Annotated in this window: 58 protein-coding genes (1 of these 58 only partly in view); 23 read left to right on the top strand and 35 right to left on the bottom strand. The window is 56.1% G+C overall.

The annotated features are described in order from the left end of the window. The 9 genes from IM265_RS17495 to fkpA all read right to left on the bottom strand — a co-directional run. A partial coding sequence (locus IM265_RS17495) for a GTP-binding protein (RefSeq protein ID WP_020686859.1) occupies positions 1-311 on the bottom strand: 311 nt, incomplete at its 3' end. 69 nt (positions 312-380) lie between these two features. Further along, on the bottom strand, positions 381-2,495 hold the full coding sequence (gene fusA, locus IM265_RS17500; RefSeq protein WP_028014637.1) for an elongation factor G: 2,115 nt from the start codon (positions 2,493-2,495) through the stop codon (positions 381-383). A 96-nt stretch (positions 2,496-2,591) separates the two neighbouring features. Next, complete coding sequence (rpsG, locus tag IM265_RS17505) at positions 2,592-3,062, bottom strand: 30S ribosomal protein S7 (protein WP_003861706.1); 471 nt, start codon at positions 3,060-3,062, stop codon at positions 2,592-2,594. A gap of 96 nt (positions 3,063-3,158) precedes the next feature. Beyond that, positions 3,159-3,533, bottom strand: a complete 375-nt coding sequence (gene rpsL, locus IM265_RS17510; RefSeq protein WP_000246815.1) for a 30S ribosomal protein S12 — start codon at positions 3,531-3,533, stop codon at positions 3,159-3,161. 124 nt (positions 3,534-3,657) lie between these two features. Beyond that, a complete protein-coding gene (gene tusB, locus IM265_RS17515) occupies positions 3,658-3,945 on the bottom strand; it encodes a sulfurtransferase complex subunit TusB (protein ID WP_041911943.1) in 288 nt (95 codons plus the stop codon). A gap of 7 nt (positions 3,946-3,952) precedes the next feature. Continuing rightward, on the bottom strand, positions 3,953-4,312 hold the full coding sequence (tusC, locus tag IM265_RS17520) for a sulfurtransferase complex subunit TusC (RefSeq protein WP_193031678.1): 360 nt from the start codon (positions 4,310-4,312) through the stop codon (positions 3,953-3,955). Next, positions 4,312-4,698: a sulfurtransferase complex subunit TusD gene (gene tusD, locus IM265_RS17525; RefSeq protein WP_028014640.1), complete on the bottom strand. Its 387-nt coding sequence runs from the start codon at positions 4,696-4,698 to the stop codon at positions 4,312-4,314. Before tusD ends, tusC begins: the two co-directional genes overlap by 1 nt. Further along, on the bottom strand, positions 4,698-5,420 hold the full coding sequence (locus IM265_RS17530) for a transcriptional regulator (protein WP_014885489.1): 723 nt from the start codon (positions 5,418-5,420) through the stop codon (positions 4,698-4,700). Before IM265_RS17530 ends, tusD begins: the two co-directional genes overlap by 1 nt. Positions 5,421-5,585: 165 nt before the next feature. Continuing rightward, positions 5,586-6,407 carry an FKBP-type peptidyl-prolyl cis-trans isomerase gene (fkpA, locus tag IM265_RS17535; RefSeq protein WP_023331457.1) on the bottom strand — a complete coding sequence of 274 codons (822 nt, stop codon included), beginning with the start codon at positions 6,405-6,407 and terminating at the stop codon, positions 5,586-5,588. A 238-nt stretch (positions 6,408-6,645) separates the two neighbouring features. Here fkpA and IM265_RS17540 point away from each other — a divergent pair, with 238 nt between their 5' ends. Continuing rightward, on the top strand, positions 6,646-6,864 hold the full coding sequence (locus IM265_RS17540; RefSeq protein WP_028014642.1) for a protein SlyX: 219 nt from the start codon (positions 6,646-6,648) through the stop codon (positions 6,862-6,864). 51 nt (positions 6,865-6,915) lie between these two features. On the opposite strand, the gene slyD is transcribed toward IM265_RS17540, so the two are convergent. The 4 genes from slyD to kefG form a co-directional block, all read right to left on the bottom strand. After that, positions 6,916-7,506, bottom strand: coding sequence for a peptidylprolyl isomerase (gene slyD, locus IM265_RS17545; RefSeq protein ID WP_003861691.1), 591 nt, complete (start codon positions 7,504-7,506; stop codon positions 6,916-6,918). Between the two features lie 94 nt (positions 7,507-7,600). Then, on the bottom strand, positions 7,601-7,801 hold the full coding sequence (locus tag IM265_RS17550) for a YheV family putative zinc ribbon protein (RefSeq protein ID WP_003861689.1): 201 nt from the start codon (positions 7,799-7,801) through the stop codon (positions 7,601-7,603). A 13-nt stretch (positions 7,802-7,814) separates the two neighbouring features. Further along, positions 7,815-9,620, bottom strand: a complete 1,806-nt coding sequence (kefB, locus tag IM265_RS17555) for a glutathione-regulated potassium-efflux system protein KefB (protein ID WP_028014643.1) — start codon at positions 9,618-9,620, stop codon at positions 7,815-7,817. After that, positions 9,620-10,171: a glutathione-regulated potassium-efflux system ancillary protein KefG gene (kefG, locus tag IM265_RS17560; RefSeq protein WP_006812200.1), complete on the bottom strand. Its 552-nt coding sequence runs from the start codon at positions 10,169-10,171 to the stop codon at positions 9,620-9,622. Before kefG ends, kefB begins: the two co-directional genes overlap by 1 nt. A gap of 132 nt (positions 10,172-10,303) precedes the next feature. Here kefG and IM265_RS17565 point away from each other — a divergent pair, with 132 nt between their 5' ends. The 4 genes from IM265_RS17565 (at position 10,304) to IM265_RS17580 (ending at position 14,457) form a co-directional block, all read left to right on the top strand. Beyond that, the gene (locus tag IM265_RS17565; RefSeq protein WP_193031680.1) at positions 10,304-12,208 is read left to right on the top strand and encodes an ABC transporter ATP-binding protein; all 1,905 of its coding nucleotides are present in this window, start codon (positions 10,304-10,306) and stop codon (positions 12,206-12,208) included. 111 nt (positions 12,209-12,319) lie between these two features. Continuing rightward, positions 12,320-13,342, top strand: a complete 1,023-nt coding sequence (locus IM265_RS17570) for a hydrolase (RefSeq protein ID WP_063155645.1) — start codon at positions 12,320-12,322, stop codon at positions 13,340-13,342. Beyond that, on the top strand, positions 13,339-13,557 hold the full coding sequence (locus tag IM265_RS17575) for a YheU family protein (protein WP_013099053.1): 219 nt from the start codon (positions 13,339-13,341) through the stop codon (positions 13,555-13,557). Before IM265_RS17570 ends, IM265_RS17575 begins: the two co-directional genes overlap by 4 nt. A 30-nt stretch (positions 13,558-13,587) precedes the next feature. Continuing rightward, positions 13,588-14,457, top strand: a complete 870-nt coding sequence (locus IM265_RS17580) for a phosphoribulokinase (protein ID WP_028014646.1) — start codon at positions 13,588-13,590, stop codon at positions 14,455-14,457. A 66-nt stretch (positions 14,458-14,523) separates the two neighbouring features. On the opposite strand, the gene IM265_RS17585 is transcribed toward IM265_RS17580, so the two are convergent. Next, the gene (locus IM265_RS17585) at positions 14,524-14,928 is read right to left on the bottom strand and encodes an OsmC family protein (RefSeq protein WP_008503018.1); all 405 of its coding nucleotides are present in this window, start codon (positions 14,926-14,928) and stop codon (positions 14,524-14,526) included. Between the two features lie 311 nt (positions 14,929-15,239). Between IM265_RS17585 and crp the strand changes: the two genes are divergently transcribed. Together crp and IM265_RS17595 are read left to right on the top strand one after the other, a co-directional pair. Then, the gene (gene crp / locus IM265_RS17590; protein ID WP_000242758.1) at positions 15,240-15,872 is read left to right on the top strand and encodes a cAMP-activated global transcriptional regulator CRP; all 633 of its coding nucleotides are present in this window, start codon (positions 15,240-15,242) and stop codon (positions 15,870-15,872) included. Between the two features lie 57 nt (positions 15,873-15,929). Then, on the top strand, positions 15,930-18,017 hold the full coding sequence (locus IM265_RS17595; RefSeq protein WP_182035567.1) for a YccS/YhfK family putative transporter: 2,088 nt from the start codon (positions 15,930-15,932) through the stop codon (positions 18,015-18,017). Here IM265_RS17595 and IM265_RS17600 read toward each other — a convergent pair. The 4 genes from IM265_RS17600 to ppiA all read right to left on the bottom strand — a co-directional run bounded on the left by IM265_RS17600 (position 18,014) and on the right by ppiA (position 21,179). After that, on the bottom strand, positions 18,014-19,234 hold the full coding sequence (locus tag IM265_RS17600) for an aspartate aminotransferase family protein (RefSeq protein ID WP_182035563.1): 1,221 nt from the start codon (positions 19,232-19,234) through the stop codon (positions 18,014-18,016). The two genes, IM265_RS17595 and IM265_RS17600, sit on opposite strands and share 4 nt — an antisense overlap. An 86-nt stretch (positions 19,235-19,320) precedes the next feature. Next, on the bottom strand, positions 19,321-19,884 hold the full coding sequence (gene pabA / locus IM265_RS17605) for an aminodeoxychorismate synthase component 2 (protein WP_182035562.1): 564 nt from the start codon (positions 19,882-19,884) through the stop codon (positions 19,321-19,323). 30 nt (positions 19,885-19,914) lie between these two features. Next, on the bottom strand, positions 19,915-20,499 hold the full coding sequence (locus tag IM265_RS17610; protein WP_028014650.1) for a putative adenosine monophosphate-protein transferase Fic: 585 nt from the start codon (positions 20,497-20,499) through the stop codon (positions 19,915-19,917). Between the two features lie 107 nt (positions 20,500-20,606). Then, complete coding sequence (ppiA, locus tag IM265_RS17615; protein WP_032644556.1) at positions 20,607-21,179, bottom strand: peptidylprolyl isomerase A; 573 nt, start codon at positions 21,177-21,179, stop codon at positions 20,607-20,609. 278 nt (positions 21,180-21,457) lie between these two features. Between ppiA and tsgA the strand changes: the two genes are divergently transcribed. The 5 genes from tsgA (at position 21,458) to IM265_RS17640 (ending at position 27,592) form a co-directional block, all read left to right on the top strand. After that, a complete protein-coding gene (tsgA, locus tag IM265_RS17620; protein WP_045259345.1) occupies positions 21,458-22,642 on the top strand; it encodes an MFS transporter TsgA in 1,185 nt (394 codons plus the stop codon). A 259-nt stretch (positions 22,643-22,901) separates the two neighbouring features. Beyond that, complete coding sequence (gene nirB, locus IM265_RS17625) at positions 22,902-25,445, top strand: nitrite reductase large subunit NirB (protein ID WP_028014653.1); 2,544 nt, start codon at positions 22,902-22,904, stop codon at positions 25,443-25,445. Continuing rightward, positions 25,442-25,768 (top strand): nitrite reductase small subunit NirD, encoded by a 327-nt coding sequence (gene nirD / locus IM265_RS17630; RefSeq protein ID WP_045259347.1) that lies wholly within the window; start codon positions 25,442-25,444, stop codon positions 25,766-25,768. Before nirB ends, nirD begins: the two co-directional genes overlap by 4 nt. A gap of 135 nt (positions 25,769-25,903) precedes the next feature. After that, positions 25,904-27,277: a siroheme synthase CysG gene (cysG, locus tag IM265_RS17635; RefSeq protein ID WP_182035561.1), complete on the top strand. Its 1,374-nt coding sequence runs from the start codon at positions 25,904-25,906 to the stop codon at positions 27,275-27,277. Between the two features lie 144 nt (positions 27,278-27,421). Beyond that, the gene (locus IM265_RS17640; protein ID WP_008503029.1) at positions 27,422-27,592 is read left to right on the top strand and encodes a YhfL family protein; all 171 of its coding nucleotides are present in this window, start codon (positions 27,422-27,424) and stop codon (positions 27,590-27,592) included. A 72-nt stretch (positions 27,593-27,664) separates the two neighbouring features. Here the strand turns inward: IM265_RS17640 and trpS are convergent, their stop codons facing one another. From trpS to IM265_RS17700, 12 genes are all read right to left on the bottom strand, one after another. Continuing rightward, the gene (gene trpS, locus IM265_RS17645; protein WP_028014657.1) at positions 27,665-28,669 is read right to left on the bottom strand and encodes a tryptophan--tRNA ligase; all 1,005 of its coding nucleotides are present in this window, start codon (positions 28,667-28,669) and stop codon (positions 27,665-27,667) included. Further along, positions 28,662-29,423 carry a phosphoglycolate phosphatase gene (gene gph, locus IM265_RS17650; RefSeq protein ID WP_028014658.1) on the bottom strand — a complete coding sequence of 254 codons (762 nt, stop codon included), beginning with the start codon at positions 29,421-29,423 and terminating at the stop codon, positions 28,662-28,664. Before gph ends, trpS begins: the two co-directional genes overlap by 8 nt. Then, positions 29,416-30,093, bottom strand: a complete 678-nt coding sequence (gene rpe, locus IM265_RS17655) for a ribulose-phosphate 3-epimerase (protein ID WP_023333698.1) — start codon at positions 30,091-30,093, stop codon at positions 29,416-29,418. Before rpe ends, gph begins: the two co-directional genes overlap by 8 nt. Positions 30,094-30,134: 41 nt before the next feature. Further along, on the bottom strand, positions 30,135-30,947 hold the full coding sequence (dam, locus tag IM265_RS17660) for an adenine-specific DNA-methyltransferase (RefSeq protein ID WP_028014659.1): 813 nt from the start codon (positions 30,945-30,947) through the stop codon (positions 30,135-30,137). 67 nt (positions 30,948-31,014) lie between these two features. Next, positions 31,015-32,316, bottom strand: a complete 1,302-nt coding sequence (gene damX / locus IM265_RS17665; RefSeq protein ID WP_041911922.1) for a cell division protein DamX — start codon at positions 32,314-32,316, stop codon at positions 31,015-31,017. Positions 32,317-32,408: 92 nt separating this feature from the next. Beyond that, the gene (gene aroB, locus IM265_RS17670) at positions 32,409-33,497 is read right to left on the bottom strand and encodes a 3-dehydroquinate synthase (protein WP_041911921.1); all 1,089 of its coding nucleotides are present in this window, start codon (positions 33,495-33,497) and stop codon (positions 32,409-32,411) included. 57 nt (positions 33,498-33,554) lie between these two features. Then, complete coding sequence (gene aroK / locus IM265_RS17675) at positions 33,555-34,076, bottom strand: shikimate kinase AroK (protein ID WP_003861630.1); 522 nt, start codon at positions 34,074-34,076, stop codon at positions 33,555-33,557. 286 nt (positions 34,077-34,362) lie between these two features. Further along, positions 34,363-35,601, bottom strand: coding sequence for a DNA uptake porin HofQ (hofQ, locus tag IM265_RS17680; RefSeq protein ID WP_193031682.1), 1,239 nt, complete (start codon positions 35,599-35,601; stop codon positions 34,363-34,365). Next, positions 35,513-35,917 carry a HofP DNA utilization family protein gene (locus tag IM265_RS17685; RefSeq protein WP_069733632.1) on the bottom strand — a complete coding sequence of 135 codons (405 nt, stop codon included), beginning with the start codon at positions 35,915-35,917 and terminating at the stop codon, positions 35,513-35,515. The genes hofQ and IM265_RS17685 overlap by 89 nt, the downstream gene beginning before the upstream one ends. Further along, complete coding sequence (locus IM265_RS17690; RefSeq protein ID WP_047367192.1) at positions 35,907-36,362, bottom strand: hypothetical protein; 456 nt, start codon at positions 36,360-36,362, stop codon at positions 35,907-35,909. The genes IM265_RS17685 and IM265_RS17690 overlap by 11 nt, the downstream gene beginning before the upstream one ends. Before the next feature lie 3 nt (positions 36,363-36,365). Further along, the gene (locus tag IM265_RS17695; RefSeq protein ID WP_182035512.1) at positions 36,366-36,860 is read right to left on the bottom strand and encodes a PilN domain-containing protein; all 495 of its coding nucleotides are present in this window, start codon (positions 36,858-36,860) and stop codon (positions 36,366-36,368) included. Next, positions 36,857-37,633, bottom strand: a complete 777-nt coding sequence (locus IM265_RS17700; protein ID WP_182035511.1) for a DNA utilization protein HofM — start codon at positions 37,631-37,633, stop codon at positions 36,857-36,859. The genes IM265_RS17695 and IM265_RS17700 overlap by 4 nt, the downstream gene beginning before the upstream one ends. A 120-nt stretch (positions 37,634-37,753) precedes the next feature. Here IM265_RS17700 and mrcA point away from each other — a divergent pair, with 120 nt between their 5' ends. Next, positions 37,754-40,306, top strand: coding sequence for a peptidoglycan glycosyltransferase/peptidoglycan DD-transpeptidase MrcA (mrcA, locus tag IM265_RS17705; protein WP_100171214.1), 2,553 nt, complete (start codon positions 37,754-37,756; stop codon positions 40,304-40,306). A 79-nt stretch (positions 40,307-40,385) separates the two neighbouring features. Here mrcA and nudE read toward each other — a convergent pair whose 3' ends face one another. After that, on the bottom strand, positions 40,386-40,946 hold the full coding sequence (nudE, locus tag IM265_RS17710) for an ADP compounds hydrolase NudE (protein ID WP_028014666.1): 561 nt from the start codon (positions 40,944-40,946) through the stop codon (positions 40,386-40,388). 322 nt (positions 40,947-41,268) lie between these two features. On the opposite strand from nudE, the gene IM265_RS17715 reads away from it, so the two are divergent. From IM265_RS17715 to pckA, 5 genes are all read left to right on the top strand, one after another. Further along, positions 41,269-43,404: an intracellular growth attenuator family protein gene (locus tag IM265_RS17715; protein WP_028014667.1), complete on the top strand. Its 2,136-nt coding sequence runs from the start codon at positions 41,269-41,271 to the stop codon at positions 43,402-43,404. 67 nt (positions 43,405-43,471) lie between these two features. Continuing rightward, complete coding sequence (yrfG, locus tag IM265_RS17720) at positions 43,472-44,155, top strand: GMP/IMP nucleotidase (RefSeq protein ID WP_028014668.1); 684 nt, start codon at positions 43,472-43,474, stop codon at positions 44,153-44,155. After that, on the top strand, positions 44,152-44,553 hold the full coding sequence (gene hslR / locus IM265_RS17725) for a ribosome-associated heat shock protein Hsp15 (RefSeq protein WP_028014669.1): 402 nt from the start codon (positions 44,152-44,154) through the stop codon (positions 44,551-44,553). Before yrfG ends, hslR begins: the two co-directional genes overlap by 4 nt. Before the next feature lie 18 nt (positions 44,554-44,571). After that, positions 44,572-45,456, top strand: coding sequence for an Hsp33 family molecular chaperone HslO (hslO, locus tag IM265_RS17730; protein ID WP_161495995.1), 885 nt, complete (start codon positions 44,572-44,574; stop codon positions 45,454-45,456). A gap of 356 nt (positions 45,457-45,812) precedes the next feature. After that, positions 45,813-47,432, top strand: coding sequence for a phosphoenolpyruvate carboxykinase (ATP) (pckA, locus tag IM265_RS17735; protein ID WP_182035510.1), 1,620 nt, complete (start codon positions 45,813-45,815; stop codon positions 47,430-47,432). 90 nt (positions 47,433-47,522) lie between these two features. Here the strand turns inward: pckA and envZ are convergent, their stop codons facing one another. Together envZ and ompR are read right to left on the bottom strand one after the other, a co-directional pair. Further along, positions 47,523-48,869 carry a two-component system sensor histidine kinase EnvZ gene (gene envZ, locus IM265_RS17740; RefSeq protein WP_028014672.1) on the bottom strand — a complete coding sequence of 449 codons (1,347 nt, stop codon included), beginning with the start codon at positions 48,867-48,869 and terminating at the stop codon, positions 47,523-47,525. Continuing rightward, on the bottom strand, positions 48,866-49,585 hold the full coding sequence (gene ompR, locus IM265_RS17745; RefSeq protein WP_001157751.1) for a two-component system response regulator OmpR: 720 nt from the start codon (positions 49,583-49,585) through the stop codon (positions 48,866-48,868). Before ompR ends, envZ begins: the two co-directional genes overlap by 4 nt. Positions 49,586-49,813: 228 nt before the next feature. Here ompR and greB point away from each other — a divergent pair, with 228 nt between their 5' ends. The 5 genes from greB (at position 49,814) to feoC (ending at position 55,830) form a co-directional block, all read left to right on the top strand. After that, positions 49,814-50,287, top strand: a complete 474-nt coding sequence (gene greB, locus IM265_RS17750; RefSeq protein ID WP_014885539.1) for a transcription elongation factor GreB — start codon at positions 49,814-49,816, stop codon at positions 50,285-50,287. Between the two features lie 86 nt (positions 50,288-50,373). Continuing rightward, the gene (locus tag IM265_RS17755; RefSeq protein ID WP_028014673.1) at positions 50,374-52,704 is read left to right on the top strand and encodes a Tex family protein; all 2,331 of its coding nucleotides are present in this window, start codon (positions 50,374-50,376) and stop codon (positions 52,702-52,704) included. Between the two features lie 300 nt (positions 52,705-53,004). Next, the gene (feoA, locus tag IM265_RS17760; RefSeq protein WP_006177893.1) at positions 53,005-53,232 is read left to right on the top strand and encodes a ferrous iron transporter A; all 228 of its coding nucleotides are present in this window, start codon (positions 53,005-53,007) and stop codon (positions 53,230-53,232) included. A gap of 30 nt (positions 53,233-53,262) precedes the next feature. Next, complete coding sequence (gene feoB, locus IM265_RS17765) at positions 53,263-55,581, top strand: Fe(2+) transporter permease subunit FeoB (protein WP_100171212.1); 2,319 nt, start codon at positions 53,263-53,265, stop codon at positions 55,579-55,581. A gap of 12 nt (positions 55,582-55,593) precedes the next feature. Beyond that, on the top strand, positions 55,594-55,830 hold the full coding sequence (gene feoC, locus IM265_RS17770) for a [Fe-S]-dependent transcriptional repressor FeoC (protein WP_041911908.1): 237 nt from the start codon (positions 55,594-55,596) through the stop codon (positions 55,828-55,830). A 33-nt stretch (positions 55,831-55,863) separates the two neighbouring features. Here the strand turns inward: feoC and IM265_RS17775 are convergent, their stop codons facing one another. Beyond that, positions 55,864-56,133 (bottom strand): YdgH/BhsA/McbA-like domain containing protein, encoded by a 270-nt coding sequence (locus IM265_RS17775; RefSeq protein WP_028014676.1) that lies wholly within the window; start codon positions 56,131-56,133, stop codon positions 55,864-55,866. A gap of 111 nt (positions 56,134-56,244) precedes the next feature. Continuing rightward, positions 56,245-56,937: the 3' portion of a pimeloyl-ACP methyl ester esterase BioH gene (gene bioH, locus IM265_RS17780; RefSeq protein ID WP_028014677.1), read on the bottom strand. Its footprint extends 81 nt past the window's final position; the window shows 693 of its 774 coding nt (coding positions 82-774); its start codon lies off the right edge, out of view; the stop codon is at positions 56,245-56,247.

Consider the following 56,937-nt stretch of genomic DNA (forward strand, 5'->3'; position numbering starts at 1 on the left):
AGGATCGCGCCGTCCATCTGTGCAGCACCGGTGATCATGTTTTTAACATAGTCGGCGTGGCCTGGGCAGTCTACGTGTGCGTAGTGGCGAGTCGGGGTGTCGTACTCAACGTGAGAGGTGTTGATGGTGATACCACGAGCTTTTTCTTCTGGCGCGTTATCGATCTGGTCGAATGCACGAGCAGAACCACCGTAGGTTTTAGCCAGAACGGTAGTGATTGCAGCGGTCAGGGTAGTTTTACCATGGTCAACGTGGCCGATAGTACCAACGTTGACGTGCGGTTTTGTACGTTCAAATTTTTCTTTAGACACGGCTATATTCCTTACTATAGTGCTCTCCCCTCTGGAGAGAGCACGGGACTTAGGTTTTAATCCTGTGGATTACTTACCACGGGCTTCAATAACGGCCTGAGCAACGTTGTTAGGCGCATCATCATACTTCAGGAATTCCATGGTGTATGATGCACGACCTTTGGTCAGAGAACGCAGCTGAGTTGCATATCCGAACATTTCAGACAGCGGAACTTCAGCGTGGATCTTAACGCCAGTTACTTCGGATTCCTGACCACGCAGCATACCGCGACGACGGCTCAAGTCACCGATAACGTCACCGGTGTTCTCTTCAGGAGTTTCTACTTCAACCTTCATGATTGGCTCAAGCAGAACTGGTTTTGCTTTCTTAAAGCCTTCTTTAAAGGCAATAGACGCAGCCAGTTTAAACGCCAGTTCAGAGGAGTCAACGTCGTGGTAAGAACCGAAGTGCAGACGGATACCCATGTCAACAACCGGATAGCCAGCCAGAGGGCCCGCTTTCAGCTGTTCCTGGATGCCTTTATCAACGGCTGGGATGTATTCGCCAGGAATTACACCACCTTTGATGTCGTTGATGAACTCGTAACCTTTCGGGTTAGAGCCCGGCTCCAGTGGGTACATGTCGATCACAACGTGACCGTACTGACCGCGACCACCAGACTGCTTAGCGTGTTTACCTTCAACATCGGTAACTTTCGCGCGAATCGCTTCGCGGTAAGCAACCTGAGGTTTACCCACGTTCGCTTCAACGTTGAATTCACGCTTCATACGGTCAACGATGATGTCCAGGTGCAGTTCACCCATACCAGCGATGATGGTCTGGTTAGATTCTTCATCAGTCCATACGCGGAATGATGGGTCTTCTTTCGCCAGACGGCCCAGAGCCAGACCCATTTTTTCCTGGTCAGCTTTGGTTTTTGGTTCAACCGCGATGGAGATTACCGGCTCAGGGAATTCCATACGCTCCAGAATGATCGGGTGATCCGGGTCACACAGGGTGTCACCAGTGGTCACGTCTTTCAGACCGATAGCTGCAGCGATGTCGCCCGCACGAACTTCTTTGATCTCTTCACGTTTGTTAGCGTGCATCTGTACGATACGGCCAAAACGTTCACGCGCCGCTTTCACGGAGTTCAGGATGGTGTCACCAGAGTTAACCACACCAGAGTAAACGCGGAAGAAGGTCAGGTTACCCACGAATGGGTCGGTAGCAATTTTGAACGCCAGTGCAGAGAACGGCTCGTCATCACTTGCGTGACGCTCAGCCGGAGTATCTTTACCGTCGTCCAGGATGCCGTTGATCGCAGGAACGTCAACCGGGGATGGCAGGTAGTCAACTACCGCATCCAGCATCGCCTGAACACCTTTGTTCTTGAACGCAGAACCACAGGTTACCAGGATGATTTCGTTGTTCAGAACGCGCTGACGCAGAGCTTTTTTGATCTCTTCTTCAGACAGTTCTTCACCACCCAGGTATTTCTCCATCAGCTCTTCAGAAGCTTCAGCAGCGGATTCGATCAGGTTCTGGTGCCATTCGTCAGCCAGGTCCTGCATCTCAGCCGGGATATCTTCGTATTCGAAGGTAACGCCCTGGTCTGCATCGTTCCAGTTGATGGCTTTCATTTTCACCAGGTCGATAACGCCGGTGAAGCCTTCTTCAGCACCAATTGCCAGCTGCAGCGGAACAGGGTTCGCGCCCAGACGGGTTTTGATCTGGCCAACAACTTTCAGGAAGTTAGCACCCATACGGTCCATTTTGTTAACGAACGCGATGCGTGGAACTTTATATTTGTTCGCCTGACGCCATACGGTTTCAGACTGTGGCTGAACACCACCAACTGCGCAATAAACCATTACCGCGCCGTCAAGAACACGCATGGAACGTTCTACTTCGATGGTGAAGTCAACGTGGCCCGGGGTGTCGATGATGTTTACGCGATGCGGTTCGTACTGCTTAGCCATACCTGACCAGAATGCAGTAGTCGCTGCGGAGGTGATGGTAATACCACGCTCCTGCTCCTGTTCCATCCAGTCCATGGTGGCTGCGCCGTCATGAACTTCACCGATTTTATGGTTTACACCGGTGTAGAACAGAATACGTTCGGTAGTAGTGGTCTTACCGGCGTCGATGTGCGCACTGATACCGATGTTACGGTAGCGTGCGATGGGTGTTGTACGAGCCATTTGATTCCTCGTTTGTTTCTTTAGGCGTTCAGTTAAGTTACCCAGAGCGGGCAGCTTCTCTGAAGCGCCCGCCTGGTGACTAATACTCCGAAGGGATTACCAACGGTAGTGTGCGAACGCCTTGTTGGCTTCTGCCATACGGTGAACGTCTTCACGTTTCTTAACTGCAGTACCTTTGTTTTCTGCAGCATCAGAAAGTTCGTTCGCCAGACGCAGAGCCATGGATTTATCACCGCGTTTACGAGCAGCTTCAACGATCCAACGCATTGCCAGGGCATTACGACGAACCGGACGAACTTCAACTGGAACCTGATAAGTAGAACCACCAACGCGGCGGGACTTAACTTCTACAGTTGGGCGAACGTTGTCGAGAGCGACTTCGAAAGCTTCCAGTTCATTTTTACCAGAACGCTGAGCCAGGGTCTCCAGCGCGCTGTATACGATTGCTTCTGCAGTAGATTTTTTACCATCTACCATCAGGATATTTACAAATTTTGCCAGCAGTTCTGATCCGAACTTCGGATCTGGAAGAATTTTACGCTGACCAATGACGCGACGACGTGGCATGGGAATACTCCGTTGTTAATTCAGGATTGTCCAAAACTCTACGAGTTTAGTTTGACATTAAGATAAATCAGTTTGGCCTTACTTAACGGAGAACCATTAAGCCTTAGGACGCTTCACGCCGTACTTGGAGCGAGCCTGCTTACGGTCTTTAACACCTGAGCAGTCCAGCGCACCACGAACGGTGTGGTAACGAACACCCGGAAGGTCTTTAACACGACCGCCACGGATCAGGATCACGGAGTGCTCCTGCAGGTTGTGACCTTCACCACCGATGTAGGAAGTCACTTCGAAACCGTTAGTCAAACGCACACGGCATACTTTACGCAGTGCGGAGTTTGGTTTTTTAGGAGTGGTGGTATATACACGAGTACATACGCCACGTTTCTGCGGGCAGGCTTCCAGCGCAGGCACGTTGCTTTTTGCAACTTTGCGTGCACGTGGTTTGCGTACCAGCTGGTTAACTGTTGCCATTAAATAGCTCCTGGTTTTAGCTTTTGCTTCGTAAACACGTAATAAAACGACCTCATACAATATGAGGACGCGAAATTTTAGGGCTACGTCGAAAAGGTGTCAAGAAATATACAGCGATCTCAAATCACCAGTTCATTTGACTGGCGTGCGTCACAGTAAGATTGACGAAATCAGTATAGCCAACCACGTCAATTTTGGCTGAAATTTGACCAGAAAGACCCCGCGCATCCAGATCGTCCTTCAGCGCAGAGACCGTTATGGGGGCATTCGTGAGAATTTCAACGAAACGTCCACCTTCAAGTGCAGCGAGCACGCCATCCTGAATCAGCAGCAGATCGTCACCTTCGCGCAGCATGCTCAACAGCGTGTCGATATCACATTGCCATGGTGAATGGCTGAGAATATGGAGCATGGAAGCCTCAGAAAGTCAGAATGGTGTCGTAGTGGGATAGTTGTTCACGCAGTGCTGCGGCAGGTAAGGTCGTCACATCCAGCACAAAAGGCGTCTTATCGCTTAAACCGCGCGCCGTTAAAGAGTCGGCACAGACATAGCAGGTTTCGATATCGTAAAGCGGCAGCACTTTGAAGGTGGCGATGTAGTCGCGCGCCAGAATGGCCTGCGGCTGTTGGCCCGCCAGAAGCTGAAGCACGCCGTCCCCCAGAAAGAAGACACCGATATCTTTTGTTAACGCCGATGTCGCAAGCAGCGCATCCAGGCCTTCGCGGCCAGAGGTGCTGCCGTGCGGCGCAGAAGTAAAAACAAATGCCACACGCTTCATCAGAATTGTACCACTCTGTCGCAGGTTAACGCCGCCTGAGCCAATGCGCCCAGACCACTCAACGAAAAACCAGGCTGCAGGTTAGCGCCTGATAATCCCAGGCGCTCGGCTTCGGCTGCATCCGTCACGCCGCGACGCAGCGCCGCCGCCACGCAGATATGCAGCTCAACGCCCTGCTTTTCATTTAACGCCTGCCAGGCGCGGACCAGATCAAACTCGTCGCTCGCCGGCGACGTAAACTGGTTCGCGTTATACACCCCTTCCCGATAGAAGAAGACGCTCGCCAGTTCGTGTCCGGCCGCCAGCAGCGCATGCGCAAACTGCAGCGCGCTGCTGGCCTGTTGAGTCCCATACGCCGGGCCCGTCACCATTAATGCAAAACGCATTACTTATCCTGCCCCACGAAATCGCCGCTTTTGAACTGACGGATGTAGAGGTAAACCGTATGCTTGGAGATGTTCAGACGATCGGCCACCTGGTTGATGGCATCTTTAATGTCGAAAATCCCTTTCTCGTAGAGATTGAGTACGATCTGGCGATTCTTGGCGTTGTTCGATACGTTGCGGTCAGCATTGACCTCTTCAATGGTGAACTCAAGCGTCTGCGTGACGAGATCTTCAACGGAGGAGGCAAAGTTAACAGAAGAGCCAACGTCTGGCGTTTCTGGCGGAATAAAGGTGCTCATGATCTGCGAGAATGGCACATCAAGGTTCATGTTGATGCACAGCAGCCCAATCACACGATGCTCGCGATTTCGAATCGCGATGGTTTCTGATTTCATCAGCACGCCGCTTTTGGCGCGGGTGAAATAACATTTTGAGACGCTGCTGTCCGCGCCGGTCATGTCATGCAACATACGCAATGCAAGGTCGGTAATTGGCGAACCAATTTTACGGCCGGTATGCTCACCATTAGCAATGCGGATGGCGGAACACTTCAGATCTTGCAGGGAGTGCAATACGATTTCGCAGTGGGAACCAATGAGCATCGCTAACCCGTCCACTACCGCTTCATAGGATTTCAGAATATCGAAGTCGGTCTGGTCAAAAGGACGTTGATCCAGCAAATCAAGTTCACTGGTTTCGTTGGTTAAAAGCGACCTGGACATGAAAAAAACACTCCTTTTCAGGAGCCTGTCGTTAGGTTTTCAGGGCAGGCTCATTATCTACACGGACAACTAAATTAATACAGCGTGCCTAACGCTTTCCAGTGTTAATTATATCTGCCCCACAATAAAAAACCGCCGCCTTAAAAGGCGGCGGTTTGCATCACATTACTTCTTAGCGTCTGTCGCAGCTTTCTGATCTGCCTGCGCTTCCGGTTTCGCATCCGCTTTCGGCGCTGGTTTGATGTCCAGCAGCTCTACGTCGAAGACCAGCGTAGAGTTAGCCGGGATACCCGGAACGCCAGTTTTGCCATAGGCCAGATCCGGTGGGATAACCAGCTTGATTTTGCCGCCTTTTTTGATGTTTTTCAGGCCTTCAGTCCAGCCTGGGATCACACCGTCAAGACGGAAGGAAAGAGGTTCACCACGGGTGTAAGAGTTGTCGAACTCTTTACCGTCGATCAGCGTACCTTTGTAGTTCACCACAACGGTGTCGCTGTCTTTAGGCGCATCACCGGTACCTTCTTTCTCAACTTTGTACACCAGACCAGTAGAAGAGGTTTTCACACCCTTCTCTTTAGCAAAGGTGTCGCGGTAGGCTTTGCCTTTCGCTTCGTTGTCTTTAGCGTCCGCTTCCATCTTGGTCTGAGCGGCACCCTTCACGCGCGCTTCGAACGCCTGCAGAGTCTGTTCGATTTCCTGGTCAGACAGTTTGCTCTTATCAGCAAAGGCGTCCTGAACACCCGCGATCAGCTGGGCTTTGTCCAGTTTGATGCCCAGTTTCTCTTGTTCTTTCAGAGAGTTTTCCATGTAGCGGCCCAGAGATGCGCCCAGTGCGTAGGCGGATTTCTGGTCGTCATTTTTGAACGCCGCTTTGCTGTCTGCAGTGGCAGCAGGCTTCGCAGCAGTATCAGCAGCGAATGACAGCGGCGCGTTCAGTGCAACAGCCATCGTCGTCGCCAGCAGCGTTACTTTAAACAGTGATTTCATCCATATCTCCAGGGCCTGGGGACTCTCACCCCAGCGTTAAACGTAAATGAGTGACGTACTATAAAACGTTGCGGAAGAAATCTACAGACAGACACTTCCAATTCTCGCCACTTTTCAGACTATTTTTGTTTAAATAAGTTTCTTGCCAACGGGATAGAGACTGCACTTAAGGATAAACTCAGTTAAACTGCGCCGCCGCTGGGCCAATATGGCGTATCAGATATAAACGAGGTGAATGATGAAGGACACAATGATAGAAGCGAGAATGGCTGAGCTGGAAAGCCGCCTGGCTTTTCAGGACATCACCATCGAAGAGCTTAACCAGACCGTGACCGCGCACGAACTCGAAATGGCGAAACTACGGGATCATATGCGCCTGCTGACGGAAAAGCTGAAGGCGACGCAGCCGTCAAATATTGCCTCTCAGTCGGAAGAGACGCCACCACCTCATTATTGAGGCGTAAAAAAAGCGGGATTATCCCGCTTTTTTATTTTCCGCATGACGGAATTAGTGGCAACCGCAGCCGCCGTTGCCGCAACCACCTTTACCGTGGCCGTGGTCATGACCATGGTCGTGGCCGTGACCACCGCAGCAGCCGTCGTGGCCGTGATCGTGATCATGGTCGTGACCATGCGCACCGTGAACGTGGCCATGAGCCAGTTCTTCTTCGGTCGCTTCACGGATCGCAACAACTTCTACGTTGAACTTCAGGTTCTGACCAGCCAACATGTGGTTGCCGTCAACCACGACGTGATCGTCTTCAACTTCAGTGATTTCAACAGGAACCGGCCCCTGGTCAGTTTCAGCCAGGAAGCGCATGCCAACCTGCAGCTCGTCAACGCCCATGAACACGTCTTTAGGAACGCGCTGAACCAGGTTGTCGTCATACTGACCGTAAGCGTCGTTCGCGCCTACAGCAACGTCGAATTTATCGCCAACTTCATGACCTTCCAGCGCAGTTTCCAGGCCGGAAATCAGGGAACCGTGACCATGCAGGTAGTCCAGCGGCGCACTCACCGGAGACTCATCAACCAACACACCGTCTTCTGTACGTACCTGATAGGCCAGGCTGACCACCAGGTCTTTTGCTACTTTCATGATATCTCCTGAGCGTGGGAAAATTGCTGGCGCAGATTGTAGCGGAAATCTGCACCCGTGTACCCTTAAGCTTAAAAAAACTCAGAGCATATCGCTAGTCTGGATGAAAAATGCCGATCACTTGCTCTTCTTTGCGAACGTGATCGCGTGCTTCTTTGTCAGCCTCACGCATCTGGTGACCGCACTTAACGCACTCAACTATATCAATATTATTTTCGCGCCACATGGCCAGCGTATCTTGAGCCTGGCAAGACGGGCACTTTGCACCCGCGATAAAGCGTTTACGTACAGCCATCTTTCGTTACCTTTTATTCAAATTCATCCCAGCCGTCGAGCTGGCGTCGTTCCTGTTGCATCTCTCGCTGAAAGATCTCCTCCAGCTCGCGCCGCGCTTCCCGCACGCGGGAGATCTGCGCCGTATCGCTATGTACAGGCATTAATTCGCGCAGCATGCGCATATCCAGCCGGCGGAAGTGCATCTGGGCGCGCTGCGCCTGGTGAGGATGCATCCCCAGGGAGATTAACGCCTTGCGCCCCAGTTCCAGCGCACTGGAGAACGTCTCACGGGAGAAGTGTTTCACACCTGCCTGCAACAATTCGTGAGCTTCAACACGCCCCCGGGCACGCGCCAGAATATTGAGGTGCGGGAAGTGCTGCTGACATAGCTCCACCAGCTTCATTGTATCTTCCGGATCGTTGCAGGTGATGACGATAGACTCCGCGGCTTCCGCCCCGGCCGAGCGCAGAAGCTCAAGCTGAGTGGCATCGCCGTAATAGACCTTGTAGCCATATTTGCGCATCAGGTTGACCGCGCTGATATCGCGCTCCAGCACCGTAATGCGCATTTTGTTCGCCATCAACAGGCGGCCAATCACCTGCCCGAAGCGGCCGAAGCCCACGACGATCACCTGCGGCTTATCGTCTTCTACCCACGGCGCTTCATCTTCATCGTCTGCCGGATTCAGGCGGCGCGACAGGAGTTTATCCACCATCTTCATCAGCAGAGGCGTGGTCATCATCGACAGCGTTACCGTCACCAGCAGCAGCGCCATCTGGTCATCTTTAAACAGCTTCTGGGAGGAGGCGGTGGAGAACAGCACAAACGCAAACTCGCCACCCTGGCTCAACACGCTGGCAAACTGCATGCGTTCCGAACTGCGCAACCCGTAGATACGCGCCATGACGTACAGCACCAGCATTTTCACCGCCACCAGGATCGCAACACTCACCGCAACCCAGAGCAAATGGGTATAAAGCACGCCAAGATTGAGCGCCATTCCCACCGAAATAAAGAACAGGCCTAACAGCAGCCCTTTGAAGGGATCGATGGCAATTTCCAGTTCGTGCCGATATTCACTCTCCGCCAGCAGCACGCCGGCAATAAAGGTGCCCAGCGCCATCGACAGCCCCAGCGCATCCATAAACAGCGCCGAGCCAAGCACCAGCAGCAGCGTCGCGGCGGTAAACACCTCGCGCACGCCCGAGGCGGCAATAAAGCGGAACACCGGACGTAACAGGAAACGTCCGCCAATCAGCATGCCCGCGAAGGCCAGCACCTTCATGGAAATTTTTGCCCAGTCGAAGTGATCGTCGCCCGAGCCCGCCAGCAGCGGCACCAGTGCCAGCGCCGGGATCACCGCTAAATCCTGGAACAACAGCACCGAAAAGCCCAGCTGTCCGGCTTCATTGCGGTTCATCCCCTTGTCGCGCATCAGCTGCAGCGCCATCGCCGTCGACGACATTGCGAGACCAATCCCGCCAATCACCGCCGCCTGCCAGGAAAAGTTGGTCAGCATTAACAGGCCAGCCAGAATCGCGGCGCTAAACAGCACCTGCGCGGCGCCCACGCCAAAGATAGAGCGTCGAAGCTGCCACAGCTTCGAGGGGTTCAGTTCGAGGCCGATGATGAACATCAGGAACACCACGCCGAGCTCCGAGAAGTGGAGAATTTCATCCACGTCGCTGATGAAACCCAGTCCCCATGGGCCAATGGCGATCCCCGCAAGCAAATACCCCAGCACCGCCCCGATGCCGATACGGGCGGCAAGCGGCACCGCGACGACGGCGGCAAATAAAAACAGCACCCCGGCGAGGAGTAAATTCGATCCTTCCATTAACGACCTCCTGCCGGAATCGGTGATGCCAGCCATTCACCGTAGGCTCTGGCGTGACTTGCCAGCGCCTTCGGGTCCTGACGCCGTGCCCAGTAAACAATAATCGGGCTCATCCAGTGCATGCGGCACATGGCCGCCGTCAGCTCGAACGGCCTCAGGATGTCGCTCATTGGATAGCGGTTCAGCCCGTCGTGACGGTAAGCGCTTTCGGGTTCACCGGTGGTGATCACACTGCGCCAGTACTTTCCCGCCAGCTGGTTGCCCCCCACCCCACTGGAGAAGCCCCGGCTCAGCACGCGGTCCAGCCACTCTTTCAGCAGTGCCGGACAGCTGTAGGTATAGAGCGGATGCTGAAATACAATCACGTCATGCTGACGCAGCAGTTCCTGCTCGTAAGGAATATCGATAAAGAAATCAGGATAGTGCGCGTAGAGATCGTGCACCGTGACGTTACTGAGCTGTGTGGCCGGCTTAAGCAGCACCCGGTTCGCCACCGAGTCCTGAGATTCCGGATGGGCATACAGCAGCAGCACTTTAGCTGTCTGAGACATCACTCCCCTCCCGGTTCTGTTTTTGTGTATTGTTGTCGTTTTGGGCTACCATGGCGGCCCGGTGGGGAAAATGGCCCACACCTTACATTATCATAATGACAAATTAACATAGTCGGAACATACGGCGCTTCTATGATTGTTTTCTCCTCGTTACAAATTCGTCGCGGCGTGCGCGTCCTGCTGGATAACGCCACTGCTACCATCAACCCGGGCCAGAAAGTGGGTCTGGTCGGCAAAAACGGCTGCGGTAAATCCACCCTGCTGGCGCTGCTGAAAAACGAGATTAGCGCGGAAGGCGGTAACTTTACCTTCCCGGGGAACTGGCAGCTCGCGTGGGTAAACCAGGAGACGCCAGCCCTGAGCGAACCGGCACTCGACTATGTTATCGACGGCGATCGCGAGTACCGTAAGCTCGAAGCGGAACTCAACGCGGCCAACGAGCGCAACGACGGTCACGCCATCGCTACCGTTCACGGCAAGCTGGACGCCATCGACGCGTGGACCATTCGCTCCCGCGCCTCCAGCCTGCTGCACGGCCTGGGCTTCAGCAATGAACAGCTTGAACGCCCGGTAAGCGACTTCTCCGGCGGCTGGCGCATGCGCCTCAACCTGGCGCAGGCGCTGATCTGCCGCTCAGACCTGCTCCTGCTCGATGAACCGACCAACCACCTCGATCTCGATGCGGTTATTTGGCTGGAGAAGTGGCTCAAGAGCTATCAGGGCACTCTGATTCTCATCTCCCATGACCGCGACTTCCTCGACCCGGTGGTGGATAAAATCATTCATATCGAACAGCAAACCATGTTCGAGTACACCGGCAACTACAGCTCCTTTGAGCGCCAGCGCGCGACGCGCCTTGCCCAGCAGCAGTCGATGTATGAAAGCCAACAGCAGCGCGTGGCGCACCTGCAGAGCTTCGTGGATCGCTTCAAAGCTAAAGCGTCAAAAGCCAAGCAGGCCCAGAGCCGCATCAAGATGCTGGAACGCATGGAGATGATCGCCCCGGCACACGTGGATAACCCGTTCCACTTCAGCTTCCGCGCGCCGGAAAGCCTGCCGAACCCGCTTCTGAAGATGGAAAAGGTCAGCGCTGGCTATGGGGATCGCATCATCCTCGACTCTATCAAGCTTAACCTGGTGCCGGGTTCGCGCATTGGCCTGCTGGGGCGCAACGGCGCCGGTAAATCAACGTTAATTAAGCTGCTCGCGGGCGAGCTTAACCCAACCAGCGGTGAAATCGGCCTGGCGAAGGGCATTAAGCTTGGCTATTTCGCCCAGCATCAGCTGGAATTTTTACGCGCGGATGAATCCCCGATTCAGCATCTGGCGCGTCTTGCGCCGCAGGAGATGGAGCAGAAGCTGCGCGACTACCTCGGCGGCTTCGGCTTCCAGGGCGATAAGGTGACCGAAAACACCGAGCGTTTCTCGGGCGGCGAAAAAGCGCGTCTGGTGCTGGCGCTGATCGTCTGGCAGAGACCCAACCTGCTGCTGCTCGATGAACCGACCAACCACCTGGATCTCGACATGCGTCAGGCGCTGACCGAAGCGCTGATTGAGTTCGAAGGCGCACTGGTTGTCGTGTCGCACGATCGCCACCTGATCCGCTCCACCACCGACGATCTCTACCTGGTACACGGCGGCAAAGTCGAACCGTTCGACGGCGATCTTGAAGACTACCAGCAGTGGCTGACGGACGTACAAAAGCAGGAAAACCAGCCGGAAGAGTCAGCGAAAGACAACGTCAACAGCGCACAGTCGCGTAAAGACCAGAAGCGCCGCGAAGCGGAACTGCGCACCCAGACCCAGCCGCTGCGTAAAGAGATTGCCCGTCTTGAAAAAGAGATGGAAAAGCTCAACGCCATCCTTGCCGCCGTCGAAGAGAAGCTGGGCGACAGCGACCTGTACGATCAGAGCCGTAAAGCGGAGCTAACGGATTGTCTGCAAACGCAGGCGAAAGCTAAATCCAGCCTCGAAGAGTGCGAAATGGCATGGCTGGATGCCCAGGAACAGCTGGAAGCGATGCTGCAGGCAGACTGAATTTTTACCCCGTTGTGCGAACGGAATCTATCTCTGGTTCGGAAATCCAGGCTAAACGGGGTACAATTCGGAAAGTATAGTGAATTTCTGACAAGAATCAGCATCGTCCTTATGACCCAAATCATTCCATCAGACTTCGACATTACAGCCGAAGACAGCACCGAGTTCGTGCCCATGCGCGGCGTGGCCAACTGCCATTTGCAGACCATGCTGCCGCGGCTGATCCGCCGCAAGGTCCAGTTCACTCCGCACTGGCAACGGCTCGATCTGCCGGACGGTGATTTTCTGGATCTCGCCTGGAGCGAAGCGCCGGAACAGGCTCTTCATAAGCCGCGTCTGGTGGTTTTTCACGGTTTAGAAGGCAGCCTGCACAGTCCGTATGCGCATGGGTTAATTGAGGCCGCCAAAGCGCGCGGCTGGCTCGGCGTGGTGATGCATTTTCGCGGCTGTAGCGGCGAGCCGAATCGTCAGAAACGCATTTATCACTCGGGTGAAACCGAAGATGGCACGTGGTTTCTGCACTGGCTGCGGGAAAATTATGGCGCCGCGCCAACGGCCGCCGTGGGCTACTCGCTGGGCGGTAATATGCTCGCCTGTCTGCTGGCCAAAGAGGGCGACAGCGTACCGCTGAATGCAGCAGTGATTGTCTCCGCACCGTTTATGCTGGAGCAGTGCAGCTACCACATGGAAAAAGGCTTTTCTCGCGTCTATCAGCGCTATCTGCTCAACCTGCTGAAAGCCAACGCGGCGCGAAAGCTGAAGGCCTATCCGGATACCCTGCCGGTAAGCCTGCGCCAGCTGAAAAAGGTTCGCTGCATCCGCGAATTCGACGATCTGATCACCGCCAAAATTCACGGCTTCGCCGATGCTATCGACTATTACCGACAGTGCAGCGCCATGCCGCTGCTCAGCAAAATCACGCAGCCGACGCTGATTATTCACGCCAAAGATGACCCGTTCATGGATCATCACTCAATTCCCGCGCAGGAATTCCTGCCTGACAACGTTCACTACCAGCTGACCGAACATGGTGGCCACGTGGGGTTCATCGGCGGCACGCTGCGCAGGCCGAAAATGTGGCTGGAAGCGCGCATTCCTGACTGGCTGACTCCTTATCTGGATGGTGCAAAATGATCATTCCCTGGCAGGATCTGGCTCCCGAAACGCTCGATAATCTGATTGAAAGCTTTGTATTACGCGAAGGCACCGATTATGGTGAACATGAGCGTTCGCTTGAGCAAAAGGTCAACGATGTAAAACGCCAGCTGAAAAGCGGCGACGTGGTGCTGGTGTGGTCAGAACTGCATGAGACGGTCAATATCATGCCCCGCAACGCGTTTCACGGCTGATCTTCCAACCTTTTCCGTCAGGGAGTTGCTATGTCTGCCAGACATCCCATTATTGCCGTTACGGGGTCGAGTGGTGCGGGAACCACCACCACCAGCCTCGCTTTTCGCAAGATTTTCGCCCAGCTGAATCTCCGTTCGGCGGAGGTCGAAGGCGACAGCTTTCACCGCTATACGCGGCCTGAGATGGACATGGCGATCCGCAAGGCGCGCGATCTGGGTAAACACATCAGCTACTTTGGCCCGGAAGCCAATGATTTCGGCCTGCTGGAGCAAACCTTCCGCGAATACGGTCAGAGCGGTACCGGGCAGTCCCGTAAGTATCTGCACACCTACGACGAAGCCGTACCCTGGAACCAGGTGCCGGGCACCTTTACCCCCTGGCAACCGCTGCCGGAACCCACCGACGTGCTGTTTTATGAAGGATTGCACGGCGGCGTTGTCACACCTCAGCACGACGTGGCGCGCCATGTGGATCTGCTGGTCGGGGTGGTGCCGATCGTTAACCTGGAGTGGATCCAGAAGCTGACGCGCGACATGAGTGAGCGCGGCCATTCGCGCGAGGCGGTAATGGACTCGGTGGTGCGCTCCATGGAAGATTACATCAACTATCTCACGCCGCAGTTCTCCCGCACGCACATTAACTTCCAGCGCGTGCCGACGGTGGACACTTCCAATCCGTTCGCGGCGAAGAGCATCCCTTCGCTGGATGAGAGCTTTGTGGTGATCCACTTCCGCAATCTTGAAGGCATTGATTACCCCTGGCTGCTGGCGATGCTGCAGGGCTCGTTTATTTCCCACATGAATACGTTAGTGGTTCCCGGTGGAAAAATGGGGCTGGCAATGGAGCTGATCATGACGCCGCTGGTGGAGCGACTGATGGAAGGGAAACAGATCGCGTGAACATGTTCCCTCTCCCCGTGGGAGAGGGTTAGGGTGAGGGCATCAACACGCACGATGCCCCAATAATTAAGCCTCGATCACTTCATACGAATGGGTGATTTTTACCGCTTTCTCCAGCATTAACGCCACAGAGCAGTATTTCTCCGCAGAGAGATCCACCGCACGTGAGACCGCCGCGTCTTTCAGTTCTTTCCCGGTGACGACAAAGTGCAGATTAATGTGGGTGAACAGGCGTGGCGCCTCTTCGCGACGTTCTGAGGTGAGTTTAACCTCGCAATCCGTCACGTCATGACGGCCTTTTTGCAGAATCGACACCACGTCGATCGCGCTGCATCCGCCTGCCGCCATCAGCACCATTTCCATTGGGCTTGGAGCTTTATCGCCGGAGTTACCATCCATCAAAATCTGGTGTCCTGACGCGGACTCGCCCAGGAACGTTAAACCTTCAACCCACTTCACGCGCGCTTGCATATTCATTAACTCCAACGTTGCATTTTTGGTGACAGATTACGCGTGCGTTACATTTCTCGCAATGGAAGGCGACCTGCATCATGCTGAAGCGAGACACCAGGAGACACGCGGCAAAAGCTATGCTAAAACACTCAGGATGCTACAGTAATACATTGACGTTACACATGTATGCAGAGGACATCAAACTTTACTGGCTGCGAAACGTTACGACAGCCGACTTCCCAGGGTATGGGTAAGAATTCGATTGCAACCCCAGAGTCCGGATGCATCTGATGACTCTGGTGACAGCTTATAACAGAGGATAACAGCGCATGGTGCTTGGCAAACCGCAAACAGACCCGACTCTCGAATGGTTCTTGTCTCATTGCCACATTCATAAGTACCCATCGAAGAGCACGCTGATTCACCAGGGTGAAAAAGCGGAAACGTTGTATTACATCGTCAAAGGCTCGGTGGCAGTGCTGATCAAAGATGAGGAAGGCAAAGAGATGATCCTTTCCTATCTGAACCAGGGCGATTTTATCGGTGAACTGGGCCTGTTTGAAGAAGGCCAGGAACGTAGCGCCTGGGTTCGTGCAAAGACAGCATGTGAAGTGGCTGAAATTTCTTATAAGAAATTCCGTCAGTTGATTCAGGTAAACCCTGACATCCTGATGCGTCTTTCTTCCCAGATGGCGCGTCGTCTGCAGGTGACGTCCGAGAAAGTGGGTAACCTCGCCTTCCTGGACGTGACTGGCCGTATTGCGCAGACTCTGCTGAACCTGGCGAAACAGCCAGACGCGATGACCCACCCGGACGGCATGCAAATTAAAATTACCCGTCAGGAAATCGGTCAAATCGTCGGTTGCTCCCGCGAAACGGTGGGCCGTATTCTGAAAATGCTGGAAGATCAAAACCTGATCTCCGCCCACGGTAAAACCATCGTGGTTTACGGAACCCGTTAATCCTGCCTAAACGGCGTGCCATCGCGGGGTGTCACGCCGTTTTTGTCTCTATTCCCCATGTGGCGCAGGCTGATCTATCACCCGGAAGTTAACTATGCACTACGACAAACGCTGGTGCTGTGTCTTCCCGTGGCCGTGGGCCTGATCCTGGGACATCTTCAGCAGGGCCTGCTGTTTTCTCTCGTCCCCGCCTGCTGCAACATTGCCGGTCTGGACACGCCCCATAAACGCTTTTTCAAACGTCTGATAATTGGCGGCTCGCTGTTTGCTGGCTGTAGCCTCGCGGTGCAGCTTCTGCTGGCTCGCGATATTCCCCTGCCGCTGATCCTGACCGTGCTGGCGATGACCCTCGGCGTCACCGCCGAAATCAGCTCGCTCCATGCCCGGCTGCTTCCCGCGTCACTCATTGCGGCCATCTTCACCCTGAGCCTCGCCGGTAATATGCCTGTGTGGGAGCCGCTGTTGATCTACGCCCTCGGCACGCTGTGGTACGGGCTGTTTAACTGGTTCTGGTTCTGGCTGTGGCGGGAGCAGCCGCTGCGCGAATCTCTGAGCCTGCTCTACGTGCAGCTTGCGGATTACTGTGAAGCCAAATACACCCTGCTCACCCAGCATACGGATCCGGAAAAATCCTTACCGCCATTGCTGACGCGCCAGCAAAAGGTGGTAGACCTGATAAGCCAGTGCTATCAGCAGCTGCATATGCTCGCCGCCAACAAGAACCACGAATATAAACGGCTGTTGCGCACCTTTCAGGTGGGGCTGGATCTTCAGGAGCATATCTCCGTTAGCCTTCACCACCCGCAGGAGGTGCAAAAGCTGGTTGAGCGCAGCCATGCCGAAGCGGTGATCCGCTGGAACGCGCAGACCGTCTCCGCGCGCCTGCGGGTGCTGGCCGATGATATTCTCTACCACCGCTACCCCACGCGCTTTAACATGGACAAACAGCTCGGCGCGCTGGAGAAAATCGCCCGTCAGCACCCGGATAACCCGGTCGGCCAGTTTGCCGCCTGGCACTTCAGCCGCATCGCCCGCGTGCTGCGCACCCAGCGCCCGCTTTATTCCCGTGACCTGATGGCGGATAAACAGAAACGTCTGCCGCTGCTGCCGGCGCTGAGAAGCTACCTGTCTCTGAAATCTTCCGCTCTGCGCAACGCTGCAAGGATTAGCGTCATGCTCAGTATCGCCAGCCTGATGGGCATGGCGCTCCAACTGCCGAAACCGTACTGGATCTTAATGACCGTGCTGTTTGTTACCCAGAACGGCTATGGCGCCACGCGGGTGCGCATTCTGCACCGGGCAGGCGGCACGATGGCGGGGCTGATTATTGCGGGCGTGACGCTGCATTTTCACGTGCCCGAAGGCTATACCCTGGCGGGCATGCTGGCGATCACCCTGGTAAGCTATCTAATCATTCGCAAAAACTACGGCTGGGCGATGGTGGGCTTTACGGTGACGGCGGTATATACCCTGCAGCTGCTGACGCTTAACGGCGAACAGTTCATCGTTGCCCGCCTGATCGACACGCTGATTGGCTGCCTGATCGCCTTTGGCGGCATGGTCTGGCTGTGGCCGCAGTGGCAGAGCGGGCTGCTGAGGCAGAACGCCCACGACGCGCTGGAGGCCGATCAGCAGGCCATTCGTCTGATCCTGAGCGACGATCCGCAGCCTTCCCCGCTGGCGTATCAGCGGATGAAGGTCAACCAGGCGCACAACGCACTGTTTAACTCGCTCAACCAGGCGATGCAGGAGCCGGGCTTTAACTCACACTATCTTGCCGATATGAAGCTGTGGGTCACGCACAGCCAGTTTATCGTCGAGCACATCAATGCCATGACCACGCTGGCGCGCGAACACACCATGCTGACGCCGGATCTGGCGCAGCGCTATTTGCAGTCCTGTGAAATTGCCCTGCAGCGGTGTCAGCAGCGTCTGGAGTATGACGCGCCGGGCGAGTCGGGGGATTCGAACATTCTGGAGGCACCGGAGACGCTGACCCACGGCCCGATGAGCACCCTGGAGCAGCATTTGCAGCGTATTCTCGGGCATCTGAACACCATGCATACCATTTCGTCGGTGGCATGGCGTCAGCGCCCGCATCACGGCATTTGGTTAACGCGGCGGTTAAAGCGAACCGAGTATTAGCCTTTTACGATCTTCTCGACCGCCGCGGCAAAGCGGGTTAACCCGTCTTCAATATCTTTCTCTTCCACCACCAGCGACGGCGCAAAACGCATCACGTCCGGCCCGGCGTTGAGCACCATCACCCCTTCGCGAGCGGCGGCATGCAGGAAATCGCGCGCGCGGCCTTTGTACTGCGGCTTAAGCTCCGCACCAATAAGCAGCCCCATGCCGCGGATCTCGCTGAATACGTCGTACTTATTGTTAATCTGCTGGAGATGCTGCACAAACAGCTCGCGCTTCGCGCTAACACCGTTCAGCACCTCTGGCGTGTTGATGATGTCGAACGCGGCACCTGCCACGGCGCTCGCCAGCGGGTTACCGCCATAGGTCGAGCCGTGAGACCCGACGTGGAACGCAGAGGCAATCTCCTGCGTCGTCAGTACCGCACTCACCGGAAAACCGCCGCCGAGCGCTTTGGCGCTGGTCAGAATATCCGGCGTCACGCCGTAGTGCATGTAGGCAAACAGCTCTCCGGTACGCCCCATCCCGCACTGCACTTCATCAAACACCAGTAGCGCCTGATGTTCGTCGCACAGTTCGCGCAGCCCTTTCAGGAATTCCGGGGTTGCCGCGGTCACGCCGCCTTCGCCCTGAATCGGCTCCACCACCACCGCGCAGGTGTGGTCGTCCATCACCGCTTTCACCGCGTGCAGATCGTTAAACGGCACGTGGATAATGTCGGCTGGTTTCGGACCGAAGCCGTCGGAATACTTCGGCTGGCCGCCAACGGAGACGGTAAAGAAAGAGCGTCCGTGGAAGGCGTTATGGAAGGCGATGATTTTAGTTTTGTACGGGCTGTGGCGCGTGGTGGCGTAGTAGCGCGCCAGCTTAAAGGCGGTTTCGTTAGCTTCGGTGCCGGAGTTCATAAACAGCACGCGCTCGGCAAACGTGGCATCAATGATCTTGCGGCCCAGGCGCAGCGCAGGTTCGTTGGTGAACACGTTGCTGGTGTGCCACAGGGTTTCGCCCTGGGTTTTCAGCGCGTCCACCAGCGCAGGATGGCAGTGGCCCAGCGCCGTGACCGCAATACCGCCCGCGAAATCCACATACTCCTTGCCCTGCTGATCCCAGACGCGGCTGCCTTTCCCCTTCACCGGGATAAATTCAGCCGGTGCATAAATCGGCAGAATCACTTCATCGAATGTCGCGCGGGTAATTGCTGGTTGTTCAGTTGCCATGTCATGCCCATCCATTTTATGTCACATTCATTGTGAAAATGTAATCACAAAATATGCATAAAAACTCACAACAAGGCAACAGATATTCAGCGATTGAGGAAATTTGCCAGCAGTGCGTGCCCCTGCTCGCTGAGGATACTTTCAGGGTGGAACTGGACGCCTTCGAGATCCCACTCGCGGTGGTGAATCCCCATGATCTCCTGCGTATCGCTCCAGGCGGTCACGTCAAAGCAGTCGGGCAGCGTCGGTGGGTCAATCACCAGCGAATGGTAGCGCGTCACGGTTAGCGGGTTATTGAGCCCTGTGAATACGCCCGTGCCGGTGTGGGTGACCGGCGAGGTTTTGCCGTGCATCACTTTCGCGGCACGCACGATGGTAGCCCCAAATGCCTGGGCAATCGCCTGATGACCGAGACAGACGCCCAGGATCGGCAGCCTGCCGGCATAGTGGTGAATAACCTCCAGAGAAATGCCCGATTCCGACGGCGTACACGGTCCCGGCGAAATGACGATTTTCTGCGGAGCCAGCGTCTCAATATCAGACAGGCTGAGTTCGTCGTTGCGGCGGACAACCACCTCTGCACCCAGTTCACAAAAATACTGGTAAAGGTTCCAGGTGAAGGAATCGTAGTTATCAATCAGCAGAATCATGGCGGCTCCCGAAAAAAATGCCGCCCTATTCTACTCAGATTCCCGCGCTTCGCTCACTACTTTGGCAAAGATAGCGCTCAGCGCGGTCAAATCTCCCGTGGCCCCGCTTCGGTTCGCCGCCACCCACTGCTCGGGATCAATATCCCGCCAGTCCAGCGCGTAATTCGCGTGGATGGCCAGTTGCTCAAAGAAGACGCGCTGAGCAATGCCATTACCGCGCATAAAGGGATGCAGCATGTTGATTTCACAATAGTAATGGCTCACTTTTTCAACAAACGCCGCTTTTTCAAGACCCACAAGATACTTATCACTTTCCAGCGCCGCCATCAGTTCGTTACCCATCGTCTCGATGTACTCAAAATGGCAGAAGGGAATGTCACCCTTAAAAATATCGTCGGTACGGAATTCGCCTGCCTGCTTCATCTCTCTGTGATACAGATGGCGATGAATGAGGCACAGATGCGGTAGCCCGGGCGCTGAAGGCCCAAGCTCCAGCGTCTCAATGCCGGGCTCTGAAGGACCATTACCTTTTTCAAGGAGACAACTGGCCTGAAAATTGACGTTACGCTGTTGCTCCCAGAGACGGGATTTTTGCTTATCGGTGAGTTTTTTCACTTAACGCCTCCCTGAATAGTCCGTTTGCCACAAGTATAAGCAGCAAAACGCGCTTTCGCAGGGAGGGCTGAAAGACACGGGCAGGATATGCCCGTGTGGGAGAACGATTACGGCAGCACTTTCGCGGAGAGAATCACCACTGGCTTAGACGGCACATTCTGGTATGGACCGACATCGTGGGTCTGAACCTGAGAGATTTTGTCCGCCACGTCCATCCCTTTCACAATTTTACCGAAGACCGCATAGCCGAAGTCGCGCTGGCCGTGGTCGAGGAAAGCGTTATCCGCCACGTTGAGGAAGAACTGGCTGGTGGCGCTGTCTTTATCCGCCGTGCGCGCCATGGAGATGGTGCCGCGCTTGTTCAGCAGGCCGTTGTCCGCTTCGTTTTTGATGGGTGGGTTAGGCTGTTTCTGCTGCATCTGCTCGTTGAAGCCGCCGCCCTGAATCATGAAGCCAGGGATCACGCGGTGGAAGGTGGTGTTGTTATAGAAACCACTGTTCACATAGTCGAGGAAGTTTTTCACAGAAACCGGAGCTTTCTGGCTATTCAGTTCCAGCTCAATGTTCCCGGCAGAGGTGGTCAGCAGAACGTGAGGGTCCCCTTTGGCTGCCAGCGCAGCAGGGGAAACGGCAGAAAGAGCAAACACAGCTGCGACAGCCGCCAGTGTTGATTTGAGCATGAGAATTCCTTAACAAAGCGCAGTATAAAAAGCGAATGGCTTGATTCTAAAGAGCAGTATGAACCGAGACCAGCCTTTTACCTAATTTTACGAAATTGAAACAATTATTACTGCGCAAACGATTGGTTATACCGCCATTTAGTGTGACTTGGATCACACTAAAACCTGCAATGGCATATTCATTTCCCTTAAAAGATAGGAATAGATCACTTTAGCGACTAAAATCTGCCCGCTCTCAGCGCCCTCCCGGCGCTTTTCTTTTTCTGAACAGGCCAGACATGACTAACAGCAATCGCATCAAGCTCACATGGATAAGCTTCTTCTCCTACGCCCTGACCGGCGCGTTGGTGATCGTCACCGGGATGGTGATGGGAAATATCGCAGACTACTTCCAGCTGCCCGTTTCCAGCATGAGTAACACCTTCACCTTCCTCAACGCGGGGATCCTGATCTCAATTTTCCTGAATGCCTGGCTGATGGAAATCGTCCCGCTGAAAACCCAGCTGCGCTTCGGCTTCGTGCTGATGGTTGCCGCCGTGGCGGGCCTGATGTTGAGCCACAGCATCGCCCTGTTCTCCGCCGCCATGTTCGTGCTGGGCCTTGTCAGCGGGATCACGATGTCGATCGGTACGTTCCTTATTACGCACATGTATGAAGGCCGCCAGCGCGGCGCGCGCCTGCTGTTTACCGACTCCTTCTTCAGCATGGCCGGGATGATTTTCCCGATGGTCGCCGCGTATCTGCTCGCGCGCAGCATTGAATGGTACTGGGTATACGCCTGTATCGGTCTGGTCTATGTCGCGATCTTCATTCTGACCTTCGGCTGTGACTTCCCGGTGCTGGGCAAAAAAGCGCAGACCACCTCAGAGCCGGTGGCGAAGGAAAAATGGGGTATCGGCGTGCTGTTCCTCTCCATTGCCGCCCTGTGCTACATCCTCGGTCAGTTGGGCTTTATTTCGTGGGTACCTGAATACGCCAAAGGTCTGGGCATGAGCCTGAACGACGCGGGCAAACTGGTGAGCGATTTCTGGATGTCTTACATGTTCGGCATGTGGGCCTTTAGCTTCATCCTGCGCTTCTTCGACCTGCAACGTATTCTGACCGTCCTGGCGGGTCTGGCGACCGTGCTGATGTATCTGTTCATCAACGGTGCCCCGGAGCATATGCCATGGTTTATCCTGACCCTGGGCTTCTTCTCCAGCGCGATTTACACCTCAATCATCACCCTGGGCTCCCTGCAGACCAAAGTGGCTTCGCCAAAGCTGGTGAACTTCGTGCTGACCTGCGGCACCATCGGCACCATGCTGACCTTCGTGGTCACGGGCCCGATTGTGGCGCACAGCGGCCCGCTGGCCGCGCTGCACACCGCTAACGGTCTGTATGCCGTGGTGTTTATCATGTGTTTCATTCTGGGCTTCGTGACCCGTCACCGTCAGCACAATACGGCAACGGCTACCCACTAATCGTCAAAACCCCTTTGCGTTCTGCAAAGGGGTTTTACCCTGCTTACCCGCTCTGACTGCCGATTCGTAAAAACCCCGTCAAATTTGTGCGAAAAACAAGCAAGCACAAAAATCAAACAATATCCGTTACTTATAAAAAACCTGACAAATCATAGATATACCCACTAAGGGGTAGGTGAAGGCGTATTTGATTTGCATCAATAAGTGCCCCTGCTGAATCGTTAAGGTAGGCAGTAATAGAAAAGAAATCGAGGCAAAAATGAGCAAAGTCAGACTCGCTATAATCGGTAACGGCATGGTCGGCCACCGCTTTATTGAGGATCTTCTCGATAAAGCCGATGCTGACCAGTTCGATATTACCGTGTTCTGTGAAGAACCCCGCAAGGCGTACGACCGTGTGCACTTGTCTTCCTACTTCTCTCACCATACCGCCGAAGAGCTCTCTCTGGTGCGAGAAGGTTTCTACGAGAAGCATGGCGTAAAAGTGCTGGTGGGCGAACGCGCTATCACCATCAACCGTCAGGAGAAAGTGATCCACTCCAGCGCTGGGCGTACGGTTTTTTACGATAAGCTGATCATGGCGACTGGCTCGTATCCGTGGATCCCGCCGATTAAAGGGTCGGAAACCCAGGATTGCTTCGTTTACCGTACCATTGAAGACCTCAACGCCATTGAATCCTGCGCACGTCGAAGCAAACGCGGTGCGGTTGTTGGCGGTGGCCTGCTGGGCCTGGAAGCGGCAGGCGCGCTGAAAAACCTCGGCGTTGAAACCCACGTTATCGAATTTGCCCCGATGCTGATGGCGGAACAGCTGGACCACATGGGTGGCGACCAGCTGCGTCGTAAAATCGAAAGCATGGGCGTGAAGGTTCACACCAGCAAGAACACCAAAGAGATCGTGCAGGAAGGCACTGAGGCGCGTAAAACCATGCGCTTTGCCGACGGCAGCGAGCTGGAAGTGGACTTCATCGTCTTCTCCACCGGTATTCGTCCGCGCGACAAGCTCGCCACGCAGTGCGGCCTGGCGGTAGCGCAGCGCGGCGGGATCATGATTAACGATACCTGCCAGACCTCCGATCCGGATATCTACGCCATCGGCGAGTGCGCCAGCTGGAATAACCGGGTATACGGTCTGGTGGCACCAGGATACAAAATGGCGCAGGTCGCCGTGGACCATATCCTCGGCAGCGAAAACGCCTTCACCGGCGCAGACATGAGCGCCAAGCTGAAGCTGCTGGGCGTGGACGTAGGCGGTATTGGCGATGCGCATGGCCGCACCCCGAACTCCCGCAGCTACGTCTATCTGGACGAAAGCAAAGAGGTCTACAAACGCCTTATCGTCAGCCAGGACAACAAAACCCTGCTCGGTGCGGTGCTGGTGGGCGATACCAGCGACTTCGGTAACCTGCTCCAGCTGGTGCTGAACGCCATTGAGCTGCCGGAAAACCCGGACGCGCTGATCCTGCCGGCGCACGCCTCCAGCGGTAAACCATCTATCGGCGTAGATAAACTGCCGGACAGCGCGCAGATTTGCTCCTGCTTCGACGTCACCAAAGGCATGCTGATCTCCGCCATCAACAAAGGCTGCCACACCGTTGCGGCGCTGAAGGCCGAAACCAAAGCCGGTACCGGCTGCGGCGGCTGTATTCCACTGGTGACTCAGGTGCTGAACGCTGAACTGGCGAAACAGGGCATCGAAGTGAACAACAACCTGTGCGAGCACTTCGCCTACTCTCGCCAGGAGCTGTACCATCTGATCCGCGTGGAAGGCATCAAGTCCTTCGACGAACTGCTGGAGAAACACGGCCAGGGTTACGGCTGTGAAGTGTGTAAACCGACCGTCGGCTCCCTGCTGGCGTCCTGCTGGAATGAGTACGTGCTCAAACCAGAACACACGCCGCTGCAGGACACCAACGATAACTTCCTGGCGAACATCCAGAAAGACGGTACTTACTCCGTCATTCCGCGTTCCGCCGGTGGCGAAATCACCCCGGAAGGGCTGGTCGCCGTGGGCCGTATCGCCCGTGAATTTAATCTGTACACCAAAATCACCGGTTCCCAGCGTATCGGCCTGTTTGGCGCGCAGAAAGACGATCTCCCGGAAATCTGGCGTCAGTTGATTGAAGCGGGCTTCGAAACCGGTCACGCGTATGCCAAAGCGCTGCGTATGGCGAAAACCTGCGTGGGCAGCACCTGGTGCCGCTACGGCGTGGGCGACAGCGTGGGATTCGGCGTCGAGCTGGAAAACCGCTACAAAGGCATCCGTACCCCGCACAAAATGAAGTTCGGCGTCTCCGGCTGTACCCGTGAATGTGCGGAAGCGCAGGGTAAAGATGTAGGGATCATCGCCACCGAGAAAGGCTGGAACCTGTACGTGTGCGGCAATGGCGGGATGAAACCACGCCACGCCGACCTGCTGGCGGCGGATCTCGATCGCGACACACTGATCCAGTATCTCGACCGCTTCATGATGTTCTACATTCGTACCGCCGATAAGCTGACCCGTACCGCTTCCTGGCTCGATAACCTGGAAGGTGGTATCGACTACCTGAAGTCGGTCATCATTGACGACAAGCTGGGTCTGAACGAACAGCTTGAGTCCGAGATGGCTCGCCTGCGCGAGGCGGTGATCTGCGAGTGGACCGAAACCGTCAACACCCCGGCGGCGCAGACGCGCTTCAAACACTTTATCAACAGCACCCAGCGCGACCCGAACGTGCAGGTAGTGCCGGAGCGCGAACAGCATCGTCCTGCAACCCCGTATGAACGCATTCCGGTGATGCTGGTGGAGGAAAACGCATGAGCCAGTGGGTAAACATCTGCAATATTAACGACATTCTGCCAGCAACCGGCGTCTGTGCTTTGCTGGGTAACGAGCAGGTAGCTATTTTCCGCCCTCGCCACGATGAACAGGTCTTTGCCATCAGCAATATCGATCCGTTCTTTGAGGCCAGCGTGCTCTCCCGCGGTCTGATTGCTGAACACCAGGGTGAGCTGTGGGTCGCCAGTCCGCTGAAAAAGCAGCGTTTCCGCTTAACCGACGGGCACTGCATGGAAGATGAAAGCTTCTCGGTGAAGCACTACGACGCCCGCGTGAAGGACGGCAAGGTGCAGCTCAAAGCGTAACCCTTCGCCTTTCCAATAGGAAAGGCTTATGACCCCTTATGGGTAACGGCAGGAAAAACCGTATGTTCTGTACGATTCCTGCTGTTATCCTGACGTCAATTCTTACCCCCTCCTTGAATGCTGTGAGGTAACGTCGTGGACCACCTGCCGATTTTCTGTCAATTACGCCATCGCGACTGCCTGCTTGTAGGCGGCGGCGATGTGGCTGAACGCAAAGCGCGCCTGTTGCTGGATGCCGGAGCCCGACTGACCGTCAATGCCCTCACCTTCGCTCCGCAGTTTGACGTCTGGGCTCAGGAAGGGATGCTCACGCTGGTGCAGGGGGAGTTTGATGAGTCCCTGCTGGATACCTGCTGGCTGACGATTGCCGCGACGGATGACGATGAAGTGAACCAGCGCGTCAGCGACGCCTGCGAAGCGCGCCGGATCTTCTGCAACGTGGTGGATGCGCCGAAAGAGGCCAGCTTTATCATGCCGTCGATTATCGACCGTTCACCGCTGATGATCGCGGTGTCTTCCGGCGGCCGCTCGCCCGTACTTGCCCGCCTGCTGCGGGAGAAACTGGAAGCTATTTTGCCGCAGCATCTCGGCCAGATAGCCCACTACGCCGGGCAGCTTCGCTCCCGCGTGAAGCAAACCTTCTCAACCGTGGGTGAGCGTCGTCGCTTCTGGGAGAAATTTTTCGTTAACGACAGGCTGGCGCAGTCGCTGGCGAATCAGGACGCGAAAGCGGTTGAAGAGACGACCGAGCAGCTGCTGAGCGAGCCGCTGGATCACCGTGGTGAAGTGGTGCTGGTCGGGGCTGGTCCGGGAGATGCGGGTTTACTGACCCTGAAAGGGCTCCAGCAGATCCAGCAGGCGGATATCGTGGTTTATGACCGCCTGGTCTCCGATGACATCATGAACCTGGTGCGCCGCGACGCCGACCGCGTCTTCGTCGGTAAACGGGCAGGCTACCACTGCGTGCCGCAGGAGGAGATTAACCAGATCCTGCTGCATGAAGCGCAAAAGGGAAAACGCGTGGTGCGCCTTAAGGGCGGCGATCCGTTTATCTTTGGCCGCGGCGGCGAGGAGCTGGAAACCCTGTGCAATGCAGGCATTCCGTTCTCCGTGGTGCCGGGCATAACGGCGGCGTCCGGCTGTTCAGCCTACTCAGGCATTCCGTTGACCCATCGCGACTACGCTCAGAGCGTGCGTCTGGTCACGGGCCACCTGAAAACCGGCAGCGAACTGGATTGGCATAACCTGGCTGCTGAAAAGCAGACGCTGGTGTTCTACATGGGGCTGAACCAGGCCGCCACCATCCAGGCGAAACTGCTGGAACACGGCATGGAGGCTGATATGCCCGTTGCGCTGGTGGAAAACGGGACGTCAATCAAGCAGCGCGTGGTGAATGGCGCGCTGACGCAGCTCGGTGAGCTGGCGCAGCAGGTCGAAAGCCCGGCGCTGATTGTGGTGGGTCGCGTGGTTGAACTGCGCGATAAGCTGAACTGGTTCTCGAATCACTAACGCATATTCTCCCTCCTTCGAGTAGTCCTTAAGCGGACTACTCCCTTCATACCTCAGTCGATAACATACCGCTCGCATAGTGGAACTTTTCCATTTATTCCCTCGTGTTACATCCAATTTAAGATTTTTAGACAAGGAATGCGTATGTTCAAGCTGGCAAAAGCCGCCGTTCTGGTTGGCCTGTTATCGACTCTGACCGCCTGCACCGGTCACGTTCAAAATACTAAAAATAACTGCAGCTACGATTACCTGCTGCACCCGGCGATCTCCATTTCGAAGATCATCGGCGGTTGCGGCCCGGCGGCACAGCAGTAAGCGTTTTCCAGGCGTAAAAAAACCGGGGATTTCCCGGTTTTTTTATTGAGTCCGTATTTGTCGGGTGGCGGTTTAAGGTTTCGCCACAAACCCAATTGCCTCGTACACCGCTTTCAGGGTTTCGGACGCGCGCGCGCTGGCTTTTTCCGCGCCGTCTTTCATCACCTTCTGCAGGAAGGCTTCGTCGTTACGGTAGCGGTTATAGCGCTCCTGCAGCTCAGTCAGCATGCCGGAAACGGCCTCTGCCACTTCACCCTTCAGGTGGCCGTACATCTTGCCTTCGAAGTGTTTTTCCAGCTCGGGAATGCTCTGGCCGGTCACGCCGGAGAGAATGTCCAGCAGGTTGGAGACGCCCGCTTTGTTCTGCACGTCGTAGCGCACCACAGGCGGCTCGTCGGAGTCGGTGACCGCGCGCTTGAGCTTTTTCACCACCGATTTCGGATCTTCCAGCAGGCCGATAACGTTGTTGCGGTTATCGTCAGACTTGGACATCTTCTTGGTTGGCTCCAGCAGCGACATCACGCGCGCGCCGGATTTCGGAATAAACGGCTCTGGCACTTTGAATACGTCGCCGTAAAGCGCGTTAAAGCGCTGGGCGATATCACGGCTCAGCTCCAGGTGCTGCTTCTGGTCTTCACCCACCGGCACCTGGTTGGTTTGGTACAGCAGAATATCGGCCGCCATCAGCACCGGATAGTCAAACAGACCGGCGTTGATGTTTTCAGAGTAACGGGCAGATTTATCCTTGAACTGGGTCATGCGGCTCAGCTCGCCGAAATAGGTATAGCAGTTCAGCGCCCAGCCTAGCTGCGCATGCTCCGGCACGTGAGACTGAACGAAAATGGTGCTCTTTTCAGGATCGATACCGCAGGCCAGATAGAGGGCCAGGGTGTCCAGGGTGGCTTTGCGCAGCTTCTCAGGATCCTGACGCGCGGTGATAGCATGCAAATCTACAATGCAGTAAATGCAATGGTAGTCATCCTGCATGCTGACCCACTGACGCAACGCACCCATGTAGTTACCAATGGTCAATTCACCTGAAGGCTGTGCGCCACTAAAAACGATGGGCTTAGTCATTATTCAATTCCTGATGTTCACTGTGCGAAAGCCCGAGTGCGGGCAACAAATCTTTGAAGTGGTCGAACACAACATCCGGCTCACTCAGCGTAATGGCCTCACCGTAGTTGTAGCCATAGGTTAAACCGACGGAAGGACACCCCGCCGCTCGGGCAGCCAGAATATCATTACGCGAATCCCCGACAAAGAGCAGCTCCGCAGGCGTTAAGGATAATTTTCCTGCCACCAGCAACAGCGGCTCCGGATGCGGCTTTTTGTTCTGCACGTCATCCCCGCCTACAATCACGGAGAAATATTTCGCGATATTGAGCGCTTCCAGCAGCGGCGCAACAAACGGCGTCGGCTTGTTGGTCACCAGTCCCAGCGGGATGCCTTTCGCGTGCAGCGCGCTCAGGGTTTCCTGGACGTCCGGGAAAAGGAAGCTCCCCTCCTCGACGGTTTCTTCGTAGAAGCGATCGAACAGCTTGCGCAGAATACGCAGCTGCTCATCCTGAGGGATATCGGCGTGATCGACGCTTGGTTTCCCCTGCGCGGAACGCTGCGACGCGCGTTCCTGACGAGCCCACGTCAATGCGCGCTCCATCAGGACATCGGCACCGTTGCCAATCCATGTAATCACACGATCTTCGCCCGCAACGGGCAGTTCCAGTGCATACAGCGCCTGATCGACGGCGCTCGTTAAGCCCGGCGCGCTGTCCACCAGCGTGCCGTCGAGGTCGAATGCCACACCCCGAATTGCCTGCAATTTATCCATGACTTACCTTCGCCAGCTCGCGGCGCATTTCATCAATGACTTTTTTGTAATCCGGTTGGTCGAAAATTGCCGAACCTGCAACGAACATATCCGCGCCCGCTGCCGCAATTTCGCCAATATTATTCACTTTCACACCGCCGTCCACTTCCAGACGAATATCATAGCCAGACTCGTCAATGCGACGGCGCACTTCGCGCAGCTTATCCAGCGTGTGAGGGATGAACGACTGGCCGCCAAAGCCCGGGTTGACGGACATCAGCAAAATCACGTCCAGCTTGTCCATCACGTAATCGAGATAGCTCAACGGTGTTGCCGGGTTAAACACCAGCCCCGCCTTACAGCCGTTCTCTTTGATCAGCTGCAGCGTGCGGTCAACGTGCTCGGAGGCTTCCGGATGGAAAGTGATAATGCTGGCGCCCGCTGCGGCGAAGTCAGGCACGATGCGGTCGACAGGCTTCACCATCAGGTGAACGTCGATCGGTGCGGTAATACCGTAGTTACGCAGGGCCTTGAGCACCATCGGACCGATGGTCAGATTGGGAACGTAGTGGTTATCCATAACGTCGAAATGGACGACATCTGCGCCAGCTGCGAGAGCTTCCGCCGTGTCTTCACCCAGGCGGGCAAAATCGGCCGACAGAATTGAGGGGGCAATCAAAAACTGTTTCATCCGCATCTCCTTGAAATGTGTTTACCGGCGGGCAAAACGGCTCAGGGGCGATAAAGAGCCAGGAGTTCGTCCACCTTTTTACGTGTGCCGCCGTTGCTGCTAATGCTACGCCGCACCTTAACCTGAAAATGCTTCGCGGCTTTGTACCATTCGCGCGTATCAGGGGTATCGTGATTTGAAATTAACACCGGAATTCTTTTGCTGACCAGTTTTTCCGCCATCTCCGCCAGGCGGGCCTGTTCGGCCGGGCTGAAGCTATTGGTGTGGTAGGCGGTGAAGTTCGCCGTCGCAGACAGCGGCGCATAAGGCGGATCGCAGTAAACCACCGAGTTTACGCCTGCCAGTTCCATGCACTCTTCATAGGAGAGGCAGTGGAACTCTGCATTCTGCGCTTTCTTCGCAAAATGATACAGCTCGTCCTGCGGGAAGTACGGGCGCTTATAACGACCAAACGGCACGTTAAATTCGCCGCGCAGATTATACCGGCACAGGCCGTTGTAACCATGACGGTTGAGGTAAAGGAACAGCAGCGCGCGGCGGAACGGATCCTGGCTCTGATTAAATTCCGTGCGGAACTGATAGTAAACGTCAGGGCTGTTGTTCTCTGGCGTAAACAGCTTGCGCGCCTCTTCCACATACTCATCGGTACGCAGCTTAACGATGTTATAGAGGCTGATAAGGTCGCTGTTGATATCCGCCAGGATATAACGAGAAAAATCGGTGTTCAGGAACACCGATCCCGCACCCACGAAGGGCTCGATAAGACACTCGCCTTTTGGCAGGTGCTTTTTAATATCATCGAGCAGGGGGTATTTCCCCCCTGCCCATTTCAGAAAAGCGCGATTTTTTTTCATGCTGACTAACTGATTACACCTTCTCCGGCTGTGGAGAAAGCTCCGACAGCATCCTGCGCTTTAAACATTACTTCAGATCGGCCTGCACCTGATGAATCGGCTTCGCCCACGGGTTTTTCGCCTGAACGTCTGCTGGCAGTGTCGCCACGGCGCGCTTCGCTTCATCTTTGGAAGCATACACACCGCTCACCAGCACGTACCACGGCTGCCCGTTACGGGTTGTCTGATAAACCACGTAGTTTTTCAGATTCGATTTCTTCGCCCAGCCGTTGAGGTTGTCATAGTTAGACGAACTGCTCAACTGCAGCGTGTAGTTGCTGGACGGTGCAGATTTCAGCGAACCGACGTTGCCAGCTGTTTTACCTGCTGCAGCACTGGAAGCCGTCGCCGTTGCGGCAGGCGCAGCGGTGGCAGCAGGTGCCGTTGTGGTTGCCGTCGCTTTCGGCGCAGTCTGCGTGACTGGCGCTTTAGCCGGCTCGCTCACGGCAGCCGTTTCAGTGCGTTTCGGCTGTGCCGGTGCGGCTTTCACTTCAGGCGCTTTTACCACGGCCTGAGGCTTGGTTTCACGCTTCGGCTCAATGACCGCCTGCTTACGTTCAGGACGCGTCGCAGTTTGCGTCTGGCGCGGTTTAGTTTCCGTTGCTGCCGTCTGCGGCTGCGCGGTAGCACCGTGGATCGGCGCGACGGTTGCAGGTTCAGTTGGCAGCGTAGAGTTAACCACAACGTTATCAACCTGCTGCTGGTTTTGCGGCTGCATAAGCGCATTGTTCAGGTCTCCCTGAACTTCAACACGCTGCTGGCCTTCGGGCGTGACAGGTGCCTGGCCCTGAGCAGGCGTTGATGAAACGGGCGGCAGAGAAACATCCTGCGGCGTCGTTGTGTTGCTGGCAGTCTGCTCAGCGGAAGTGGTGCCCGGCGCTGGCTGTGCACCATTCGCCTGATCCGTCGCATCATTACCGGAGAGGTTGATGCTCTTCTCTGCGGAGGCGGTTTGTTCGGTTGAGTTGGTGGACGGTGCTTTCAGCGCAGAGCCAATTCCAACAATCAGCAGCACAAGCACCAGAACGCCAAGTCCCATCATGATGTACTGACGGGAGGCCGGTTTCTGCGCAGCGGCTTTTTTACGTTTACGCGGGCGACGCTCTACAGGCTGTTCGTCCATTGAATCTTCTTCGGACTCATAATCCTCTTCTTCTCGCTCATCACGCGCGTTGCGGCTGCGCGAAGGGCGACGATCGTCTGCATCCAGATCAACATCGTCAAAGTTGATCTGCGGCTCGTTATCACGTTCTGAAGATTGACGAGAACGACCAGTACGACGATCGCTGGGATCGGGTTTCAGCTCGTCTTCTGGTTTGAATTCATCCATTTAACACCCCACTCAAAGGCTTATGCCTACGTCTTTGCATTTCGCCTGAAGCTAAACGACCACCGATAACAGTGGCCTGACCTTTCTAGTTGTTACGCCTGCTGGCAATCAGCAATGGCGCCAAGAACGACATCGTGCGACACTCCGCCGCGCACTTCACTCTTCCCTATTGCAAGCGGGAGTACAAGACGCATCTCACCTGCCAATACTTTTTTATCGCGCATCATGTGGGGTAAATACGCCTGCGCCGACATCTCCTGCGGCCCGGTTACCGGCAAACCTGCACGTTCAAGTAGCGCAATGATACGTGCCGTCTCTTCCGGTTTAAACTGCCCAAGACGTTCAGAGGTGCGGGCTGCCATGACCATGCCAGCCGCGACGGCTTCACCGTGCAGCCAGTTGCCGTAACCCATTTCGGCTTCAATGGCGTGGCCAAACGTATGCCCAAGATTCAGTAAAGCACGTAAGCCGGTTTCACGCTCGTCTGCCGCGACAACTTCTGCTTTCAGCTCACAACAACGACGAATGCAGTATGCCAGTTTCGCCTCATCCAGGCGCAGCAGCGCATCCATATTCTCTTCAAGCCAGTTAAAGAACTCGCCATCCAGAATAATGCCGTATTTGATCACTTCAGCCAGGCCAGAGGCCAGCTCGCGTTTCGGCAGGGTTTTCAGACAGTCGAGATCCACCACCACCGACGCAGGCTGGTAGAACGCGCCAATCATGTTTTTGCCGAGGGGATGGTTGACTGCCGTTTTGCCACCGACAGAGGAGTCGACCTGAGACAGCAACGTGGTCGGGATTTGAATAAAACGGACGCCACGCTGATAGCTTGCGGCCGCAAAGCCGGTCAGATCGCCCACAACACCGCCGCCCAGGGCAAGCAGTGTTGTATCGCGACCGTGCGGTTTTTGCAGCAATGCGGTAAAGACGGTATCGAGTACCGTCAGGCTTTTATACTGCTCGCCATCGGGCAGAATCACACTGTCGACTTTTACGCCTGCCTGCTCAAGCAGGTGACGCACGCGGTCGAGATAAAGCGGAGCCAGCGTCTCATTGGTGACCAGCATCGCCTGATCACCCGCTTTTAGTGGTAAAAAGGAAGCTGGGTCGTTAAACAAACCAGCCGCGATGGTGATAGGGTAACTACGTTCCCCGAGAGTAACTGTAATCCTCTCCATGACGCGACATCCACCTTTAATGCTTTTACCCGCAGGCGAGTGTATATAAAGCCAGAATCAGTTGCTTTCCAGCATATGAATAATCTGGTTTGCAACCACTTTAGCGCTCTGATCGTCAGTACGAATGGTCACATCGGCAATCTCTTCATACAGGGGATTGCGTTCGTCGGCCAACGCTTCCAGAACTTCGCGTGGTGGCGTTTCAACCTGCAGCAGCGGGCGCTTTTTATCGCGCTGCGTACGTGCCAGCTGTTTCTCAATGGTCGTCTCAAGATAGACCACTACGCCACGGGCGGAGAGACGGTTGCGGGTTTCGCGAGATTTCACAGAGCCGCCGCCTGTTGCCAGTACGATGCCCTGTTTTTCCGTGAGTTCGTTGATCACTTTTTCTTCTCGGTCACGGAAACCTTCTTCGCCTTCTACATCGAAAACCCAGCCCACATCAGCTCCGGTTCGTTTCTCAATCTCTTGATCAGAATCGTAAAATTCCATATTGAGTTGTTGAGCTAACTGACGCCCAATAGTGCTTTTGCCGGCACCCATAGGCCCAACCAGAAAGATATTGCGTTTCTCTGCCATTTTATCGGTACTACTAAGACTATTCGTTAATGGTAATCCCCGCTTCGCAGACACCCGGCGTAGCAGGACATGAACTGAAACCTCATATGCAATAGAGCGAGAGTCAGACTAAAAATTATCTCAATACTCCGGCTTGTTTGGCAACTGATTAAATCACCGCGCCGGACGCATAAGGTAATAAGACGTAAGTCCAACTCAAATCGGTACTCCTTGTATGCTAATTCATGCCCCACGTCAAACATCTGCAACAAACTGAATGCAAAATCATTGCGGGGATCGTTACCCGTTAGTGAATACCGACCAGACGTGGCGTAATAAACACCACTAACTCACGCCGCTCATTATCTTTTCCATCATGGCGAAAAAGCTGTCCCAGCCAGGGGATGCTCCCAAGCCCGGGCACGCTGTCACTGCCGGTTTTGTTCTTTTGCGAGAAAATTCCCCCCAGCGCCAGCGTTTCTCCACTTTTTACCTCCACCTGGGTTTCTATCTCCTGCTTATCGATGGCAAGCGTTTCGCCATCGGCCTGCTGCAGCACCTGTCCCGGCATGTTTTCACTGATGTGTAGCTTCAGGCGCACGCGCCCACCGGGCAATACTACCGGCGTGACCTCCATTCCGAGTACCGCCTCTTTGAACTCCACCGAGGTCGCCCCGCTTTCACCGCTTGAAACCTGATACGGGATCTCACTCCCCTGCTTAATGCTGGCCGGTTGCATGTGCGAGGCCAGCAGCCGCGGGCTGGCAATGATATCGACCTGCTGTTTTTGCTCCAGCGCAGAGAGCTCCAGATCCAGCAGCCTGCCGTTAATTCGCCCGATATTAAACCCCGCATGCGTGGTAGCACTGGCCACGGAAAGATCGCTGCCAAGCGTCGTGAGCTGTCCAACCTTGCCCGCCTCAGTGGCCTCGGCAAGATTCCACTTCACCCCCAACTCTCGCAGGCTTTTTTCATTAATGGTGACAATGTGCGCCGCCAGTTCGACCTGCTCGACGGGAATATCCATCTGAGCCGCCCACTGCTGCAGCGCCTCCAGCACCGCCTGGCTATCCCTGACCAGTAGACGGTTGGTGCGTTTGTCGACAGATAAACTCCCCTTTGGGCTCAGGAGCTTTTCAGCCGCTTTTTGCAGTTCTCCGGCATCCGCATAAGAAAATGGGATGCTGTGCGAGACCAGCGGAGCATCAAGTTGTCGACGCACTCGCTCCTGCTCTAAACGTTCCCGCTGTTCACGCTGCCAGGCCGCGGTATGGACATAATAAATACCCCCCTCCTCTCGTAAAACGAGTCCGGCGCTGGTGACTACCGTTTGTAACGCCTGCCGCCAGGGAACGCGCGTCAGGTTAAGCGAGAGCGTGCCGCCGACATCCGGCGATACCACCAGTTTACGGTTCTCCTGCGCAACCAGCGCCTGTAGCACCTGAACCACCGGCACGTCATCCACCACCAGCGTGACCGGCTTTGGCGCGGCGGCCCACAGCGGGCGGCTGAACGCCAGCAGCAACAGCACTATCCTTAACTTCATTTTTATCCTTTCCTTCTCGTTGCCACGCCCATTCTTCGGGATCGCATGTGTCACCCACATCAACAACCAGTTCCGTTTCATTGATGGCCGTTATCCGCCAGCCCGCCGGGAAACGATCGTGCTCTTTCAGACGATGCCAGCGCCGTTGCCCATCCAGCAAAATACCAACGCGCTGCTGCCCTCCCACCATTCCGCGGTAGTGCCACTGTGCCAGTTCGGCTGTGGCGCAGGGGTCGTCCGGCGGGCGAAACGGATCGCGCATGCCGGTCAACAGCAGCGCCGAGCAAACCAGCAGGTATCTCGCGCTATTTCGCATGTTCCAGCTCCAGCCTCAGGCGTAACGCCGTACTTTGTGGCGCAAGCGTAAAAGCAGCGACCCGCACATCCCGCTGCGCCAGCCGGGAAAAAAGAGGCGGGATCGCCTGCCACTGCGCCTCCAGCGCCAGTTCACCGCCGTTTTGCAACGGCTTCCAGTGAAGGAGCCTTGTACCCTCCCCCTGAAAATCGAGCGGTGAAAAGGGCTTTATCTCCAGTGCCGTCCGGGTTTGCGGGCTAAACGGCACCTGACTGGCGGTGGGCCACAGCGACGCATTAGTCCGCGCCGCCTGGCTCAACTGCTGCCGCTGATCCGCACACTGCCTCTCTGCTGGCCGGAGCAATACACCCCATGCTGTCAGGCCCATCAGGAGAATACCCAGTCCCCCGCAGACCAGCCGACACCAGGGACGACTTTCACACCAGCGTTCTAGCAAGGTCTCCACGCATTACCCCTCGCTTTTCAGGTACAGGGTGAACATCCAGCGCCCCTGGCTATCCTGCCGGAGTTCCCCCTCAGAACCGGGCGTAAAGCCGTCTATGTGCTCCAGCCCATTACGCAAGGCAGAAAGCGCCTGCAGGGTAGTGGCATAGCCGATCAACATCAGAGCAGGAGGCTGATAACGCAGCTCTGTCAGCCATACCTGCGCAGGCATGGCCTCAGAAAGTGACTCCAGCACCGGTTGCCATGCGCGGTGCTGCGGCGTGCCCGCAGGGTTCTGCACCTCTGCGGTGGGTCGCTGGCGAGACACAAGACCACGCTGCACGGACTGCGTGCCCGCCAGTTGAGCCTGCAGCGCGCGCAGCGTTACCAGATGATTCAGCCTTACGCTAAAAACGGCCATCAGCATGAGCAGCAATGCGCCGACAAATACGCCGCCCCAGAAACGCAGGCATCGCGCGCGCCGCTGCTGACGCCAGGGCAGGAAGTTGGTCACGTTCATTCAGGCACCTCGCTCATGGCCAGCGCCAGCGCGACGGTATAGTCAGCCCCGCATTCGGGAAGAGGCGCATGCCAGCGCTGCAGCGTTTCCCATGGGGTTCGTTCGGCATCAAAGAACGCGATGTCATTCTGATTGAGGGCCAGCAGCGCCGCCAGCTCAGTGACGTTTTCTGCTTCAGTGGTATAACGACGCCCCCACTGATGGCGCATAGCCCACAGCCAGTAATGCGCATCCCGCCAGGCGACGCACTGCGTCGGCGCTAACGAAGGCAGCAGGTTCGCCAGCGCGCTGGCATCCGGGGTGATGGTCGCCAGCCGCAAACGTAGCGTTTTCGCCAGATCAAGAAGCGTTTCAATCTCTTTGTTTTGTGCAGCAGTCACGTGAAACGTATTGCTGAAGGTGTCCTGGGTGTAGTCGAAACAGAGGGACTCTGTCGACATCTCCAGTTCGCGCGAAAGCGCCGCCCCCATCCACGAGAGCTGCTCGCTGTCGCGCAATGCAAGAGCCGGTCGGGGCAACGTTTTTTGCAGAGTCCGTGCAGCAGGAAAGGAGAGAAATACCCGGTGGTAGTGCGGGAGCGCTTTTCGCCAGTCGCGTAAGGCATCGGCCAGCGCTTCTGGCTGACAAATTTTGCCGTCACGAATGATGCCTTCGGCCAGAGAAATGGCCCACCAGCGGCGTAAGCACCAGCCGCCTCTCTCCCGGACCAGTGCCGTAATCAGCACCTTATCCTGTTGAATATGAACGCCCGTTTGCCATGTTTTGAAAGCCATGCTTCACGATCTCCTTATCGCCCGTCGCCTTGACGGCTATATCAATGAATCAGGCTTGCCTTTATACTACCGCGCGATTGTTTAGAAACTGCCCAAGTGAAACCAAATGGGAAATCTCCGGTGAAGTTCGTAAAGTATTTATTCATCCTTGCAGTCTGTTGCATTCTGCTGGGAGCAGGCTCGATTTACGGTTTGTACAAATATATTGAGCCACAGCTACCTGATGTCGCCACGCTCCGCGATGTGCGTCTCCAGATCCCAATGCAGGTCTATAGCGCCGATGGCGAGCTGATGGCGCAGTATGGCGAGAAGCGTCGTATCCCGCTGACCTTAAAACAAATTCCCCCCGTGATGGTGAAAGCTTTTATCGCCACGGAGGACAGCCGTTTCTACGAGCACCACGGTGTCGATCCGGTCGGGATTTTCCGTGCCGCAAGCATTGCGTTGTTCTCCGGTCACGCCTCCCAGGGGGCGAGCACCATTACGCAACAGCTGGCGCGTAACTTCTTCCTCAGCCCTGAAAAGACGCTGACGCGTAAGATCAAAGAGGTGTTCCTGGCGATCCGTATTGAGCAACTGCTGAACAAGGACGAGATCCTTGAGCTGTACCTCAATAAAATCTATCTGGGCTACCGTGCCTATGGCGTGGGGGCAGCCGCGCAGGTGTACTTCGGTAAGCCTGTTGAACAGCTCACCCTAAGCGAAATGGCAACCATTGCCGGTCTGCCAAAAGCGCCGTCCACGTTTAACCCGCTTTACTCGCTCGATCGCGCTACCTCACGTCGTAATGTCGTCCTGTCACGTATGCTGAGCGAAGGCTATATCAGCCAGAGCGAGTACGACCAGGCGCGTAACGACGTCATTGACGCCAATTATCACGCCCCTGAGATCGCCTTCTCAGCCCCTTATCTGACCGAAATGGTGCGCCAGGAGATGGTGAGTCGTTATGGCGACAAGGCCTATGAAGATGGCTATCGCGTGTACACCACCGTTACCCGTAAAGTGCAGCAGGCGGCTCAGGACGCGGTGCGCAATAACGTGATGGACTACGATATGCGTCACGGCTATCGCGGACCGTCGAACGTGCTCTGGAAAGTGGGCGAAAGCGCATGGGACAGCAAAAAAATCACCAGCACGCTGAAAGCGCTGCCAACCTATGGTCCGCTCCTTCCAGCCGTAGTGACGCAGGCCGATCCTCAGGAAGCCGTTGCGACGCTGGCGGACGGCACGTCTGTCTCCCTGCGCATGGACGGTATTCGCTGGGCGCGTCCATACCGTTCGGACACCCTGCAGGGGCCAACGCCGCGCAAGGTGACCGACGTGGTACAGGCCGGGCAGCAGATTTGGGTGCGCAAGTCAGGCGATGCCTGGTGGCTGGCGCAGGTACCGGATGTGAACTCGGCTCTGGTCTCCATCAACCCACAGAACGGGGCGGTAATGGCGCTGGTCGGCGGGTTCGATTTCAACCAGAGCAAATTTAACCGCGCCACGCAGGCGCTGCGTCAGGTGGGTTCCAACATCAAGCCGTTCCTCTACACGGCAGCGATGGATAAGGGACTGACCCTTGCCAGCATCCTAAACGACGTGCCGATCTCCCGCTGGGATGCCGGTGCCGGTTCCGACTGGCAGCCGAAGAACTCTCCTGCGGAGTATGCAGGTCCTATTCGTCTTCGCCAGGGTCTGGGGCAGTCGAAAAACGTGGTGATGGTGCGTGCCATGCGCGCGATGGGCGTCGACTATGCGGCAGAGTACCTGCAGCGCTTCGGCTTCCCGGCGCAGAACATCGTTCGCACCGAGTCGCTGGCGCTGGGTTCAGCCTCCTTTACGCCGCTTCAGGTCGCCCGCGGATACTCGGTGATGGCCAACGGCGGCTTCCTGGTTGACCCGTACTTCATCAGCAAAATCGAGAACGACCAGGGCGGCGTGCTGTTTGAAGCGAAGCCGAAAATTGCCTGCCCTGAATGTGATATTCCGGTCATTTACGGCAATACGCCGAAATCCGAGGTGCTCGAAAACAAGGACATGGAAGACCCTGCCGTTTCTCAGGAGCAGCCAAATATCGTCTTGCCGCAGCCGCAGCTGGAGCAGGCTAACCAGTCGCTGGTGGCGCAGACCGGCGCGCAGGAGTACGCCCCGCATGTGATCAACACGCCGCTGGCGTTCCTGATCAAGAGCGCGCTGAACACCAACATCTTCGGTGAACCCGGCTGGCAGGGTACCGGCTGGCGAGCAGGGCGCGATCTGCAGCGCCATGATATCGGCGGTAAAACCGGGACAACTAACAGCTCGAAGGATGCGTGGTTCTCCGGTTATGGGCCGGGCGTGGTGACGTCAGTCTGGATCGGTTTCGACGATCATCGCCGTGATTTAGGCCGTACCACGGCATCCGGCGCGATTAAAGATCAGATTTCCGGCTACGAAGGCGGCGCCAAAAGCGCGCAGCCGGCCTGGGATGCCTACATGAAATCCGTTCTTGAAGGCGTGCCGGAGCAGCCGCTGACGCCGCCACCGGGCGTGGTGACGGTCAATATTGACCGCAGCACCGGCCAGCTCGCTAACGGCGGTAATAGCCGTGCCGAGTATTTCATCGAAGGTACGCAGCCAACCACACAGGCGGTGCATGAGGTGGGTACAGAGATTATTGATAACGGCGAAACGCACGAGCTGTTTTAAGCATAAAAATGCCCGGTAAAAACCGGGCAAAGAATTGCAGGCCGGGTAAGGCGAAGCCGCCACCCGGCTTTTTTATGGCCTACAGCCGCCCTTGCCCCTTCAGCCACTCGCGAACCAGGAACAGCGCGCTCACGTTGCGAGCCTCGTTAAAATCAGGGTCTTCAAGCAGATCCATCAGATGCGCCAGCGGCCAGCGAACCTGCGGCAGCGGCTCTGGTTCATCTCCCTCCAGCGATTCAGGATAGAGATCTTCAGCCACCACAATGTTCATTTTGCTGGAAAAATAGGACGGTGCCATGCTCAGCTTTTTCAGGAACGACAGTTCGTTCGCGCCAAAACCCACCTCTTCTTTCAGCTCGCGGTTTGCTGCTTCAAAGACCGTTTCACCCGGATCGATGAGCCCTTTCGAGAACCCAAGCTCGTAAGATTCCGTCCCCACGGCGTATTCGCGGATCAAAATCAGATGATCGTCGACGATAGGGACAATCATCACCGCTTCGCGCGAAGAGGGGCGCATACGCTCATAAACACGACGCACACCGTTGCTGAACTCCAGATCCACACTCTCGACGTTAAACAGGCGCGATTTGGCGACAGTTTCAACGTGCAGAATGGTGGGTTTTTGTAGTGGTTTGCTCATCTTGATGGGGTCTTAGCAGTGTGAACTGGCGTTATTGTGCGATATGCCGCACGGTTTCGGCAATGTCAATTGTTCTTTATTTACATTTATGCAACGCAGCAGGGATCAATCCTCAATTCAAAACAAATGTCAAGAGGTTGAAATGTTTCCAGGAATTTGCTGATATCGCGCCATGACAGGCTTTGCTATCATCATCGGTCACTGGGATGCGCTTTAGAATGCTCAAGTTCGACTCCATACTTGCCGATAGCCAGCCACAGACTCTCATTCAATGTAAAGGTGCTACTGACTACACCTGTAAGATAAGTAAGATGGGGAAAGCATGAGCACCATTTTGATTGTTCTCGCTGCTATGCTGGTCAGCGCATTGATTGCAGGGTGGCTGTACAGGCGACGCATACAGCGCCGTTACCGGCTGCCCTTTTTAAATGCCTTCGCGGGTGCGACAACGCGTAAACTCACGCAAGACGAGCGCGATGCAGTTGAAAACTATCTCGAAACGCTGAACCGTTCTCAGTTAACGCCTGGGCCGACGGGAGCCACGACTGCACCTGTGGCGCTTAAGCTTAACGCGCAAAGTGACACCGTGCTCTGCGTGACGCGCTCCATCACTCGCTACGGCATTACGACTGACGACCCCAACAAGTGGCGCTACTACCTGGATTCGGTTGAGGTGCATCTGCCTCCGTCCTGGGAGCAGTACATTAACGACGAAAACAGCGTTGAGCTGATTCATACCGATTCGCTGCCGCTGGTAATCTCGCTCAACGGCCATACCCTGAATGACTATCTTCATGAAGCCCCGCGCTTTGCGCTGGAACGCGCGAGTTCAACGCAGGCCTCTATTCGTGGTGAAGAGACCGAGCAGATTGAGCTGCTGAATATTCGTCAGGAGACGCATGAAGAGTACGCCCTGAGCCGTCCGGACGGTATTCGTGAAGCCATCCTGATCGTTGCCGCTTTCCTGCTCTTTTTTGTCTGCCTGCTGACGCCGGACGTCTTTGTCCCATGGCTGGCGGGTGGCGCGGTGTTGCTTCTTGCGGCCGGGCTGTGGGGGCTCTTTGCCCCGCCGGCCAAAACCTCGCTGCGGGAGATCCACTGCCTGCGCGGCACGCCAAAGCGCTGGGGCCTGTTTGGTGAGAACGATCAGGAGCATCTCAACAATATCTCACTCGGGATTATCGACCTGATCTACCCGCGCCACTGGCAACCGTGGATTGCGCAGGATTTAGGGCAGAAAACCGATATTGATATCTATCTTGACCGCCACGTTGTGCGACAGGGGCGCTTCCTGTCTCTGCATGATGAAGTGAAAAATTTCCCGCTTCAGCACTGGCTCCGCAGCACGGTCATCGCCGCCGGCGCCGGGCTGGTGTTTATCATGCTGCTGCTTTTCGTGCCGCTGGATATGCCCATCAAATTTACCCTGTCGTGGATCAAAGGCGCGCAGACCATCGAGGCGACCAGCGTCAACCAGCTCGATGAAGCGGGTGTACGGGTGGGCGATACGCTGCGCCTGAAAGGCACCGGAATGTGTAATATCCATACCCCGGGGGCGTGGAACACGCGCCAGAATTCACCGTTCACGCCGTTCGACTGTTCGCAAATTATCTGGAACGACGCGCCGCCGCTGCCGCTGCCGGAATCCGAAGTGGTGAATAAAGCCACGGCGCTGACCCAGACGGTCAACCGCCAACTGCACCCGAAACCGGACGATGATTCACGCGTCAGCCCCGCGCTGCGTTCCGCCATCCAGAAATCAGGCATGATTCTGCTGGATGATTTTGGCGACATTGTCCTGAAAACCCAGGACTTATGCTCCTCGCAGGATGAGTGCATACGCCTCAAAAACGCGCTGGTTAACCTCGGGAACAGTAAAGACTGGGACTCGCTGGTGAAACGCGCCGAGGCGGGACGACTGGATGGCGTCAACGTGCTGCTGCGTCCGGTCAGCGCGGAATCGCTTGATAACCTGGTCGCCACCTCGACATCGCCGTTTATGATGCGCGAAACCACCCGGGCGGCTCAGGCGCTCAACAGTCCGGCACCGGGCGGCTTTGTGATTGCCAGCGATGAAGGCAGCGACCTGGTCGATCAGCCTTACCCGCAGGTAGCGCTTTATGACTACCCGGCCCAGGAGCAGTGGAGCCAGTTCCAGCGTCTGGCGCAGATGCTGATGCAAACGCCGTTCAGTGCCGAAGGGATTGTCACAAGCATCTACACCGACGCCAACGGCACGCGCCATATCGGCCTGCACCGGATGCCGGACAGCGCAGGATTATGGCGTTACATTGGCACCTCTCTGCTGATGATCGCCATGCTGATCGCTATTTTCTGGAACGGTTTTATGGCCCTGCGCCGCTATCAGCGCTCCCGCACGCGTCTGGCGGAGATCCAGCAATATTATGAGAATTGCCTCAATCCTAAGCTGATCCCCTCCTCTGAGAGCCTGATCTGATAACGTCGTTGCGCGACAAGATGTGCTACCCTGTCGCGCACGTTTCTTCTGGCTGGAGTTCCCCCCTATGCATCTTGATATCGACTGGCAGCAGGTCGACACCGTTCTGCTGGATATGGACGGCACGCTGCTCGATCTCGCCTTTGATAACTATTTCTGGCAAAAGCTGGTGCCGGAAACCTATGGTGAGCAGCAGGGTATCTCCCCGGCAGAAGCGCAGGCGTTCATTCGTTCGCAATATAGCGCGGTGCAACATACGCTAAACTGGTACTGTCTGGACTACTGGAGCGAGCGCCTCGGTTTGGATATTTGTGCCATGACCACTGCCCAGGGACCACGCGCCGTGCTGCGCGAAGATACGGTTCCCTTCCTGGACGCGCTGAAAGCAAGCGGCAAGCGCCGTATTTTGCTGACCAACGCGCATCCACATAACCTGGCCGTGAAGCTGGAGCATACGGGACTGGCGTCGCACCTTGATTTATTACTTTCCACCCACACATTTGGTTATCCGAAAGAGGATCAGCGGTTGTGGCATGCGGTGAAGGAAGAGACCGGCCTGCAGCCGGAGCGCACGCTGTTCATTGACGACAGCGAGCCTATTCTGGATTCTGCGGCAACGTTTGGCATTCGCTACTGTCTGGGCGTCACTAATCCTGACTCTGGCCTGGCTGAAAAAAGCTATCTGCGCCATCCGGGACTGAATGACTACCGCCAGATGATCCCCTCACTGACCGTGAAGGAGACGCCATGAAAGAAAAGCCCTCAGATGGGGTAAGACTGGATAAATGGCTGTGGGCAGCCCGTTTTTATAAAACGCGCGCCCTTGCCCGTGAAATGGTTGACGGCGGTAAAGTGCATTACAACGGCCAGCGCAGCAAGCCGAGCAAGCTGGTTGAGCTGAACGCCACCTTAACGCTGCGCCAGGGCAACGACGAACGTACGGTAGTGATTAAAGCCATTACCGAACAGCGGCGGCCCGCATCGGAAGCCGTACTGCTTTACGAAGAGACGGCTGAAAGCGTTGAAAAGCGCGAGAAGACCGCGCTGGCGCGCAAAATGAATGCGCTGACCATGCCCCACCCGGACCGGCGACCGGATAAAAAAGAGCGCCGCGATCTGATGAAATTTAAACACGGTGAGAGCGAGTAACCCTCACCCGCACGAGAGATGAAAATGGCCCAACACGACCAATTACACCGCTATCTGTTTGAACAATTCGCCGTGCGCGGCGAGCTGGTCACCGTATCCGAAACCTGGAAACAGATTCTGGAAAACCACAACTACCCGCTGCCGGTGAAGACCCTGTTGGGCGAACTGCTGGTTGCCACCAGCCTGCTGACCGCAACGCTGAAGTTTGCCGGTGATATCACCGTGCAGCTGCAGGGTGACGGCCCGATGACGCTGGCGGTGATCAACGGCAATAACCAGCAGCAGATGCGCGGCGTAGCGCGCGTTCAGGGCGACGTTCCTGAAAATGCTGATCTCAAAACGCTGGTGGGCAATGGCTACCTGGTGATCACCATCTCCCCGGAGGAAGGTGAACGCTATCAGGGCGTGGTCGGTCTGGAAGGCGATACCCTGGCAGCCTGCCTGGAAGATTACTTCATGCGCTCCGAACAGCTGCCGACGCGTCTGTTCATCCGTACCGGTGAAGTGGACGGCCAGCCTGCTGCGGGCGGCATGCTGCTGCAGGTTCTGCCAGCGCAGGACGCGCAGACCAATGACTTTGAGCATCTGGCGACGCTGACCGAAACCATCAAGGCGGAAGAACTGTTCAACCTGTCGGCGACCGACGTGCTGTGGCGTCTGTACCACGAAGAAGAAGTGACCGTGTACGATCCGCAGTCCGTGGAGTTTAAGTGCACCTGCTCGCGCGAGCGCTGCGCTGGCGCACTGAAAACTCTGCCGGATGAAGAGATCGACAGCATCATGGCTGAAGACGGCGAAATTGATATGCACTGTGACTACTGCGGTACGCACTACGTGTTCAATTCAATGGATATCGCTGAAATCCGCAATAACGCCTCTCCGGCGGATCCGCAGGTTCATTAATACGCTACCCCTCACCCTGCCCTTTCCCCTTTGCGGAGAGGGTTAGGGTGAGGGGCAAAAATCCCCCAAAAGCTGAATCGTTTTCCTTATGTAACTCTTACGTAATTTTCTTACATGTATGCGATTACATTCACATTCTCTCCGATAAAATCACCACCTCTTAACCTTTTCGGAACATTTTCCCCAACCAAAAAGCGATTCCTGCGATAATCCGCCTGCACTGTGACTGGAGTCGCAGCGTTTTCCGTTAGTAAGGGTTTTATCCAGATGCACAAATCTATGAGCCCCGTCGCGGTTAACATCCCCAGAAAAACCCTACAATTTCAGGCAGTACATATTGGCTAAGGAGCAGTGATATGCGTGTTACTGGTTTAACCCCGCAAGATCTCAAGGCTTATGGTATTCACGACGTCCAGGAAGTGGTCTACAACCCCGATTACGATACGCTGTATCAGGAAGAGCTCAATCCAGCACTGGAAGGATACGAGCGCGGTGTGTTGACGAACCTTGGTGCTATCGCCGTCGATACCGGTATCTTTACCGGTCGTTCGCCGAAAGATAAGTATATCGTCCGAGACGAAACTACCCGCGATACGCTGTGGTGGGCTGACAAGGGCAAAGGGAAGAACGACAACAAACCGCTCTCCCCGGAAACCTGGCAGGATCTGAAAGGGCTCGTCACCCATCAACTTTCCGGTAAGCGTCTGTTCATTGTCGACGCTTTCTGCGGCGCTAACGCCGACACCCGCCTTTCCGTGCGTTTCATTACCGAAGTGGCCTGGCAGGCGCATTTCGTTAAGAATATGTTTATTCGTCCGACCGACGAAGAGCTGCAGGACTTCACACCTGACTTCATCGTGATGAACGGTGCGAAATGCACTAACCCACAGTGGAAAGAGCAGGGTCTGAACTCCGAAAACTTCATTGCCTTCAACCTGACCGAACGTATTCAGCTGATCGGCGGTACCTGGTATGGCGGCGAAATGAAGAAAGGGATGTTCTCGGTCATGAACTACCTGCTGCCGCTGCGCGGTATTGCCTCTATGCACTGCTCGGCGAACGTCGGCGAGAAAGGCGACGTAGCGGTGTTCTTCGGTCTTTCCGGCACCGGGAAAACCACGCTCTCCACCGATCCAAAACGCCGTCTGATTGGCGATGACGAACACGGCTGGGACGATGACGGGGTGTTTAACTTCGAAGGCGGCTGCTACGCGAAGACCATTCGCCTGTCTGAAGAGGCCGAGCCGGATATCTTCCACGCGATCCGCCGCGACGCGCTGCTGGAAAACGTCACCGTGCGTGCCGACGGCTCTATCGACTTCGACGATGCGTCAAAAACCGAAAACACCCGCGTCTCTTACCCGATCTACCACATCGACAACATCGTGAAGCCGGTGTCAAAAGCGGGCCATGCCACGAAGGTGATTTTCCTGACGGCGGATGCGTTCGGCGTGCTGCCACCGGTTTCCCGCCTGACCGCCAGCCAGACGCAGTACCACTTCCTCTCTGGCTTTACCGCCAAGCTGGCGGGTACCGAGCGTGGCGTCACGGAGCCAACCCCAACCTTCTCCGCCTGCTTCGGTGCGGCATTCCTGTCGCTGCACCCGACGCAATACGCTGAGGTGCTGGTGAAACGCATGCAGGCATCCGGCGCGCAGGCCTACCTGGTGAATACCGGCTGGAACGGTACCGGCAAGCGTATCTCCATCAAAGATACCCGCGCCATTATCGACGCCATTCTGGATGGTTCTCTGGATAACGCCGAAACCTTCACGCTGCCGATGTTCGATCTGGCCATTCCGACGGAACTGCCGGGTGTGGACACGCGTATCCTCGACCCGCGCAATACCTACGGATCGCCGGAACAGTGGCGCGAGAAGGCGGAATCGCTGGCGAAGCTGTTTATCGAGAACTTCGAGAAGTACACCGATACCCCGGCGGGTGCTGCGCTGGTGAGTGCGGGTCCGAAGCTGTAGGTAAAAGCAAAAAGGCAACGAAAGTTGCCTTTTTTAATGTTTTCTCCCTCTCCCCGTGGGAGAGGGCCGGGGTGAGGGCATCAGACCGCACTATCCCTCTTTCACCTGCCCCCGCGTCACCGGAACCGGCAACCAGGCGCGAATGCTCAACCCGCCTCGCTCGCTGGTGCCGATCTCCAGCAATCCGTTATGGTTATCCACAATACGCTGCACAATCGCCAGGCCTAAGCCCGTACCGCTGGTGCTGCGCGCGCTGTCGCCGCGCACAAACGGCTGGAACAGATGCTTACGCTGCTCGGGCTTAATGCCCGGACCGTCGTCTTCCACCTGGAACCAGGCGCGGTTGAGTTCAGACCCGCTGCTAACCTTAATCCAGCCGTTACCGTAGCGCGCCGCGTTAACCACCATATTGGCCACCGCACGCTTAATGGAAAGCGGGTGCATACGAACCTGAATTTCACCGTCCTGAAGGTCAGTATCAATTTCACGCTCATAACCACTTTCTGCGGCCACCACTTCGCCCAGCACCGCGTTCAGATCGGCCATTTCCATCGGCATCTCCTGACCGGTGCGCAGGTAGTCGATGAACTGCTCGATGATGGCGTTACACTCTTCGATGTCCTTGTTAATAGACTCGGCGAGATAACCGTCCTCTTCACCCATCATCTCCGTCGCCAGACGAATACGCGTTAGCGGGGTGCGCAGGTCATGACTGACGCCGGCCATCAGCAGCGTACGGTCATCCGCCAGCTGCTTAACGCCTGCCGCCATATGGTTAAACGCGCGCGTTACTGAACGCACTTCAGAGGCACCATATTCACGCAGTGGAGGAGGAATAATGCCTTTACCGACCTGCAGCGCCGCGTGCTCCAGGTCGACCAGCGGTCGGTTCTGGATACGGATAAACAGCCACGCGCCGCCTATCGCCAGCAGCATAATCGCCAAGGTGTAGCGGAACAGCGGCGAGAAATCGCCCTGATGGATTTCAGTCAGCGGAACGCGTACCCAGATGTTGGGTGACAGCCAGGTTTTCAGCCAGACGACGGGCGAGCTTTTGTTGACCTCAACGCGCACTTCAGTCGGGCCACCCAGCTGCTGCGCCATCTGCTGGCTGAGGAATTCATAGTGCTGCGCCCAGCGCAGGCCAGCATCTTCCGCCGCTTCATTGGAGTAAAGCGAAATGCCCAGTTCACGGTAGATTTCACGGCGAAATGCCGGGGGAACAACCAGCTGCGTGCCGTCCTCCAGCTGCAGCTTATCGGTCATCAGCATACGCACTTCGTAGGCCAGGACCTTATTAAACTGCTGGAGGCTCGGCAGAATCGCAAAGTTCAACACCACCAGGTAGGTCGTCACCAGGCTGACGAACAGCAGGGTGACGATCAGTAAGAGGGTGCGGGCAAACGAGCTTCGCGGCGAGAAGCGCATTCGCCTCATGCTTTAGAGCCGTCCGGAACGAACACGTAGCCCAGACCCCATACGGTCTGAATATAACGAGGATGCGCCGGATCTTCTTCCACCATGCGGCGCAGGCGGGAGATTTGCACGTCGATGGAGCGTTCCATTGCGGAGTATTCGCGACCGCGCGCCAGGTTCATCAGCTTGTCGCGGGAAAGCGGCTCGCGCGGGTGGCTGACCAGCGCTTTCAGTACGGCAAACTCGCCGCTGGTGAGCGGCATTGGCTCATCTTCACGGAACATCTCGCGCGTGCCGAGGTTCAGCTTGAACTTGCCGAAGGCAATCACCGCCTCTTCCTGGGACGGCGCGCCCGGCAGTTCATTCGCCTGACGGCGCAGCACGGCACGAATACGCGCCAGCAGCTCGCGCGGGTTAAACGGTTTTGGAATGTAGTCGTCCGCGCCGATTTCGAGGCCCACGATACGGTCAACCTCTTCACCCTTCGCGGTCACCATGATGATTGGCATGGGGTTACTCTGGCTGCGCAGACGGCGGCAGATAGAAAGCCCGTCTTCACCCGGCAGCATCAGGTCGAGAACCATCAGATGGAAAGATTCGCGGGTCAGCAGACGGTCCATCTGCTCAGCGTTCGCGACGCTACGAACCTGGAAGCCCTGCTCGGTCAGATAACGCTCAAGCAGCGCGCGCAGGCGCATGTCGTCATCCACGACCAGAATTTTGTAGTTTTCTTGCATTGTGTGTACTCCCAAAGGTTCGGATAGTCTTTGTAACAGCGTATTCTAAAAAAGTGCACGTATTCGACCAGTTAATTCTGGTATAAATTCTAGTCGAAATTGTTACAAAGCATATTTAACAGCAGCTTATCTGTTCATTTCATCACATAAATCATTATTAATCCTGTCTGTTACACTGTGTGGTACGTATTGTGCGCAAAACAGAGAACCGGCAGCAAAGGCAGCACCATGAAAACGCCCCTGATCACCCGCGAAGGGTACGAAAAGCTCAAAAAAGAGATGGATTACCTGTGGCGCGAAGAGCGTCCTGAAGTAACCAAAAAGGTGACCTGGGCGGCAAGCCTGGGCGATCGCAGCGAAAATGCTGATTATCAGTACAACAAGAAGCGGCTGCGTGAAATTGACCGCCGGGTACGCTATCTGACGAAGTGTCTTGAGAATCTAAAAATCGTCGATTACTCCCCGCAGCAGGAGGGCAAAGTGTTCTTCGGCGCGTGGGTGGAGATTGAAAACGACGATGGTGACACCCTGCGTTTTCGCATCGTCGGCTACGATGAAATTTTTGGTCGTAAAGATTACATCTCCATCGACTCCCCTATGGCCCGCGCGCTGCTGAAAAAGGAAGTGGGCGATTTAGCCGTCGTGCAGACCCCAGCCGGTGAAGCCAGCTGGTACGTCAATGAGATCGTCTACGTAAAATAGTCCGAGAGCGCCCTCCCCGGCTGGCATTTTGCCGTGTCAGCCCGTATAACTATCCCCTGATTTTTGACCCACAAGATGATAAAGCCATGATGAAAGATTCGCTCTGCCGCATTATTGCGGGTGAACTTCAGGCCAGAGCCGAACAGGTAGAAGCTGCCGTTCGCCTGCTTGATGAAGGGAACACCGTGCCGTTTATTGCACGTTATCGTAAGGAAGTCACAGGCGGTCTGGATGACACGCAGCTGCGTAACCTGGAGACCCGCCTGGGCTATCTGCGCGAGCTGGAAGAACGTCGTCAGGCGATCCTCAAATCCATCGGCGAACAGGGCAAGCTGACCAGCGAGCTGGAAAGCGCCATTAACGGCACCCTGAGCAAAACCGAACTCGAAGATCTCTATCTGCCGTACAAACCGAAGCGCCGTACCCGCGGGCAGATTGCGATTGAGGCGGGCCTTGAGCCGCTGGCAGAGCTGCTGTGGAATGAGCCATCTCACGACCCGGAAACCGAAGCGGCGAAATTCGTCGACGCCGACAAAGGTGTCGCTGACACCAAGGCCGCTCTGGACGGCGCGCGCTACATCCTGATGGAGCGCTTCGCGGAAGACGCCGCCCTGCTGGCTAAAGTGCGTGATTATCTGTGGAAGAACGCCCACATCGTCTCTACCGTCGTCGCGGGCAAAGAGGAAGAAGGCGCGAAGTTCCGCGACTACTTCGATCACCACGAACCGATTTCGACCACCCCGTCTCACCGCGCGCTGGCGATGTTCCGCGGCCGCAACGAAGGCGTGCTCCAGCTCTCCCTGAACGCCGACCCGCAGTTTGACGAGCCGCCGAAAGAGAGCCACTGCGAGCAGATTATCATCGACCATCTCGGCCTGCGCCTGAACAACGCCCCGGCGGACAGCTGGCGCAAAGGCGTGGTGAGCTGGACGTGGCGCATCAAGGTGCTGATGCACCTGGAAACCGAGCTGATGGGCACCGTGCGCGAGCGAGCGGAAGACGAAGCGATCAACGTCTTCGCCCGTAACCTGCATGACCTGCTGATGGCCGCTCCTGCGGGCCTGCGCGCCACCATGGGGCTCGATCCGGGCCTGCGTACCGGCGTGAAGGTGGCGGTCGTTGACGGCACCGGCAAGCTGGTCGCCACCGATACCATTTACCCACACACCGGCCAGGCAGCGAAAGCCGCCGTCGTGGTGGCGGCGCTGTGCGAGAAGTACAACGTGGAGCTGGTTGCCATCGGTAACGGCACCGCATCACGCGAAACCGAGCGTTTCTACCTCGACGTGCAAAAGCAGTTCCCGAAAGTGACGGCACAGAAAGTGATCGTCAGCGAAGCGGGCGCATCGGTCTATTCCGCCTCTGAGCTGGCGGCGCAGGAATTCCCTGACCTGGACGTTTCCCTGCGCGGCGCGGTCTCCATCGCCCGTCGTCTGCAGGATCCGCTGGCGGAGCTGGTGAAGATCGATCCGAAATCCATCGGCGTGGGCCAGTATCAGCACGACGTGAGCCAGACGCAGCTGGCGCGCAAGCTGGACGCGGTCGTGGAAGACTGCGTAAACGCCGTCGGCGTGGACCTGAACACCGCTTCCGTTCCTCTGCTGACCCGTGTAGCGGGCTTAACCCGCATGATGGCACAGAACATCGTCGCCTGGCGCGATGAGAACGGCCAGTTCCAGAACCGTCAGCAGCTGCTGAAAGTGAGCCGTCTGGGGCCGAAAGCGTTTGAGCAGTGCGCGGGCTTCCTGCGCATCAACCACGGCGATAACCCGTTGGATGCCTCTACCGTTCACCCGGAAGCGTATCCAGTGGTGGAACGCATCCTGGCCGCCACCCAGCAGGCGCTGAAGGATCTCATGGGCGACAGCAGTGCTCTGCGTAACCTGAAAGCCGTTGATTTCACCGACGACAAATTTGGTGTACCAACCGTCACCGATATCATCAAAGAGCTGGAAAAACCGGGCCGCGATCCGCGTCCTGAGTTCAAAACGGCGACCTTTGCTGACGGCATCGAGACCATGAACGATCTCCTGCCGGGCATGGTGCTGGAAGGCGCGGTGACCAACGTCACCAACTTCGGCGCGTTTGTGGATATCGGCGTGCACCAGGACGGTCTGGTGCATATCTCTTCCCTTGCCGACAAGTTCGTTGAAGACCCGCACACCGTGGTCAAAGCGGGCGACATCGTGAAGGTGAAAGTGCTGGAGGTGGATCTGCAGCGCAAGCGTATCGCCCTGACCATGCGTCTGGATGAGCAGCCGGGCGACACCAGCGCGCGCCGTGGCGGCAACGGCGGAGGCCGCGAGCAGCAGCGTCCGGCCACGAAAGCCACAAAACCGCGCGGGCGTGACGCGCAGCCTGCGGGCAACAGCGCGATGATGGACGCGCTGGCGGCGGCGATGGGTAAGAAACGCTAAGGTAACCCCCCTCACCCTAACCCTCTCCCCAATGGGGAGAGGGCCGGGGTGAGGGGAATAAAATCCTCTCAAATATATGAAACCGATTGCACACTCATATTTAAACCGCTATTTATCACTCCATTAACAAATACGCTTTTTATTCCTTCCCGGGTAATTCTGCAAATATTGAGCAAGGTCAATCAGACCGCAAATTAATACGATTAACAACATCCCGTCACATTTTTATTATTGCTGATAAAAACTATTCTCATTATCATCGCAGTGTAGATTATTTAACCTCTCGTGGAATCAGGCATTATGCAATTCACTCCAGACAGTGCATGGAAAATTACCGGTTTTACCCGCGAAATTAGCCCGGCCTATCGGCAGAAGCTGCTGTCACTTGGCATGCTGCCCGGATCATCATTCCAGGTCGTGCGTGTGGCGCCGTTGGGCGATCCTGTTCATATCGAAACCCGGCGCGTAAATCTGGTTCTGCGCAAAAAAGACCTCGCATTAATTGAAGTAGAATCTTTATCCCGTTAACAAGCCAGCGGTTTCGGTGGGTCTAATACAATGAAAAAATTAACTATTGGCTTAATTGGCAATCCTAATTCCGGCAAGACAACCTTATTTAATCAGTTAACCGGCGCACGCCAGCGCGTGGGAAATTGGGCAGGCGTAACGGTTGAACGTAAAGAAGGCCAGTTCGCGACAACGGACAATCAGGTCACCCTGGTTGACCTTCCCGGCACCTACTCCTTAACCACGATTTCATCCCAGACTTCGCTCGATGAGCAAATTGCCTGCCACTACATTCTTGGCGGCGACGCGGATCTGCTGATCAACGTGGTCGACGCTTCGAACCTCGAGCGAAACCTTTACCTGACGCTACAGCTGCTGGAACTGGGGATCCCCTGCATCGTGGCGCTCAACATGCTCGACATTGCGGAAAAACAAAAGCTGCGCATCGACGTCGATGCGCTCTCCGCGCGCCTGGGCTGTCCGGTGGTTCCGCTGGTCTCGACCCGCGCTCGCGGTATCGACGCCCTTAAGCTGGCGATTGACCGCCACGCGGGAAACCGCGACGTTGAGCTGGTGCATTACGCCCAGCCGCTGCTGCGCGAAGCCGAACGGCTGGCGCAGGAGATGGACAGCAGCATGCCTGCAAAACAGCGGCTGTGGCTCGGCCTGCAGATGCTGGAAGGGGATATCTACAGCCGCGCCTATGCCGGACATGCGGCGGATAAGCTGGACGTGGCCCTCGCCCGTCTCAGCGACGAGCTGGACGATCCGGCGCTGCACATCGCCGATGCGCGTTATCAGGCCATTGCGTCAATTTGCGACGTGGTCAGCAACGCCCTTACCGCAGAGCCCAGCCGCTTCACGGCGGCGGTGGATAAGATTGTGCTCAACCGCTTCCTCGGTTTGCCCATCTTCCTGCTGGTGATGTACGTGATGTTCCTGCTCGCGATTAACATCGGTGGCGCGCTGCAGCCGATTTTTGACGCTGGTTCTGTCGCGGTCTTCGTACACGGTATTCAGTGGGTAGGTTACACCCTGCACTTCCCGGAATGGCTGACCATCTTCCTTGCCCAGGGGATTGGCGGCGGTATCAACACCGTTCTGCCGCTGGTACCGCAGATCGGCATGATGTATCTGTTCCTCTCGTTCCTCGAAGATTCCGGCTACATGGCGCGCGCCGCCTTCGTGATGGACCGCCTGATGCAGGCGCTGGGGCTGCCGGGCAAATCGTTCGTCCCGCTGATCGTCGGCTTCGGCTGTAACGTGCCGTCGGTAATGGGCGCGCGCACCCTGGATGCACCGCGTGAACGACTGATGACCATTATGATGGCGCCGTTTATGTCCTGCGGTGCGCGTCTGGCAATCTTTGCCGTCTTCGCGGCAGCCTTCTTTGGCCAGCAGGGCGCGCTGGCGGTCTTCTCGCTGTACGTGCTGGGCATCGTGATGGCGATCCTGACCGGCTTAATGCTCAAGCACACCATCATGCGCGGTGAAGCGTCACCGTTTGTAATGGAGCTTCCGGTCTATCACGTCCCGCATCTGAAAAGCCTGGCGATCCAGACCTGGCAGCGCCTGAAAGGCTTTGTGCTGCGCGCCGGTAAGGTGATTGTTATTGTCAGTATTTTCCTGAGCGCGCTGAACAGCTTCACCCTCACCGGTCAGGCGGCAGATAACATCAACGACTCTGCCCTCGCCTCCGTCAGCCGCGTCATCACGCCGGTCTTCAAACCGATTGGCGTACAGGAGGATAACTGGCAGGCGACCGTGGGCCTGTTCACCGGTGCGATGGCAAAAGAGGTGGTCGTCGGGACCCTGAACACGCTCTACACCGCAGAGAACATTCAGGAGCAGGAATTTAACCCGGCGGAGTTTCACCTCGGTGACGAACTGCTGGCTGCCTTAGAGGAGACCTGGCAGAGCCTGAAAGACACCTTCAGCCTGAGCGTGCTGGCTAACCCGATTGAGGCCAGCAAAGGCGACGGCGAAATGGCGACCGGTGCCATGGGCGTGATGGGCGAGAAGTTTGGCAGCGCGTCCGCAGCCTACAGCTACCTGATCTTCGTTCTGCTCTATATTCCGTGCATCTCGGTGATGGGGGCGATTGCCCGTGAGTCCAGCCGCGGCTGGATGGGCTTCTCCATTCTGTGGGGGCTGAATATCGCCTACTCGCTGGCGACGCTGTTTTACCAGACCGTTAACTTCAGCCAGCATCCGCGCTACAGCCTGGTCAGCATCCTGGCGGTCATCCTGTTTAACGTGATTGTGATTGGCCTGCTGCGCCGGGCGCGAAGCCGCGTAGATATCAACCTGCTGGCGACGCGTAAAACCCCGGCCACCTGCTGCAACAGCCCGGCTGGCGACTGTCACTAAGGGGAAAAACAGATGGCATCGTTGATTCAGGTTCGTGACTTACTGGCATTGCAGGGACGCATGGAGGCAAAACAGCTCAGCCTTAGCCTGCATACGCCGCAGCCGATGATCGATGCCATGCTGGAGCGCCTGGAAGCCATGGGGAAAGCCGTGCGGATTCAGGAAGAAGCGGAGGGTTGCCTCTCCGGCAGTTGTAAAAGTTGTCCGGAAGGAAAGGCCTGTCTTAGGGAGTGGTGGGCACTGCGATAATAAAGCCGGGCATTGCTGCCCGGTTTTATCGTATTACTTATAGACGTCCGCAGTAGCGCGTACGTTTTTGGTCTGTTTTTCTGCGCTGGTGACGACGAAGTATGTCCCGCCCAGCTCATCCGCTTTCTTCGACAGCTCTTTTCTTGCATCCATCGGCGCGGTGGTGTCAGACGTAGAAATCTCACCAATTTTCGTCAAATTCATCCCGGCAACTTTATCTTTTTCCAGCTCTTTTGCCGCAAAAACGCCAAATGACAGTGACCCAATAACCAGAGAAGTGACAATACCTGTAACAAGTTTCATAGCCTGACTCTCCATAGGATTGTTGTTTTGATCATCGTAGGCAGAACAACCGCAACGACATCTGGAGTATGGTTGCGGTGTGTAACTTTTTCCAGGCTGGATAGAAAATAATCAGTCTAAACGTTGACTTAACGCAACCAACGCTGAACAAAATTCCGTCGGATGAGAGATAAACGGCGCATGCGCGGCTTTTGCTATGACCTGTGATTCGCTGTCCGGCCAGAGGGAATCCAGAAGTGGGACCACTTTGCGCGGCACCAGCCCGTCGAGATAGCCATAGATGCGCAGGTGCGGCATGCTCAGCCCGGCCAGCGGCTCGCGCAGATCGGCCGTTTTCAGGATCTCCAGACCGCCGTTAAGCACCTCAACGTCCGGCATCGGCAGGGAGAGCACCACCTGCTTTAACGCTCTGGCATCCTGACGCGCGGTTTCGGTGCCCATTGTCTGCAAGGCGAGGAATCGCTCGACGGTCCGCTGGAAATCGTCGCTCAGCTGCTGCTGGAAGCCCGCCAGAACATCAGGTTTGATGCCGGGCCACGCCTCTTGTGCGCTAAAGCATGGCGACGAGGCCACGGTGACCAGCGCCCTAACGCGCTCGGGCCAGGAGAGTGCAATCTGGCTTGCCACCAGCCCGCCCAGACTCCAGCCCAGCCAGATGGCATTTTGCGGCGCGGCGTCTACAACGTGCTGCGCCATTTCATCAAGCGACATCGCGCCAAAGCCACGGCTGCGACCATAGCCCGGCAGATCAACCAGATGTAACGTAAATTGCGAGGCAAGTTCCTCGCTTATGCAATGCCACAC

Source organism: Enterobacter cloacae complex sp. P17RS, from assembly GCF_014895885.1.
Lineage (GTDB): Bacteria > Pseudomonadota > Gammaproteobacteria > Enterobacterales > Enterobacteriaceae > Enterobacter > Enterobacter bugandensis.

Coding starts and splice junctions, on each gene's coding strand:
- IM265_RS17640 (WP_008503029.1), top strand. CDS start 27,422: ATGTTCAAGCTGGCAAAAGCCGCCGTTCTGGTTGGCCTGTTATCGACT.
- hslR (WP_028014669.1), top strand. CDS start 44,152: ATGAAAGAAAAGCCCTCAGATGGGGTAAGACTGGATAAATGGCTGTGG.
- tusC (WP_193031678.1), bottom strand. CDS start 4,312: ATGAAGCGTGTGGCATTTGTTTTTACTTCTGCGCCGCACGGCAGCACC.
- slyD (WP_003861691.1), bottom strand. CDS start 7,506: ATGAAAGTAGCAAAAGACCTGGTGGTCAGCCTGGCCTATCAGGTACGT.
- ompR (WP_001157751.1), bottom strand. CDS start 49,585: ATGCAAGAAAACTACAAAATTCTGGTCGTGGATGACGACATGCGCCTG.
- pabA (WP_182035562.1), bottom strand. CDS start 19,884: ATGATTCTGCTGATTGATAACTACGATTCCTTCACCTGGAACCTTTAC.
- IM265_RS17695 (WP_182035512.1), bottom strand. CDS start 36,860: ATGAACGTGACCAACTTCCTGCCCTGGCGTCAGCAGCGGCGCGCGCGA.
- hslO (WP_161495995.1), top strand. CDS start 44,572: ATGAAAATGGCCCAACACGACCAATTACACCGCTATCTGTTTGAACAA.
- feoA (WP_006177893.1), top strand. CDS start 53,005: ATGCAATTCACTCCAGACAGTGCATGGAAAATTACCGGTTTTACCCGC.
- kefG (WP_006812200.1), bottom strand. CDS start 10,171: ATGTCTCAGACAGCTAAAGTGCTGCTGCTGTATGCCCATCCGGAATCT.
- IM265_RS17700 (WP_182035511.1), bottom strand. CDS start 37,633: ATGGCTTTCAAAACATGGCAAACGGGCGTTCATATTCAACAGGATAAG.
- IM265_RS17580 (WP_028014646.1), top strand. CDS start 13,588: ATGTCTGCCAGACATCCCATTATTGCCGTTACGGGGTCGAGTGGTGCG.
- rpe (WP_023333698.1), bottom strand. CDS start 30,093: ATGAAACAGTTTTTGATTGCCCCCTCAATTCTGTCGGCCGATTTTGCC.
- tusD (WP_028014640.1), bottom strand. CDS start 4,698: ATGCGTTTTGCATTAATGGTGACGGGCCCGGCGTATGGGACTCAACAG.
- IM265_RS17755 (WP_028014673.1), top strand. CDS start 50,374: ATGATGAAAGATTCGCTCTGCCGCATTATTGCGGGTGAACTTCAGGCC.
- fkpA (WP_023331457.1), bottom strand. CDS start 6,407: ATGAAATCACTGTTTAAAGTAACGCTGCTGGCGACGACGATGGCTGTT.
- crp (WP_000242758.1), top strand. CDS start 15,240: ATGGTGCTTGGCAAACCGCAAACAGACCCGACTCTCGAATGGTTCTTG.
- envZ (WP_028014672.1), bottom strand. CDS start 48,869: ATGAGGCGAATGCGCTTCTCGCCGCGAAGCTCGTTTGCCCGCACCCTC.
- greB (WP_014885539.1), top strand. CDS start 49,814: ATGAAAACGCCCCTGATCACCCGCGAAGGGTACGAAAAGCTCAAAAAA.
- rpsG (WP_003861706.1), bottom strand. CDS start 3,062: ATGCCACGTCGTCGCGTCATTGGTCAGCGTAAAATTCTTCCAGATCCG.
- IM265_RS17550 (WP_003861689.1), bottom strand. CDS start 7,801: ATGGCTGTACGTAAACGCTTTATCGCGGGTGCAAAGTGCCCGTCTTGC.
- feoB (WP_100171212.1), top strand. CDS start 53,263: ATGAAAAAATTAACTATTGGCTTAATTGGCAATCCTAATTCCGGCAAG.
- IM265_RS17585 (WP_008503018.1), bottom strand. CDS start 14,928: ATGCAAGCGCGCGTGAAGTGGGTTGAAGGTTTAACGTTCCTGGGCGAG.
- kefB (WP_028014643.1), bottom strand. CDS start 9,620: ATGGAAGGATCGAATTTACTCCTCGCCGGGGTGCTGTTTTTATTTGCC.
- IM265_RS17595 (WP_182035567.1), top strand. CDS start 15,930: ATGTGGCGCAGGCTGATCTATCACCCGGAAGTTAACTATGCACTACGA.
- IM265_RS17685 (WP_069733632.1), bottom strand. CDS start 35,917: ATGCGAAATAGCGCGAGATACCTGCTGGTTTGCTCGGCGCTGCTGTTG.
- IM265_RS17540 (WP_028014642.1), top strand. CDS start 6,646: ATGAAGGACACAATGATAGAAGCGAGAATGGCTGAGCTGGAAAGCCGC.
- IM265_RS17715 (WP_028014667.1), top strand. CDS start 41,269: ATGAGCACCATTTTGATTGTTCTCGCTGCTATGCTGGTCAGCGCATTG.
- nudE (WP_028014666.1), bottom strand. CDS start 40,946: ATGAGCAAACCACTACAAAAACCCACCATTCTGCACGTTGAAACTGTC.
- IM265_RS17600 (WP_182035563.1), bottom strand. CDS start 19,234: ATGGCAACTGAACAACCAGCAATTACCCGCGCGACATTCGATGAAGTG.
- aroK (WP_003861630.1), bottom strand. CDS start 34,076: ATGGCAGAGAAACGCAATATCTTTCTGGTTGGGCCTATGGGTGCCGGC.
- dam (WP_028014659.1), bottom strand. CDS start 30,947: ATGAAAAAAAATCGCGCTTTTCTGAAATGGGCAGGGGGGAAATACCCC.
- nirD (WP_045259347.1), top strand. CDS start 25,442: ATGAGCCAGTGGGTAAACATCTGCAATATTAACGACATTCTGCCAGCA.
- IM265_RS17775 (WP_028014676.1), bottom strand. CDS start 56,133: ATGAAACTTGTTACAGGTATTGTCACTTCTCTGGTTATTGGGTCACTG.
- IM265_RS17530 (WP_014885489.1), bottom strand. CDS start 5,420: ATGTCCAGGTCGCTTTTAACCAACGAAACCAGTGAACTTGATTTGCTG.
- feoC (WP_041911908.1), top strand. CDS start 55,594: ATGGCATCGTTGATTCAGGTTCGTGACTTACTGGCATTGCAGGGACGC.
- hofQ (WP_193031682.1), bottom strand. CDS start 35,601: ATGAAGTTAAGGATAGTGCTGTTGCTGCTGGCGTTCAGCCGCCCGCTG.
- gph (WP_028014658.1), bottom strand. CDS start 29,423: ATGGATAAATTGCAGGCAATTCGGGGTGTGGCATTCGACCTCGACGGC.
- trpS (WP_028014657.1), bottom strand. CDS start 28,669: ATGACTAAGCCCATCGTTTTTAGTGGCGCACAGCCTTCAGGTGAATTG.
- nirB (WP_028014653.1), top strand. CDS start 22,902: ATGAGCAAAGTCAGACTCGCTATAATCGGTAACGGCATGGTCGGCCAC.
- tusB (WP_041911943.1), bottom strand. CDS start 3,945: ATGCTCCATATTCTCAGCCATTCACCATGGCAATGTGATATCGACACG.
- IM265_RS17575 (WP_013099053.1), top strand. CDS start 13,339: ATGATCATTCCCTGGCAGGATCTGGCTCCCGAAACGCTCGATAATCTG.
- IM265_RS17570 (WP_063155645.1), top strand. CDS start 12,320: ATGACCCAAATCATTCCATCAGACTTCGACATTACAGCCGAAGACAGC.
- IM265_RS17565 (WP_193031680.1), top strand. CDS start 10,304: ATGATTGTTTTCTCCTCGTTACAAATTCGTCGCGGCGTGCGCGTCCTG.
- aroB (WP_041911921.1), bottom strand. CDS start 33,497: ATGGAGAGGATTACAGTTACTCTCGGGGAACGTAGTTACCCTATCACC.
- ppiA (WP_032644556.1), bottom strand. CDS start 21,179: ATGCTCAAATCAACACTGGCGGCTGTCGCAGCTGTGTTTGCTCTTTCT.
- fusA (WP_028014637.1), bottom strand. CDS start 2,495: ATGGCTCGTACAACACCCATCGCACGCTACCGTAACATCGGTATCAGT.
- yrfG (WP_028014668.1), top strand. CDS start 43,472: ATGCATCTTGATATCGACTGGCAGCAGGTCGACACCGTTCTGCTGGAT.
- damX (WP_041911922.1), bottom strand. CDS start 32,316: ATGGATGAATTCAAACCAGAAGACGAGCTGAAACCCGATCCCAGCGAT.
- pckA (WP_182035510.1), top strand. CDS start 45,813: ATGCGTGTTACTGGTTTAACCCCGCAAGATCTCAAGGCTTATGGTATT.
- tsgA (WP_045259345.1), top strand. CDS start 21,458: ATGACTAACAGCAATCGCATCAAGCTCACATGGATAAGCTTCTTCTCC.
- rpsL (WP_000246815.1), bottom strand. CDS start 3,533: ATGGCAACAGTTAACCAGCTGGTACGCAAACCACGTGCACGCAAAGTT.